Annotated in this window: 51 protein-coding genes, 1 tRNA gene and 1 pseudogene (1 of these 53 running past the window's edge); 39 read left to right on the plus strand and 14 right to left on the minus strand. The window is 40.9% G+C overall.

All coding sequences use genetic code 11. From position 1 onward, the window contains the following. Positions 1-329: pseudogene (locus F824_RS0119780) on the plus strand (IS110 family transposase); the annotation flags it as partial. A gap of 242 nt (positions 330-571) precedes the next feature. Here the strand turns inward: F824_RS0119780 and F824_RS0119785 are convergent. Continuing rightward, entirely contained in the window at positions 572-1,063 is a 492-nt protein-coding gene (locus F824_RS0119785) for a hypothetical protein (RefSeq protein WP_019599676.1), read from the minus strand. Positions 1,064-1,116: 53 nt separating this feature from the next. Beyond that, positions 1,117-2,223 (minus strand): ferredoxin--NADP reductase, encoded by a 1,107-nt coding sequence (locus tag F824_RS0119790; RefSeq protein WP_019599677.1) that lies wholly within the window; start codon positions 2,221-2,223, stop codon positions 1,117-1,119. 239 nt (positions 2,224-2,462) lie between these two features. Between F824_RS0119790 and purB the strand changes: the two genes are divergently transcribed. Beyond that, positions 2,463-3,806 (plus strand): adenylosuccinate lyase, encoded by a 1,344-nt coding sequence (gene purB, locus F824_RS0119795; RefSeq protein WP_019599678.1) that lies wholly within the window; start codon positions 2,463-2,465, stop codon positions 3,804-3,806. A 194-nt stretch (positions 3,807-4,000) separates the two neighbouring features. Further along, entirely contained in the window at positions 4,001-5,563 is a 1,563-nt protein-coding gene (locus F824_RS0119800) for a SulP family inorganic anion transporter (protein ID WP_019599679.1), read from the plus strand. Here F824_RS0119800 and ctlX read toward each other — a convergent pair. From ctlX to F824_RS0119835, 6 genes are all read right to left on the minus strand, one after another. Continuing rightward, positions 5,555-6,490, minus strand: a complete 936-nt coding sequence (gene ctlX, locus F824_RS0119805; RefSeq protein ID WP_019599680.1) for a citrulline utilization hydrolase CtlX — start codon at positions 6,488-6,490, stop codon at positions 5,555-5,557. The two genes, F824_RS0119800 and ctlX, sit on opposite strands and share 9 nt — an antisense overlap. Before the next feature lie 206 nt (positions 6,491-6,696). Further along, a complete protein-coding gene (locus F824_RS0119810) occupies positions 6,697-7,602 on the minus strand; it encodes a hypothetical protein (RefSeq protein WP_139189896.1) in 906 nt (301 codons plus the stop codon). A 608-nt stretch (positions 7,603-8,210) separates the two neighbouring features. After that, positions 8,211-10,739: an ATP-dependent Clp protease ATP-binding subunit gene (locus F824_RS0119820; protein ID WP_019599683.1), complete on the minus strand. Its 2,529-nt coding sequence runs from the start codon at positions 10,737-10,739 to the stop codon at positions 8,211-8,213. An 80-nt stretch (positions 10,740-10,819) separates the two neighbouring features. Then, a complete protein-coding gene (locus F824_RS0119825) occupies positions 10,820-11,440 on the minus strand; it encodes a WbqC family protein (RefSeq protein ID WP_019599684.1) in 621 nt (206 codons plus the stop codon). 188 nt (positions 11,441-11,628) lie between these two features. After that, positions 11,629-12,258 (minus strand): L-threonylcarbamoyladenylate synthase, encoded by a 630-nt coding sequence (locus F824_RS0119830; RefSeq protein ID WP_019599685.1) that lies wholly within the window; start codon positions 12,256-12,258, stop codon positions 11,629-11,631. Positions 12,259-12,293: 35 nt separating this feature from the next. Next, positions 12,294-12,716, minus strand: a complete 423-nt coding sequence (locus F824_RS0119835; RefSeq protein ID WP_139189897.1) for a (deoxy)nucleoside triphosphate pyrophosphohydrolase — start codon at positions 12,714-12,716, stop codon at positions 12,294-12,296. 76 nt (positions 12,717-12,792) lie between these two features. On the opposite strand from F824_RS0119835, the gene mltG reads away from it, so the two are divergent. The 4 genes from mltG (at position 12,793) to F824_RS0119860 (ending at position 15,472) form a co-directional block, all read left to right on the plus strand. Then, the gene (mltG, locus tag F824_RS0119840; protein WP_019599687.1) at positions 12,793-13,836 is read left to right on the plus strand and encodes an endolytic transglycosylase MltG; all 1,044 of its coding nucleotides are present in this window, start codon (positions 12,793-12,795) and stop codon (positions 13,834-13,836) included. A gap of 1 nt (position 13,837) precedes the next feature. Then, positions 13,838-14,245: an acyl-CoA thioesterase gene (locus tag F824_RS0119845; protein ID WP_019599688.1), complete on the plus strand. Its 408-nt coding sequence runs from the start codon at positions 13,838-13,840 to the stop codon at positions 14,243-14,245. Between the two features lie 10 nt (positions 14,246-14,255). Continuing rightward, complete coding sequence (locus tag F824_RS0119850; protein WP_033405490.1) at positions 14,256-15,206, plus strand: YihY/virulence factor BrkB family protein; 951 nt, start codon at positions 14,256-14,258, stop codon at positions 15,204-15,206. A gap of 181 nt (positions 15,207-15,387) precedes the next feature. Beyond that, positions 15,388-15,472, plus strand: a tRNA-Ser gene (locus F824_RS0119860). A gap of 337 nt (positions 15,473-15,809) precedes the next feature. On the opposite strand, the gene F824_RS0119865 is transcribed toward F824_RS0119860, so the two are convergent. Then, a complete protein-coding gene (locus F824_RS0119865) occupies positions 15,810-19,793 on the minus strand; it encodes a hybrid sensor histidine kinase/response regulator transcription factor (protein WP_169368235.1) in 3,984 nt (1,327 codons plus the stop codon). A 346-nt stretch (positions 19,794-20,139) separates the two neighbouring features. Here F824_RS0119865 and F824_RS0119870 point away from each other — a divergent pair, with 346 nt between their 5' ends. From F824_RS0119870 to F824_RS0119905, 7 genes are all read left to right on the plus strand, one after another. Further along, a complete protein-coding gene (locus F824_RS0119870) occupies positions 20,140-23,196 on the plus strand; it encodes a SusC/RagA family TonB-linked outer membrane protein (protein ID WP_139189898.1) in 3,057 nt (1,018 codons plus the stop codon). Between the two features lie 21 nt (positions 23,197-23,217). Continuing rightward, positions 23,218-24,747 carry a RagB/SusD family nutrient uptake outer membrane protein gene (locus tag F824_RS0119875; RefSeq protein WP_019599693.1) on the plus strand — a complete coding sequence of 510 codons (1,530 nt, stop codon included), beginning with the start codon at positions 23,218-23,220 and terminating at the stop codon, positions 24,745-24,747. 71 nt (positions 24,748-24,818) lie between these two features. Next, positions 24,819-25,886, plus strand: coding sequence for a family 43 glycosylhydrolase (locus F824_RS0119880; RefSeq protein ID WP_019599694.1), 1,068 nt, complete (start codon positions 24,819-24,821; stop codon positions 25,884-25,886). A 9-nt stretch (positions 25,887-25,895) separates the two neighbouring features. Then, a complete protein-coding gene (locus F824_RS0119885) occupies positions 25,896-27,920 on the plus strand; it encodes a glycoside hydrolase family protein (protein WP_019599695.1) in 2,025 nt (674 codons plus the stop codon). A gap of 227 nt (positions 27,921-28,147) precedes the next feature. Beyond that, entirely contained in the window at positions 28,148-30,016 is a 1,869-nt protein-coding gene (locus F824_RS0119895; RefSeq protein ID WP_019599696.1) for a glycoside hydrolase family 2 protein, read from the plus strand. Positions 30,017-30,070: 54 nt separating this feature from the next. Then, on the plus strand, positions 30,071-31,192 hold the full coding sequence (locus F824_RS0119900; RefSeq protein WP_019599697.1) for an aldose epimerase family protein: 1,122 nt from the start codon (positions 30,071-30,073) through the stop codon (positions 31,190-31,192). Between the two features lie 388 nt (positions 31,193-31,580). Continuing rightward, on the plus strand, positions 31,581-31,778 hold the full coding sequence (locus F824_RS0119905) for a hypothetical protein (protein WP_019599698.1): 198 nt from the start codon (positions 31,581-31,583) through the stop codon (positions 31,776-31,778). 32 nt (positions 31,779-31,810) lie between these two features. Here F824_RS0119905 and F824_RS0119910 read toward each other — a convergent pair whose 3' ends face one another. Then, positions 31,811-32,002, minus strand: coding sequence for a hypothetical protein (locus F824_RS0119910; protein WP_019599699.1), 192 nt, complete (start codon positions 32,000-32,002; stop codon positions 31,811-31,813). 251 nt (positions 32,003-32,253) lie between these two features. Here F824_RS0119910 and F824_RS0119920 point away from each other — a divergent pair, with 251 nt between their 5' ends. From F824_RS0119920 to F824_RS0119930, 3 genes are all read left to right on the plus strand, one after another. Next, entirely contained in the window at positions 32,254-32,535 is a 282-nt protein-coding gene (locus F824_RS0119920) for a helix-turn-helix domain-containing protein (protein WP_019599701.1), read from the plus strand. A gap of 114 nt (positions 32,536-32,649) precedes the next feature. Then, positions 32,650-33,855, plus strand: coding sequence for a VapE domain-containing protein (locus tag F824_RS0119925; protein WP_019599702.1), 1,206 nt, complete (start codon positions 32,650-32,652; stop codon positions 33,853-33,855). A 211-nt stretch (positions 33,856-34,066) separates the two neighbouring features. Beyond that, positions 34,067-34,951, plus strand: a complete 885-nt coding sequence (locus tag F824_RS0119930; protein ID WP_019599703.1) for a toprim domain-containing protein — start codon at positions 34,067-34,069, stop codon at positions 34,949-34,951. Between the two features lie 466 nt (positions 34,952-35,417). On the opposite strand, the gene F824_RS0119935 is transcribed toward F824_RS0119930, so the two are convergent. The 4 genes from F824_RS0119935 to F824_RS26980 form a co-directional block, all read right to left on the minus strand. Beyond that, a complete protein-coding gene (locus F824_RS0119935) occupies positions 35,418-37,232 on the minus strand; it encodes a protein kinase domain-containing protein (protein ID WP_019599704.1) in 1,815 nt (604 codons plus the stop codon). Between the two features lie 16 nt (positions 37,233-37,248). After that, complete coding sequence (locus F824_RS26975) at positions 37,249-38,445, minus strand: PP2C family serine/threonine-protein phosphatase (protein WP_161629732.1); 1,197 nt, start codon at positions 38,443-38,445, stop codon at positions 37,249-37,251. Positions 38,446-38,643: 198 nt separating this feature from the next. Next, positions 38,644-39,312 carry a vWA domain-containing protein gene (locus tag F824_RS0119945; protein ID WP_019599706.1) on the minus strand — a complete coding sequence of 223 codons (669 nt, stop codon included), beginning with the start codon at positions 39,310-39,312 and terminating at the stop codon, positions 38,644-38,646. Between the two features lie 752 nt (positions 39,313-40,064). Beyond that, positions 40,065-40,499 carry a helix-turn-helix domain-containing protein gene (locus F824_RS26980; protein ID WP_019599708.1) on the minus strand — a complete coding sequence of 145 codons (435 nt, stop codon included), beginning with the start codon at positions 40,497-40,499 and terminating at the stop codon, positions 40,065-40,067. 703 nt (positions 40,500-41,202) lie between these two features. Here F824_RS26980 and F824_RS0119965 point away from each other — a divergent pair. The 22 genes from F824_RS0119965 to F824_RS0120070 form a co-directional block, all read left to right on the plus strand. Next, positions 41,203-41,766, plus strand: coding sequence for a GNAT family N-acetyltransferase (locus F824_RS0119965; protein ID WP_019599710.1), 564 nt, complete (start codon positions 41,203-41,205; stop codon positions 41,764-41,766). 5 nt (positions 41,767-41,771) lie between these two features. Continuing rightward, complete coding sequence (locus F824_RS26985) at positions 41,772-42,677, plus strand: helix-turn-helix transcriptional regulator (RefSeq protein ID WP_019599711.1); 906 nt, start codon at positions 41,772-41,774, stop codon at positions 42,675-42,677. Positions 42,678-42,857: 180 nt separating this feature from the next. After that, on the plus strand, positions 42,858-43,238 hold the full coding sequence (locus F824_RS0119975) for a plasmid mobilization protein (RefSeq protein WP_026333825.1): 381 nt from the start codon (positions 42,858-42,860) through the stop codon (positions 43,236-43,238). A 1-nt stretch (position 43,239) separates the two neighbouring features. Then, positions 43,240-44,739 (plus strand): relaxase/mobilization nuclease domain-containing protein, encoded by a 1,500-nt coding sequence (locus tag F824_RS26990; protein WP_019599713.1) that lies wholly within the window; start codon positions 43,240-43,242, stop codon positions 44,737-44,739. 16 nt (positions 44,740-44,755) lie between these two features. Further along, complete coding sequence (locus tag F824_RS0119985) at positions 44,756-45,400, plus strand: ParA family protein (protein WP_022582213.1); 645 nt, start codon at positions 44,756-44,758, stop codon at positions 45,398-45,400. An 8-nt stretch (positions 45,401-45,408) separates the two neighbouring features. Continuing rightward, positions 45,409-45,735, plus strand: a complete 327-nt coding sequence (locus tag F824_RS27860; RefSeq protein WP_175526563.1) for a hypothetical protein — start codon at positions 45,409-45,411, stop codon at positions 45,733-45,735. Between the two features lies 1 nt (position 45,736). Next, on the plus strand, positions 45,737-46,117 hold the full coding sequence (locus tag F824_RS0119995; RefSeq protein ID WP_031327102.1) for a hypothetical protein: 381 nt from the start codon (positions 45,737-45,739) through the stop codon (positions 46,115-46,117). A 2-nt stretch (positions 46,118-46,119) separates the two neighbouring features. Further along, positions 46,120-46,440 carry a DUF4134 domain-containing protein gene (locus tag F824_RS0120000; RefSeq protein ID WP_019599717.1) on the plus strand — a complete coding sequence of 107 codons (321 nt, stop codon included), beginning with the start codon at positions 46,120-46,122 and terminating at the stop codon, positions 46,438-46,440. Between the two features lie 66 nt (positions 46,441-46,506). Beyond that, positions 46,507-46,812 carry a DUF4134 domain-containing protein gene (locus F824_RS0120005; protein ID WP_019599718.1) on the plus strand — a complete coding sequence of 102 codons (306 nt, stop codon included), beginning with the start codon at positions 46,507-46,509 and terminating at the stop codon, positions 46,810-46,812. Then, a complete protein-coding gene (locus F824_RS26300; RefSeq protein ID WP_019599719.1) occupies positions 46,812-47,117 on the plus strand; it encodes a hypothetical protein in 306 nt (101 codons plus the stop codon). The genes F824_RS0120005 and F824_RS26300 overlap by 1 nt, the downstream gene beginning before the upstream one ends. Beyond that, the gene (locus F824_RS0120015) at positions 47,095-49,590 is read left to right on the plus strand and encodes a TraG family conjugative transposon ATPase (RefSeq protein WP_019599720.1); all 2,496 of its coding nucleotides are present in this window, start codon (positions 47,095-47,097) and stop codon (positions 49,588-49,590) included. Before F824_RS26300 ends, F824_RS0120015 begins: the two co-directional genes overlap by 23 nt. A 12-nt stretch (positions 49,591-49,602) precedes the next feature. Continuing rightward, the gene (locus F824_RS0120020; RefSeq protein WP_026333826.1) at positions 49,603-50,262 is read left to right on the plus strand and encodes a hypothetical protein; all 660 of its coding nucleotides are present in this window, start codon (positions 49,603-49,605) and stop codon (positions 50,260-50,262) included. 3 nt (positions 50,263-50,265) lie between these two features. Continuing rightward, positions 50,266-50,913: a hypothetical protein gene (locus F824_RS0120025; protein WP_019599722.1), complete on the plus strand. Its 648-nt coding sequence runs from the start codon at positions 50,266-50,268 to the stop codon at positions 50,911-50,913. Then, positions 50,910-51,572 carry a hypothetical protein gene (locus F824_RS0120030; RefSeq protein ID WP_019599723.1) on the plus strand — a complete coding sequence of 221 codons (663 nt, stop codon included), beginning with the start codon at positions 50,910-50,912 and terminating at the stop codon, positions 51,570-51,572. Before F824_RS0120025 ends, F824_RS0120030 begins: the two co-directional genes overlap by 4 nt. After that, positions 51,569-52,357: a hypothetical protein gene (locus F824_RS0120035; RefSeq protein WP_019599724.1), complete on the plus strand. Its 789-nt coding sequence runs from the start codon at positions 51,569-51,571 to the stop codon at positions 52,355-52,357. The genes F824_RS0120030 and F824_RS0120035 overlap by 4 nt, the downstream gene beginning before the upstream one ends. Continuing rightward, a complete protein-coding gene (locus F824_RS0120040) occupies positions 52,354-53,523 on the plus strand; it encodes a plasmid transfer protein (protein ID WP_019599725.1) in 1,170 nt (389 codons plus the stop codon). The genes F824_RS0120035 and F824_RS0120040 overlap by 4 nt, the downstream gene beginning before the upstream one ends. 15 nt (positions 53,524-53,538) lie before the next feature. Further along, positions 53,539-54,150, plus strand: a complete 612-nt coding sequence (gene traK / locus F824_RS0120045) for a conjugative transposon protein TraK (RefSeq protein WP_019599726.1) — start codon at positions 53,539-53,541, stop codon at positions 54,148-54,150. After that, positions 54,128-54,574, plus strand: a complete 447-nt coding sequence (locus tag F824_RS0120050) for a hypothetical protein (RefSeq protein ID WP_019599727.1) — start codon at positions 54,128-54,130, stop codon at positions 54,572-54,574. The genes traK and F824_RS0120050 overlap by 23 nt, the downstream gene beginning before the upstream one ends. Further along, complete coding sequence (locus F824_RS0120055; protein WP_019599728.1) at positions 54,564-55,781, plus strand: conjugative transposon protein TraM; 1,218 nt, start codon at positions 54,564-54,566, stop codon at positions 55,779-55,781. Before F824_RS0120050 ends, F824_RS0120055 begins: the two co-directional genes overlap by 11 nt. 1 nt (position 55,782) lies before the next feature. Beyond that, the gene (gene traN / locus F824_RS0120060; RefSeq protein WP_026333827.1) at positions 55,783-56,625 is read left to right on the plus strand and encodes a conjugative transposon protein TraN; all 843 of its coding nucleotides are present in this window, start codon (positions 55,783-55,785) and stop codon (positions 56,623-56,625) included. Beyond that, entirely contained in the window at positions 56,622-57,089 is a 468-nt protein-coding gene (locus F824_RS0120065; RefSeq protein ID WP_019599730.1) for a hypothetical protein, read from the plus strand. Before traN ends, F824_RS0120065 begins: the two co-directional genes overlap by 4 nt. 6 nt (positions 57,090-57,095) lie before the next feature. Next, positions 57,096-57,671, plus strand: partial view of a type IV secretion system DNA-binding domain-containing protein gene (locus tag F824_RS0120070; protein ID WP_019599731.1) — the 5' portion only. Its footprint extends 1,407 nt past the window's final position; 576 of the gene's 1,983 nt are visible here — the first part of the coding sequence; the start codon lies at positions 57,096-57,098; its stop codon lies beyond the right edge, outside the window.

Consider the following 57,671-nt stretch of genomic DNA (forward strand, 5'->3'; position numbering starts at 1 on the left):
TGGTTTCAAGCCGGACTCCAAAAGGGAGTAACAAGTTGGCGCTGGCTTTAAGAAATGCTGCAAACACCATTGATAAAACCAAAGATGGGGTGTTGACAAGGTTTTTCAAACGAGTGGCTTATCGCAAAGGAAGGGGAGCTGCCATTACCGCAACTGCCAGAAAGCTGGCAGTAATTATCTGGAACATGATTATAAAAGGAGAAAGATACCAGCCCGGTAATTTAGACCAATACCAAAAAGAAATGAAGGATCGAATGATAGCATCAATTAAAAAAAAGATGCTATCACTGAATATGTCAGCCGATGAGTTAAATGCTGCCCTATCATAAGTTAGATGGAAATATGCATTAGATTTCCTAATGGGATTGAAAATTCAAGAATATCAGACTATTGGGAGAATAACGCATTTTACTGATATGGTGAGGTCGGAATTTCGAAACAACTGAAGATGATGAAGCAATTTCAGAATGGAAAAGAATTGGTATACATAACCAAGGTTAAATAAAACCCACCAATTGGATCCCTATTCAAACAAAGGTCATTCGATTCAATTGGTGGATTATTTGTTTCTTTAAATCCTACGTTTCAAATCCATCACCAAATCCTTTTCTTCACCTTTCAGTTTGAGAGCACTGGCAACGCGATCCGGTGAAGGTTTTCCCAAGGAAATAAATACCAAAGTCACGGCAAAAGCAATGGTAAAATTTGGGTTATTTAAAAAATACAATCCGGCAGCACTGATGAATCCGGTCAAAAAAAGAATCCAAAATCTGAACGAGACAGCCTCTGCATAAAGGGAGAATTTTTTGTCCAATTCATGGCCTCCTTTGATTATTTTTTTGGTTGCCGAAGTGAAATGTACCAACTGAAATATCAGAAGCGCTATCACCAATCCAAAAGTGAGGGAATTCCAATAAGACGCCAAATTAAAGCCTCCATAATCAATCGTTCCGTTTTTTGTATATAAATATGAAATCGCAAAAAAAGGAAGCGGAATGGCTATCTGAATCAACACATTCCGCTCCAATTTTCTGTAAATCTCCCTGATTACGGTATTTTCCAATGCTTGATGGTCTGAATCAAATACTTTTATTTAAACTGGGAATTTTTCCCAGTTTACTCAATAACGATTTTCACATCGCTTGAGATTGGTTTGGAGGAGCAGCAGAGGATATATCCTTCTGCAATCTCATTTTCACTTAATCCGGCATCTTCATTCATTTTAACCTGACCAGTGATCAGTTTTCCTCTGCACGCTGTGCACAATCCGCTTTGACAGCTGTAAGGCATATCTACGCCAACGTCCAAACCCGCATCCAAAATGGTCTTCTCCGGCGAGACCTCAAAAATTCGACTTTTTCCTTCCAAAATGACCTCCACTTCGCGGGTCAGTTTGGAAACCGAACCTTCTACGATCAAATTTTCCTTTGTTTTGGAGGCCGGCTCTATAAAGAAACTTTCCTTATGGATATCGGCATTATTCACTTCCATGGCCTCAAGTGTTGCCAAAGAAAGATCCATTAAACCTTGCGGGCCGCAGACATAATAGTTTGTTTTTTCGGCCTCGGGAAAGAAACCTGACTTAAGTTCCGAGATGATTTTTTCGGCATCCAACCTCCCCTTCAGTCCTGTCCATGATGCACCGGGTTGACTAAGGTTATGCACCACTTTCATTCTACCTGGGTATTTGTTTTGAAGTGTGTCCAATTCCTTTTTGAAAATGATCTGTTCTTCAGAACGACTGCAATAAATCAGGGAGATTTTTGATAAGGGTTCATTGACCAATACCGATTTTGCAATCCCCATTATGGGTGTGATCCCACTGCCTCCAGTGATCATCACAAAGTGATTTTGGTTTTTGGAGTGGTATTCCGATGTGAAATTCCCAAGGGGTTTCATGACCTCTATGGTTTTTCCGGGCCTGATTTGGTCGTTGAGATAATTTGAAACCAATCCACCTTTTACCCGCTTCACTGTGATTCCGGGATACGGATCGACAAACGGAGAAGTACAAAGACTGTAGGAACGGCGAACTTCCTTTCCATTTATTTCCAAAACAACTGTTAAAAATTGTCCGGGCTTATATTCCAGGTAAGGATCAGGTTGGTCAAATAAAAGTGTAACCGTATCCGGAGTTTCCTTAATTACTTCCCTGACTTTTAGGGATAAATAATGGTCTCCTCTCGTGCTTTCCGCTTTTTTCTTCTTGAATAAATTAAACATTCTCTCTTATTCTATTTATTTATGCCGTTACCAAACGCAAAATTAATGCAGGAATATTGATTTGTAAGCTTTCCTTGGGATTAATATGCTTTTTGATAACCATTTATATCTTAGTCTGGTTTGGTTCACTTGAAGATTAATTGCGTTTATTGAGAGAAATGCAGATTTAATTGGAATTGGTGGACTTAAAGTCGCTCCTAAAAATTAACTTTGGGATATCAATCACAAACCAAGACATCATGAATTTGAATCCCCTTACCGCAATCTCTCCTGTAGATGGAAGATATGGAAGCAAAACAGCACCGTTAAGCGCTTATTTTTCAGAATTTGCCTTAATCAAATACCGGGTACATGTTGAGGTGGAATATTTCATTGCATTGTGTGAGCTTCCACTCCCACAGCTGAAGTCCCTGGATCAGTCTTTTTTTCCTATTTTAAGAGATTTGGTGAAAAATTTCAATTTGGAGGATGCACAAAACATCAAGGATACAGAAAGAATCACCAACCATGATGTAAAAGCCGTTGAATATTTCTTGAAATCCAATTTCGACAAATTACGTTTAGGGGAATTCAAGGAATTTATCCATTTTGGATTGACGTCACAGGACATCAACAATACTGCAACGCCCTTGATGTTGAAAGAAGGCTTGAATTCCGTGATTTACCCTGCGCTAGAGACAGTCATCTCCCAACTGAAAGCAAGGGTTGAGGAATGGAGAGAAATTCCAATGTTGGCCAAAACCCATGGTCAGCCGGCCTCCCCGACACGCTTGGGAAAAGAATTTCAAGTCTTCGTGGTTCGTTTGGAAAGACAATTGGATTTATTGGCCCAAGTGCCGTATTCGGCCAAATTTGGAGGGGCGACAGGCAATATGAATGCGCACCACGTTGCATTTCCTGAAATTGGCTGGAATGATTTTGCAAACTGTTTTGTGAATGAATGTTTGGGATTGGACAGAAGCTACCCAACCACCCAAATCGAACATTATGATAACTTAGCGGCCACATTTGATGGTTTGAAAAGAATCAACACAATCCTATTGGACCTTTCCAAAGACGTGTGGCAGTATGTATCCATGAATTATTTCAAGCAAAAAATCAAAGCTGGCGAAATAGGATCATCTGCAATGCCTCACAAAGTGAACCCCATCGACTTTGAAAATGCAGAAGGGAATTTGGGTATCGCCAACGCACTATTGGAGCACCTCTCCGCAAAACTCCCGATCAGCCGGCTGCAAAGGGATCTTACCGACAGCACCGTTTTACGGGTGATTGGAGTTCCACTTGGTCATATGCTGATTGCTTTGGAATCGTTGACAAAGGGTTTTGGCAAACTTGAACTCAACGAGAAAGCCATAATGGATGATTTGGAGGACAATTGGGCTGTGGTGGCTGAAGCCATACAGACAATTTTGAGAAGAGAAGGTTTTCCTAAACCTTATGAAGCCTTAAAAGACCTGACCAGAACGAATGAAAAAATCACTGAAATTTCAATAAAAGACTTTATAGATCAATTGGATGTTTCTGATAAAGTCAAATTAGAACTCAAAAAAATCAGCCCATATAATTTTACGGGCATTTAACTTTTTTAATTAACTGATTATCAATTGTTCGTGAATTTTCTTTTAAATATATTGGTCAATGGAAGAGTTTAAAAAATTCCATTGACCAATTAAATAATAATTTTAATTCAGGATTTTATTATTTTGGAAATCAATCCTTCATAGAAGGGATAATTTGTTTGAAAATTTAATTAAAATCCTAGCTGAAACATTGTATGAATAAAACCAAAAACATCTTTTCGCATCTTGGTTCTGACCTTCCTGCCGGATTGGTTGTTTTTCTGGTGGCATTACCTCTTTGCCTGGGAATAGCGCTCTCATCTGGCGCGCCACTTTTTTCCGGGATTATCGCAGGTATTGTCGGGGGAATTGTCGTCGGATCCCTTTCTGGCTCCCACACATCCGTTTCGGGTCCTGCAGCGGGGCTGACGGTGATCGTTTTGAATGCAATTACAGAGCTTCAGGTTTTCAATCTGTTTTTGACTGCATTGGTTTTGGCAGGTGTTTTTCAAATTATCCTGGGCGTGCTTAAAGCCGGGATAATAGGATATTACTTCCCGACTTCTGTGATCAAAGGGATGTTGGCAGGTATAGGCATAATCCTGATTATCAAACAAATACCTTATGCATTTGGAGTAAATGAATCCGATGATCTCAGCAATTATATTCCTTTTGTGAATGATTGGAATGCTGTTTTGGATTTAAAAAACCTATTCAATGTATTGGACCTAGGGGCGATAATAATCACAACCCTATCGTTGCTTATTTTAATTTTATGGGAAAAACCATTTGTAAAAAGAAGCCCAATATTAAAAATAATTCCAGGGCCTCTTTTGGTGGTTTTTTTAGGCATTGGACTCAATAAATTCTTTAAATTTTTTATTCCCGATCTTTATTTGGATTTTGAAGACAAAGTGGTGCTGCCACAAGTGCAGTCATTTGAAGGCTTTTTTGGACTTTTCACCTTTCCTGACTTTTCTGGATTGATGAATGGAGATGTTTGGTTGATTGCCTTTACCATGGCCATAATTGCAAGTTTGGAAACGCTCTTGAGTTTGGAAGCTGCGGACAAAATCGATCCATTAAAAAGAGTGTCCCCACCCAACCGCGAACTATTGGCCCAAGGTACCGGAAACATCATCAATGGACTGATTGGAGGGTTACCTGTTACCGCCGTCATCGTCAGAAGTTCTGCCAATGTCACCTCAGGAGCAAGAACCAGAATGTCTGCAATATTCCATGGGTTTCTTTTACTCGCCAGTGTGTTGTTGATTCCTAGTTTGCTAAACTTGATTCCACTGGCTTGTTTGGCGGCAATCCTGCTTATGGTGGGTTACAAATTGGCGAAAGTATCTTTATTTACCACGCAGGCAAAATTGGGATGGGATCAGTTTCTTCCCTTTATCATCACCATCGTCGGTATCGTGGTTTTCGACCTTCTGATCGGCATTGGCCTTGGAATGGGCGTGGCAATCGTTTATATTCTGTTGAGAAACTTTCAAAATTCCCATTTTCTGGAAGAGAAGGTTTCAGGGAATTCAAATACCATCCATATTGTATTGTCTGAAGAAGTCAGTTTTTTAAACAAAGGTGCACTTATTCAGACTCTTGAAGATATTCCAGAAGGAAAGCATGTAATTATCGATGGTTCCAATTCAAAAATCATCGATTACGATGTTTTGGAAGTCATTGAGAATTTCAAGATTGCCGCCAAAAATAAAAATATCGAAGTGGATACCATCGGCATTCGTTCGGTGAAAATCGGAGGTTTACACTAATGGCAAGAAAATTTCTGCCAGCATACACCTGACACTTCCCCCACCAATCTTCTCGATGGTGGGGATTTTAATGGGTACAATGGTCGTAAATTTTTCTATTGTCTGTATTTGCGCAGCATTTAAGGATTGAAAAGCAGCATGGGACATCACTGTGAATTTTTCGCCTTGGCCATTCTGCAGTTCCAACATATTCCCAGCAAAGTTAAATTTCTGCTTGACTGAAATGGGGATGATCTTTTTACCGCTTTTTTCCAGACTTTTTTGAAGGGCTAGTCTCTCCGAAGTTTTAGGAATACTTTCCAGACATACCACAGCCAAATCAGTCCCCACATGCATCATTACATTGGTGTGATAGATTGGTGATACAACACCCTCAATGGTTTGGGAAGCATCAAAATCCAAAATGGTAAACCCAAGAAGTCTTCCAAAATAATCCAGAGGCACTTCATGTGTCCTAACCGACCTACAGGCATATGCAATACAATTGGCTCTATCCAAAACGAGACTGCCCGTTCCCTCCAAAAACTGCCCGTCTTGTTCAAAAAAACTCAAGTCAACGATTTCCTTGATTTTAAAACCCTTCATCATCAGGATTTCCATCAAGTCATTTCTCCGCTCCAATCTCCTATTGGGTGAGAACATGGGGTAGAAAACCACCTTTCCATCAGAATGGGTACTGAACCAATTGTTGGGGAAAATAGCGTCAGTTTTTCTGGGTTCAGGAGTATCGTCAACTACGATGACATTCATTCCTTTAGCCGTTAAGCTGGAAACAAATGCATCAAACTCTTCCAAAGCCAATTGATTGATTTCATCTGCAGTACGATCATCCCATTTTTGGTAAAAATTGTTTTCTGCAGTTTCTGGATTGAATCCAAAATTTGCAGGACGGATCATCAAGACAGTTGAGGAGGTTTGAGCAATCATAAAACGGAATCAAATTGTGGCCGATGCTCAAATTTAACCCGTTTTATGCATTACCAATTCAATTCTAGCCTAAAAATTCTTCTTCATCAGTCTTTGTTTACTATTTCTGACATTACCGTATTGGTACTCCCTCTTTTTCTCCAAATAGTCTGATTTTCATGCAGGTTCAACCTCATTAGGAAACGCAGTGCATATTTCGGGTTTGACTATTTTTTATCATATCGATAAAGTACCGGCGCTATTCCAAAACTTTTTTCGCTCAAGGTGAAATAGCTGTTTCCTGATGGATGAAACCCTATCGCCTCTCCCTGGGGCTCGGTCTTGTATGGCAATATCAATGGCTTTCGGCCCAATGCCTCAGGGATACTTTCCCCATTCTTTCTTTCCCAATAAAAAACGGTAAAGTAATTTTTAATCAAAATCTGACTTCCATCGGCTGAAATATCGCCTGCCACGGCCATGGTGAAGGGCAATTCCATGACTTTTTCCAAAACATATTGTTCTTTTTCAAATGCTTTTTTTGGAGCTCGGTAAAGTGTATTTGTACTGTCTCTTTTAGAAACAATGAAAAAATCACCGCTTCTGGGATCTACCATCAGGGTTTCTGCGTCTTTTGGCCCGTCAGGGTACGTCAGGGTTAGGGTTTCCGGCTTTATTTCCATTCTCAATTGCACGTTTTTCGGTTCAGGAAACCTGAAAATCTTGATGTTTTTGTGTACGCCGTTATTGTCTCCGATCTCTCCGACATAGACATAAGAAAGTTTTTTATCAGGTCCAGGGCCAACAGCAATGTCTTCCCAGTCTCTATTTTTGACACCTTTCAATTTGATAATCCCTCTGTCCTTGCCCAGTGTATCGGTCAAATAAACATAAGGTTCATGTCCACTATCGTTATGGGTATAGACAATTCCCTTATGGGATCTTGAAAAAGCCAATCCACTTGCCTCGTTAATCTTTTTATTGGCCAATTGACCAATAGCTTTTGGTCCTGAAAAAACTTCATCCTGATAATGCGGGATAATGGGTAAATTTTTGGATTGCGGGATTTTTTCCGAAACCAAATAAGGAACTGTCGCCAGAACAAAAATCACCTTTATCAAATAGTATTTCATAAAATTCATATTTCACTATCCATACAATATGCTTTCCAATTTTGGGGCTTTAACGTTAAGAAAGTTTAAAATATTCATTTGGCCAATCTTCCGAGAAAAGGATGCAGACCATCAGGATGCGATGATTCAAATCCATTCAACCCTCTTCTTTCAAGTAATATTCGCTGTTGAAACCGTTATTTGCATTATCAATTCTACCCTAGCCTGAAATCACCTAATTATCAGTTGGATGTTCCCTGTTTTTGATCTGACCCTATTGAACCATACATTACTTCCCAAATAGACTGATTTTCTTGCCTTTACAACCCCATCAACAAGCCTCAAAATGCAAGTGGGTCCGGGGAACTGGAAAAGCTGGATGTATACTTCAACCCGTTTTATGCATTACGAACTCAATTCAATAGTATATTTAACTGATGTTCAATTAGTTGTTTATTCTTTTTGACTTCATCCTATTGGTGTCAGGAATTAGTCTGATAACAGTCTGATTTTCTTGCAGTTTCGATCTCATGTGAAAACCTAATGCATATTTCGGGTTCAATCAAGATCCCAAAAGGATAAAAAAAAAGCGGTCCAAATTGGACCGCTCCTTCAATAAAATTCTAAATCTATTCTGCTTTTTCTTTCTTATTGACAGTCAGAACCAGTTCTTCACCTTCTCCAGGGTAGTCCGCGACGATTACATCCCCTTCGGACAATTCTCCTTTCAGGATTTCTTCGGCCAAGGCATCTTCCAAATATTTCTGGATTGCCCTGTTTAGAGGTCTAGCACCATATTGTTGATCATACCCTTTCTCTGCAATAAAATCCTTGGCTTTATCCGTCAATTCGATGGAATATCCCAAATCAGTTACCCTATTGAAAAGCTTTTTCAAACTGATGTCGATAATTTGATGAATGTGCTCTTTACTTAGAGAATTGAACACCACCACATCATCCAACCTGTTTAGAAACTCTGGGCTGAAGGCCTTCCTAAGTGCGCTTTGGATAGTGGATTTCATCACTTCGTCCACATTATCCTGTTTTGCTTTGGAAGAGAAACCAATTCCTGCACCAAAATCCTTCAAATCTCTTACCCCAATATTGGAGGTCATGATGATAATGGTGTTTCTAAAATCGACTCTTCTCCCCAATCCATCCGTCAGGATCCCATCGTCCAATACCTGTAAAAGAATATTGAATACATCAGGGTGCGCTTTTTCTATCTCATCCAGCAAAATCACTGAATAGGGCTTTCTCCGGACTTTTTCGGTCAACTGTCCGCCTTCTTCGTAACCTACATAGCCTGGAGGTGCTCCAACCAATCTGGATACACTAAACTTCTCCATGTATTCGGACATATCGATTCTAATCAAGGCGTCTTCTTTGTCGAAAAGATACATCGCCAGCATTTTGGCCAACTCTGTCTTACCGACTCCAGTGGGACCCAAGAAGATAAAAGAACCGATTGGTTTTTTAGGGTCTTTCAACCCAACTCTTGTTCTCTGAATAGCTTTTGTCAGCTTCTTGATTGCATTTTCCTGTCCTACTACCCTTCCTTTGAGCTCTTCCGCCATATTCAGCAGTTTAGCACCTTCTTTCTGGGCAATTCTTTTGGCAGGAATACCGGTCACCATTGCGATTACTTCGGCAACATTGTCTTCCTCTACGACATAGCGTTTGGATTTACTCTCCTCTTCCCAACGGGTTTTGGCATTTTCCAATTGCTCAAGAAGTTTTTTCTCTTTGTCTCGAAGCTGGGCGGCTTCTTCGTATTTCTGACTTTTCACCACCCTATTTTTTTCAACTTTAATTTGCTCCACCTCTTCTTCCAACCTCAATATTTCGTCTGGAACATGGATATTGTTGATGTGCACCCTTGCTCCGGCTTCATCCAATATATCGATGGCTTTATCCGGGAGGAATCTGTCGGAAATATACCTATCCGATAAAATGACGCATGCTGCGATCGCTTCAGGGGTGTAGATTACATTGTGATGATCCTCATACTTATCCTTGATATTGTGGAGAATCTGAATGGTTTCTTCTGGAGTGGTCGCGTCGACCAAGACCATCTGAAACCTTCTGGCCAAAGCACCGTCCTTCTCAATATATTGTCTGTATTCGTCAAGTGTGGTGGCACCGATACATTGGATTTCTCCTCTGGCCAAAGCCGGTTTGAACATATTGGAAGCATCCAAGGAGCCACTGGCCCCTCCGGCCCCAACGATGGTATGCAATTCGTCAATGAAAAGAATCACGTTCGGAGATTTCTCAAGTTCATTCATGACCGCTTTCATCCTTTCCTCAAATTGCCCACGGTATTTTGTACCTGCGACAAGAGAGGCGAGATCCAAAGTGACCACACGTTTGTTGAACAAGACTCTTGAAACTTTTTTCTGGATGATTCTCAAGGCCAAACCTTCCGCGATTGCGGTTTTACCCACACCGGGTTCACCGATCAAAATCGGATTGTTTTTCTTTCTTCTGGAAAGGATTTGTGCAACCCGCTCGATTTCTTTTTCCCGACCAATGATGGGGTCCAATTTATCGTCCTCGGCCATTTTGGTCAAATCCCTACCGAAATTATCCAAAACCGGAGTCCTGGATTTTTCAGCTCCTGATTTTGAGGATCCCGAAGAACCACTGGAAGAGGAACCAAATAATTTTGATCCGTCCTCGTCCGGATCGTCCGCTTCTGCTTTTGATCTTGGTCCCGTATCTGTTTGAAATTCTAACATTTCTTTGACCGAATCGTAGGTCGTGTCGAATTTGTGTAAAATTTGGGTGGCAATGTTGTCTTCATCCCTCAATATGGAGAGCAAGAGATGCTCAGTTCCTATCAATTGACTTTTGAATATTTTTGCCTCCAAATAGGTGATTTTCAATACTTTCTCTGACTGTCTTGTCAAAGGTATATTGGCAAGGTTTTTTACATTGTGATTGGCTGTGCCTTTAACGGCACGTTCTACCGAATTTCGCAGTTCATCCAATGGGACTCCCAACTTTTTCAATATGGAAACCGCCACACCTTCTCCCTCACGAATCATTCCCAGCAAAAGATGCTCTGTTCCAATGTAATCGTGACCCAATCGTAAAGCTTCTTCACGACTGAGAGAGATCACCTCTTTGACTCTGTTTGAAAATTTTGCTTCCATTTATATCCTCTCTAGATGATTTGAAATCTATATTAATGTTACCGAATTTGTTTTAAAAACACAATCCTTTCGCTCTTTGTTCAATCATTTTTTTGAGACTTGGTTAGAATCTCCTTGGATTCCGGTCCCGCGCAAAACAATAGATCGATTATGCTAAGGTTTGGAACAAATTCTGATCCAAATAATTGGGAATACTGCGTGGGCATAAGAATATTTCTTGCCTCAAAACCCTCCTTGGGATGGATTATTCCACGCATATCGGTGACATTCGGCTGCTCACCGATTATTTCCATGTATTTTACCGAAACTTCCAATTTCAATAATTTTAGACAAACTGTCAGCAACTCAAGATTTAACTCAGACAATTTTGTCAGGTTTTTTGCGAACACATCTTCAATATACGGAAAATAAAACTCATAAAACGGCGCTTTTCCATAAGCGCTTTGAATTCCGCGAAGATGTATGTTCTTCCATTTCTGATTGTAGTCGATCTCTACCTCTGCGAAATTAACTTTTTTATTCCCTCCTATCACTGGCAAACTTATATTTTCAACCTTATTGGCCAACCTGATCTGGGTCCGATTTCTAAAAGTCTGCTTTTGGTATCTTTCCTTAGAATCCAACCAAATCTCTTGGTGGCCTTGGATCGCTACAAAATATTCAATTGGCGGTAGGTACAATAAATCGGTGATGATAGGCATGGGACGTGGTTACAAGAACTAAGGAACTATATTTCAAACTTGGTTTAAAAAAAACAATATCAATTGGAATAATTTGAGTTGGCTATTTGTCTTCATCAAGTTTAATGTCGCAGATTTTAGTAACCATTTAAACCGAGGATTAACAAGTTGGTTTTGAAAGAATTCCCTTAATCTCAACAGAATGGAGATTAAAGGATATCCTCCACATTCCCCAAACCCTGTCTGACGATTTGCATTTCATCTCCTGTACAGTCCAAGATGGTAGAGGCAACATTGTTTCCATACCCTCCATCTATCACGATATCGACCAAGTCGCGGTATTTTTCATAGATCAATTCCGGATCGGTACTGTATTCAATGACATCATCCTCATCCCGGATGGAGGTAGTCAAAATGGGATGTCCCAACTCCTTCACGAGAAGTCTTGGGATGGAATGATCCGGGATTCTAATACCTATGGTTTTCTTTTTACTATCAAGGATTTTGGGAACCTGGTTATTCCCTTCCAGAATAAAGGTGAAGGGACCTGGCAAGGCCTTTTTCATCATTTTAAACACCGCCGTATTCAAGGCTCTGGTATATTCCGAGATATTGCTAAGGTCATAGCAAATAAAGGAAAAATTGTGTTTTTTGGGATTGATGCCCTTTATTTGGCAAATACGCTCCACTGCTTTTTGGTTATGGATATCACAGCCCATGCCATAAACCGTGTCTGTGGGATAGATGATGACACCACCATTCCTCAGAACCTCCACAATTTTTTGGATTCTTTTGGGATCTGGGTTTTCAGGATAAATTTTAAGGAATTCTGCAGCCATGATTCAAAAATTTAAAGGTGAAGAAGCTTGGCGCTTCATGGAATGAAATGAATGTTTTGGAGGGAAAACCATTCGATAAAGTTTTTTACAATAGGAATATCTGCGGCGGACCAATCCAACTCCGAAAGCCTTTCTACATCAAGCCAAAGGACTTGATGATGTTCTTTTAAGATCAATTCCCCTCCGGAATAATTGCATAGAAAAGGAATCAATTCAATTTCCTTCTCTTTGGAAAAGCGATGTATATTGACTGGAAAAGCATGAATGACTTGAATTGTAATGTTAAGTTCTTCCAAGATTTCACGCATCAGACAACCTTCGGCAGATTCTCCGCTTTCGATTTTACCCCCTGGGAATTCCCATTTCAAGGGCAATGCCATTTTTTCGCTTCTTTGTGCAACGAGCACCTTTCCCTCTTTCAATATGATGGCACAAGATACAGGTATAATTCGACTCATCACTTTCATCATTTAGTAAGCCTATCAACAAAAATCCCTATTTTTGTGTTGATTCAAATGGATTTCGTCAAAAATTATGCTTGAGGATAAAAAAACAAAAATTTACATCGTCCTTATTATCACCGCTTCGGTATTAATGACCTCCCTTTCCTTCTATTTCTACCAAGCATTTTTCAGTCCCAACACGCTATTAGAGAAAGAGGAACCATATCTGCTGCATATCGCCAGCAATTCAACATTTAAGATGGTCTCGGATAGTCTTTATGAAAAAGAAATCATTCATGATGTCATTACCTTTAGCTTTGCCGCCAAAGTGATGGGCTACCAAGATGATGTCAAGCCTGGTCAATACACCATCACTCCAAGAATGAGCAATATGAATCTGGTCAAGTTGCTGGGTTCAGGCAAACAAACCCCAGTTCGACTTACTTTTAACAATGTCCGAACCAAGGAAGACTTGGCCGAAAAAATCACCAAAAACCTTGAAATGACCCAAGCTGACTTTTTGGCCCTCCTCAAGGATTCCCTCAATATCCGAAAATTCGGTTTTGAAGAAGAAACCATCATGGCCATGTTCATCCCCAATACCTATGAAGTTTGGTGGAACACAAGTCCCGAAAACCTGTTTGACAGAATGTATAAGGAATATGGGGTGTTTTGGACAGAAGAGAGAAAACAACAGGCTTCAGCCATCGGTCTTTCACCCAATCAAGTCTCAACATTGGCTTCCATTGTACAGGCAGAAACCCAGAAATCAGATGAAAGGCCAAAAGTGGCTGGCGTCTACCTGAATCGGCTCCGGATCAACATGGCCTTGCAGGCAGATCCTACACTTGTGTTTGCCACCGGGGATTTCGAAATCAAACGGGTACTCAATGTCCACAAAGAAATAGACAGCCCTTACAATACCTACAAATACACGGGATTGCCTCCTGGCCCCATCAATCTCCCTGAGATTTCGGCATTGGATGCGGTGCTCAAACCCGAATCGCATGAATATCTTTATTTCTGTGCAAAAGAAGATTTTTCGGGGTATCATTCCTTCGCCTCCAATCTGAACGACCACCTCAACAATGCCAGGAGATATCAAAGCGCACTGAACCAAGCAAAAATTTATTGATATGTTCCAAGCCGAAACCACCCTACGGGTAAGATATGCCGAAACGGACCAAATGGGCTATGTGTATTACGGCAATTATGCCATGTATTTTGAAGTAGGCCGGGTCGAGGCACTGAGACAGGCCGGATTTTCATATAAGCAAATGGAAGAGAATGGTGTCATCATGCCGGTTCTGGAAAACCAAACCAAATACCTAAGACCTGGAAAATATGATGAACTGCTCACGATCAAAACCACCATTCCGGAAATGCCCGGAATTCGAATCAAATTCACCTATGAAGTTTATAATGAAGCGGCGGAATTGATTACCGAAGGCAGTACAATCCTTACTTTTTTGAAAAAAGATACCCACAAACCCAGTAGACCTCCACAATTTTTATTAGATTTAATAAGACCTTATTTTGAATAAACCTTTTTCAGTGAAAAAACGGCTCCGGTTATTCTCTATCAAATTCACCCGAAAAGCCAAAACTTTAAGGCATATTCATTTTGGGAACCCGGATCAAAACCTTTACGATGTGGGCTTGATTTTTATGACCCAATTGCGAAAGGATGAAATCTTGGAGCGAGCAGAATCGGTGGCCTTCAGTTTTACCGTGGCCATGTTTCCTCTCCTTCTTTTTTTGCTGAACATCATTCCTTATATCGGGTTGTTTTTCCCCAGTGTCACGACCCAAAATATCCTTTTGTTTATCGCAGAGATTCTGCCACAAAGCATCTATCAAGAGGCGGAATCCACCATCATGGATATTGTTTCGCGACCGAGGCAGACCTTGTTGTCATTGGGATTTTTTTTGGCGCTGTTTCTCTCCACCAATGGCGTAATGTCCATGATGAACGCATTCAACTCCGTTTACCGAACCAAAGAAAACCGTACTTTCTGGCAAACCAGGATTATCGCCGTGAGTATTATCCTGGTATTGGTGTTGACCATTTGCGGGGCAGTTTTGATCATGATTTTGGGAGGAAGTTTTCTTTATCGGGTTTCCAATTGGGAATTTGTCTCCAACAACATCTATTTTTACCTTTTGGCATTCTTTCGGTTTTTTGTATTGCTGTCTGTATTTATGGTGGCGACCGCCTATATCTTCCGGTTTGCCCCTGCCGTGCATGAGAAATGGCACTTTTTTTCTCCAGGCTCAGTAACTGCCGGACTTCTGATCACCTTCAGTTTTTATCTCTTTTCCTATTACCTGAACAATTTCGCCACCTACAACAAACTTTATGGTTCCATCGGGGCGATGATCGCCGTGATGTTTTGGCTCTACATCACTTCACTGATCATCCTGATCTGTTTTGAAATCAACGTGAGTCTGGACAAAGCTGCCGCTAAGAAACTGGTAAGTGCTGGCAAAGTGGTATTGAACTAAAGCCCAGCTCAAAAATTTTGAATGACAGTAAGCATATTGTCAAAAAAAAGAGCACAGAAAATCAAGGGATTAGGGACATCGTACAAAAAATAGAAAATCGGAGTTTGCAATTTCAAACTTTCAACCTACATTTGCAATCCGATAAGCAAGCAATTGCGATCGGGAAATAGAAAAGACCAATAGAGGAGTGGCAGAGTGGTCGATCGCGGCGGTCTTGAAAACCGTTGTACCGTGAGGTACCGGGGGTTCGAATCCCTCCTCCTCTGCTGACTATAGCCCTAACTACCTGATAAACAGTAAGTTAGGGCTTTTTCTTTTTAAAGGGGGGCCATTTGGGGGGCTATTTCTCGAAGTTTTTTTCCAAAACATCAAGTTTTTTGATTTACTCCTCATTCAGTATTAGCGCGAGGTTTACAGCAATAAAAAATAATCTTTGATAGTCAAAATCATAATCCTCAAGTAAACCTTGTTGGGATCTATTCAATCCTGCCAATCGATTTGATCAAATGATGTAAGGGAAAAATTAAATACCGCATCAAAAAGACACAAATTGCATTATTCTAAAAATTTCAACAGAAAGAAAAATCAATGGGTAAATCAAAGCTAACTTTTTTGGTAATCCTTCGGCAACTCGCCAAATTGTTTTTGAAAGCATTTGGAGAAATAGCTTGGGGAGTTGAAACCCACCATGGAACACACCTCAGAGACACTGTATTTTCCTGAGCCTAGAATCTCAGCTGCTTTCTTAAGCCGAACGAGCCTGATATATTCATTAGGTGTCAGCTTGAAAATCCCTTTGATCTTTCTCAATAAACTGGATTGACTCATGTTGAGCTTATCTGCCAATTCATTCACTCCAAATTGTTCATTTGAAATCTCTTGGTTAATAATGACATGGATATGTTCCAAAAATTCTTCATCAGCTTTGGTATGGGCAATACTCACTGCCAGCACTCCGGGTGAATTGGCAAAACTCTTTCTTACTTGGTCCCTGTATTTTAGCAAGTTCTTGGACTGTAAAATCAAATATTCCAAAGAAAACGGCTTTTCAATATATACATCCGCCCCAACTTCCAAGCCTTCTATCTTAGATTGGATGTTATTCTTGGCAGTCAATAAAATAATCGGAATATGAGAATAGGCGATTTTTGATTTTACTTGACGACACAACTCTATGCCATCCATCATCGGCATCATGATGTCTGAAATAATCAGGTCTACATGTTGAGTGTCCAAAATTTGAAGCGCCTCAATTCCATTGTTGGCCCTGGAAATCTGATATTCATTTTTCAAATTGTTATCGATGAAGGTTTGTAACTCTTTATTGTCCTCAACCAATAAGATACTTAGCTTTCCCATCTCCACCTTCTGACCAGAATAATCCTCGCCTTCCACATCATTATTTTCAATATGAAAATCTTCCAGCTGGTAGGTATTCCTCTGCCTTTTGGGAAGTTTGAGCGTAAAGCAATTTAAGCCTTGCCTGTAGTTGGTATCAAAGAATAATTCCCCACCGTGCATTTCAGCCAGTGATTTAGCAAGTGGAAGTCCCAATCCTGTTCCTTGCCTCGGTTTTTCTGTTTCCTCAGGATCTATTTGAAAAAATGGTTCAAAGATGTTTTCTCTATGTATTTCATCAATTAGCTTTCCGTCATTGGTCACAAAGACTTGAAAATGATCTATGGAACTTGATTCCAAAGCAATATTTACCTGATGGTCAGCATATTTTAGCGCATTGGAAATGAGGTTACTCAAAATTTTGATTACCTCCTCCTGATCTACATCTCCAAAAAACAAGGATTCTGTACCCTTTAGATGAAAATTAAGTTTGTTTTTCTCAGCCAAAGGCTTAAATCGGTAATGTAGGTCTTGCAACAATCCGGTAATATTGGTTGTCACAAAATTCAGTTGAAAACTTTGCTTTTCCGCCTTCCTGAAATCCAAAAGCTGATTGCTGAGGTGGATCAACCTGTCTGTGTTTTTTTCCATGATTTTCAGATTTTCATGCGTGGTTGGCTCAAATTTCTCTGAACTGCCCAGCAAAATTTCCAGTGGTCCTTTAATCAATGTCAATGGTGTCCTGATCTCATGGGTGATGTTGGTGAAAAACTCAATTTTTGCATGAAAAATCTCTTTTTCCTTTTCTATTTCTAAAGATCTAATGTTTTGCTGATGCCGCTTGGATACTCTTTTTCTGTAAGCGGCTATCAAACCAAAGGCAATTCCTAAAAAACCCATGAAATACAATAAAAATGCCCACTTGGAAAAGTAGAATGGAGGTGATATTTTGATATCCAAGGTTGCCTCTTCCTCACTCAATTCTCCTTGGTCATTGATCGTTCTTACCCGAAATGTGTAGCTCCCGGGAGGAATGTTAAGATAGGAAACCTCACTGTTTTTTTCCATGAAGTTCCATTCCTTTTCCAGCCCTTCCAATCGATAAACATATTTCCATGAATCAGCAAAGGTATAACCCAAGGCTGCAAACGAAATTGTCAGCGAAGACTGGTTGCTTTTAAGATTGATCAAGGAAGATTCCGTAATGGATACTTGGAGAATATCCTCTTCAGAATTCACATTCATTTCCTTATTTGATAATTTCAAGCCTGTTAGTACAATTTTTGGTTCTGAATTTGGTTTTGTGAAAGTTTTGGGGTCAAATGCTATAAATCCATTCAACGAACCGAAATATAAAGTACCGTTTTTTGATTTTATTCCTGATTTATAATTGAATTGATCTGAAAGTAAACCGTCGGATTTGGTATAAATATCTATTTTTTGGTTTTCAAGGGAAAACCTAACGAGTCCCATCCCTGTACTCAACCATAGCATGCCTAAGTCGTCTTCAAGAATCTTGTAAATCGTATTGCTGGGAAACCCATCAGATGTACTAAAATTGGTGAAGCTGTCGCTTTCTTCGGAGTACATGCTCAGTCCATACCCCTCTGTTCCTATCCAGACATGTTGCCTCCTGTCTTCAAATAAGGTAATAATAGAAATCCCTGGAAGGGAACTTTCTGAATCCTTATTAGGCAAATAATGACTTATCTCCCCAGAGGGTTGGTGGTATTTAAATAAGCCATTGTTTACTGTTGCAAACCAAAGATTCCCTTTGCTATCTTCAATCATATCATAATAGAAGCTGATGCTTAGCGGATCAAAAAACTCCATCGTGCTTTTCCCTTCGGGAATCCAATAGACACCTGAAATCGTTCCGAACCATTTATTGCCCCGTGAGTCTAACAAGATGGAAAATATATCAGAGTCAAAAAGGGGGTTTTGAAGCTTCGATTGATCTACTCGGCTTATTTGATTGGATTTGAGGTCAAGAACGTCAAGTTTTAGTCCCTGACTGTGATTGGAAATCCATAGTTCGGATGCTGAAAGCATCAACCCGTGTATATTGTGATAACTCAGTGAATTTTTGTCTTTTTGAGGCAAATAATTAATGAATTTTTTTTCTTTTGGATCGAACTTGCTGAGGCCGGCGTCTTCTGTTCCTATCCAGATACTCCCTTCCCAATCTTCCACAAACTCGCGGACCCTTTTCCCTTCTATTGAATTTTGATTGATGATGGGATAAAATTTTTCAAAGGCAGTGGGCGTATTCGGTAGATAATTGATTCCTCCAAAATAGGTTCCAAGCCAGATCCCACCTTCTCGATCCTTGAAAATCGAATAAACAGCATTATCCGACAAGGCATAGGGATCGTTCGGGTTTTGAACGAGGTGGTTGTATCTCCTCTCGTTGAAGTCATAGATGTAAATGCCCAGCTCTGTGCAAATCCAGATTTCATGCCCTTCGTATTTTGCAATGTTTCTTACAAATAGGGTGTTGTTCTGCAGGTCTTCTTTCAGCACATCCTTCACCTCTCCTGATTCCTTTTGGAGTAATTTCAGACCGCCGTTTTTGGTTCCTATCAAGAGTTCATTTCCATGATCAAATATATCCAGGATCAAATCTTTCTGGAGTGAAATATCAGGACTGTCAAATTTAAAAAATGAATCATTGACAGGCACAAACCTTTCCACACCCCCTCCCAGGATTCCTACCCATACCCCACCCTTTTCATCAATTGCCAAGGAAGAGACGGAGCCAGATCCCAAGGAACCGACTTTGTTTGGGTCATGGAAAAAACGACTGAGCTTTTTGGACTGGAGCTCATACCGATAAAGTCCAGCGGAGCTGGAAGCCATCCAAATATTTCCTGATTTATCCTCTTTGATTTTGAGAATTTGACCCATTACGGCTTCCCCATTTTGATCATTGATTGAAAATAGTTCAAAATCTTCAGTCATGGGATCATATATGGAAATCCCCTCGTTTGTCCCAATCCATAATTCCCCATCCTTTGATTCGTGGATTGAAAGCACATTGTTGTTTCTGATACTTTTTGGATTTTCAGAGACGTTTTTGAAGATTTTAAACTGATGGCCATCATACCTATTCAACCCATCCTTTGTACCAAACCACATAAATCCTGTCTTATCCTGAAAAATAGTAAATACGGTATTGTGGCTTAGTCCATTCTCTACTCCTATATGTCTGAAATAAGGTTTTTGACCAAAGGATGACCATATATTCAAAAAAAATGCAATGACCATTAGCCAAAAGTAGGTGGCTGGTAGTATGCTTGAAGATTCGGAATTTTTTGGCTTTGATTTCAAAGTTGTTTGCTTTAACAGCGATGCGATACCAAGCTTACCTTTTTTATAGTAATTAATCAATCAGAATATAAAACAAAGCCATCAAATAGCTGCCTTAGGAGGATTCTTTTCAATAATTGAAGGATTTGTACTATTCCTTCGAAGGCTTAAGCCTTAGATTGAAGCCACAATCGCAGGGATTTAGATTTTCTAACTTTCCTTCGGCATTCCAGTGATCGGAATTGCAGACTAAATATAATACTCTAACATTAACCCAAAATTCTCCATGAAAAAAAAGCTACAAATATCAGCTGTATGGCTAATGTTTTTGCTCAGCTGTAATTATCTGCCTGTTTTTGCACAAAGCAACCACCTTGTGCGGGGTACGGTAATGGACAAATCAACGGGAGAAGCTTTTCCCGGAGCGACAGTTCTAGAAAAAGGCACTTCCAACGGCACTGTTACTGATATCGATGGCAATTTCCAATTGCAGGTAAATAGTGACCAAAGCACCTTAGTGATTTCCTTTATCGGATTTTTGAAACAGGAAATTCCCTTGGTGGGCAGATCTTCGGTTCAAGTAGGATTAGAAGACGTAAGTCAACTTGATGAAGTTGTCGTCATAGGTTACCAAACAGTGAGAAAAAAGGATCTGACAGGCGCAACAACTGTTGTAGGAACTGACAAATCCAATAAAGTTACTGCGGCATCTCTTGGAGAATCCTTGCAGGGCTTGGCCCCCGGTGTTTCTATTCGAAATGGTGGTGCTCCTGGGCAGAATGCTCAGGTTGAAATCAGAGGAGTCGCCAGTTTTATCAATTCAAACCCTCTTTATGTAATTGATGGAATGATAGCGGATGCCAACCCATCCCTCAACACCAATGACATCGAATCCATTCAGATTTTGAAAGATGCTTCTGCCGCCGCAATTTATGGTTCCAGAGCTGCAAATGGGGTGATTATCATCACTACTAAACAGGGTGCAGAAGGAGCTGCTCGGGTAAGTGTATCGGCCAAATACGGAATCCAGCAATTGCCTCCAGGATACAACATGATGAACAGTGGTCAGTTTGCTGAAATGCAAAGAACACAGTTTGTCAGTTCGGGACTCACTCCTCCCACAAGTGTTTCTACAGCCTTTGACCCCAACGTCAATACCAACTGGTATGATGAAGGCACCCGACTTGGAAATGCACAAGATTATAACGTAACCCTTTCCGGAGGTTCAAAAAACAGTAGCTATTTGATTTCGGGTTCTTATTTTCAAAACAAAGGGGTTTTGATCGGTAACGATTTCAAAAGAGCGGCATTGAGAATCAACACCAAAAACTCCAAGGGTAGAGTCACTTTTGGAGAAAACCTGGTTTTCACCAATTCCATAACTAACGCACCAGGTTTAGGCAATCCATTTTATGATATGCCCTTAAACCTGCCAGTTATCCCTGTTAGGGATGACCGCTTTATCTCCGCAGCAAATCCGGATGGTTGGGGAAAGGGAACCACAGATGCGGTAACCTACGCATTCAATCCAGTTGCAGTAAATGCAATCAACACCTTTAGGAGTAATTTTGCCAAAGTAGTAGGCAATGCCTATCTGGATGTAGATATTCTGGATGGTTTGGTCTATAGATTCAATGCAGGTGCTGAATTGAGTTTTGACCACAATAAGCGCATGAGGAGGGCTGGAGAATGGCAATTCAATCAACCGGCAGCCCCTACCAGTATCATCGAGGATAGATCTTTGTTCTCAAGTTTCCTCTTGGAACATACCCTTAATTATAATAAGGCAATTGGCGACCATAGCTTTTCCGGGGTGGTCGGACATTCACAACAAATTACAAAAAGAGATATACTTTCGGGAGGAAGAACTAACCTTCAGTCTTTTGATGGAAGATACCTCAACACTGTAAGTTCAGCTACCGGTGAGGCATTTGCTGATGGTTTTGTTCCAATTGAATACACGATCTCGGGATATTTAGGCAGGTTGAATTATATCTATGCGGATAAATATTTACTCACCTTAACGGGTAGATATGATTCTGATTCCAGGTTTGGTGCAGACAATCGTTCTCGGTTCTTTCCATCCATAGCAGGTGGCTGGAGAATTTCTGAAGAATCATTTTTCAACTCTTCCATAATTTCAGATTTGAAATTACGGGCATCCTATGGTGAGTTGGGAATTGTGACTGTAGGGTCTTGGGATTATATTGGTTTTCTCAATTCAAACCCAAGAGCGATTTTTGGACCAGATGAACAGGCATACGTAGGAGCGACCCAGGCAAGATTGGCAAATCCAAATCTAGGATGGGAAAGGAGATTAAGCCAAAATTTCGGCTTTGACGCGGCTTTTTTTGATGATCAGTTGACAATATCCGCAGAATATTACAATTCTCTTTCTAAGGATGTTTTGGTGAATCTCCCCATCGCATGGTATTTAGGCAACCTTGGAGGAGAGCCCGCTGTCAATGCGGCATCAATCAGGAACAGGGGAATTGAGGTAGCTGCTACTTACAGCAATATCAAAAGAGCATTCAAATGGGATGTATCAGCCAATATGACCACTATCAGAAACAGGGTGATGGACGTAGGAAACCTTGGTGAAGGTATAAATTACATCCAAACAGGGATTACCAGATCACAGATCGGTAGACCTATGGGTGAGTGGTTTGTTTTAAAAACCGATGGTCTTTTCCAGAGCCAGGAAGAAATCAACAATTATACGAATTCAGATGGAACCGTCATCCAGCCATTTGCAAAGCCTGGAGACGTCAAATTTTTAGACATCAATGGTGATGGCCAAATCAATCAGGAAGACCGGACTTTTGTCGGCTCCCCTTGGCCGACAATGCAGACTGGCGCACAATTTAATGCTTCCTACAAAAATTTCACTTTCAATATGCAGTGGATTGGGGTGTTTGGCCATACCGTCATGAATGGTGTGCGCAGAGAGATCGATAGCTATCAGAATACCAACTTCAGGGCGGATATCAGTCCTTGGTCTCCAAATAACACATCTACTGCTGACCCTAGAATTGGTGTTGCAGTAGGTGATCCCGGCCTGATCGACAACGCCAGATTGGAAAGTGACAGATGGCTGGAAAATGGTGCTTACGTTAGATTGAGAAACTTGGAGTTGGGATATAACCTTAATATGGCGAGCCTTCAAAAATGGAATGTCAGCAATGCTAGAGTTTTTGTGAGCGGTCAGAATCTTTTGACTTTCACAAAATATTCCGGACTGGATCCGGATGTAACCGGAAACGGAATATTGGAAAGAGGTTTTGACAATGGGAATTGGCCTGCTAGCAGGATCTATTCTGTCGGTTTACAGTTTGAATTTTAATACTTCTAAAGCATTTAGTTTATGAAAAATATAACAAAATATATATTATTGGCTACTTCATGCGGAGTGTTGAGTTGTGATCCAAATCTGGAAATCACCAATCCCAATCAGCCTACCATGGAGGTGTTTTGGCAGAATTCCACCGATGCAGAACAAGGGGTTAATTCCATTTATTCAACCTTCGCAAGACCGGGAATGTCAAGATGGATGCCTATGCTTTACATCACCAGATCTGACGAAGGATACTCAGGAAGTCCTTGGTCTGACCTCGCCAATGCCATGGGAGGTTTTATCCAGCCTGACTACAACTTTGGACCTGTGATCGATGTCTGGGTGGATTGTTATGTGGGCATTTTTAGAGCCAATCAGGTAATTGATAATGTTCCTGAAATTGAAATGGAAAATGCATTGAAAAACAGGTTGCTTGGTGAAGCGTATTACCTAAGGGCATATTTCTACTACAATCTGGCCTTGCTTTGGGGCAATGTCCCCATGTTATTGGAGGCCTCCACCCCTACCGATTTACCACCAACCAGCCCTCAGGCTGCAGTTTGGGCTCAAATTGAATTGGATCTTTCGAGGGCTATAGATGGCTTGCCTTCAGTTTATCCAAACAGCCGGGATTTGGGAAGGGTAACCAAAGGTGCAGCACATGCACTTTTAGCAAAGGTATTGATGCAACAGGGTAAATTCAATGAAGCGGAAACACCTTTAAATTGGTTGGTGACTGGTGAAGGTGCCTCGATTTATAATCTTGTGTCAGATTACAGGGATAATTTTAAGATCACGTCTGAAAACAATCAAGAATCTGTTTTTGAGTGGCAGTACACGATCAATCCAACCGAAGTAACAGACAATGATGTCGATACACCAAACCACAACTACGGCACCTCAATTTCTCAATTTCTGGCGCCTCCGGGTATAGGTTGGGCCGATGCAGAGGCGAGAACCTGGCCAATTGCTGAGTTTTTAAAAGAACAAACTACCGAAGGAGGAAGAGATCCTAGACTTTCAGCTTCATACATCTATGCGGATACGGATGAAAGGGGTCCTGAATTCACCATGGTATATGGCCAAACCTTTGCCAAGCGGTACGGAATGGAAAATAACCGTGCATTCTTAAGAAAATTCCTCAACGACCACTGGAGAAATGAAGAAGGCTATAGGGGTCCGAATAATTACAGGGTAATCCGATATGCGGATGTATTGCTCATGTATGCTGAAGTCTTGAATGCTACCGGCAGGACAAATCAAGCCTATTCACATGTAGACAGGGTGAGGGCTAGAGTTGGGTTACCAGCTTTGTCTTCTACCAAACCAGGTTTGGGACCTAAGGAATTTTTGCTGCAATTAAAGCATGAAAGACTTCTGGAACTTTCTGGGGAAGGGCATAGATGGGCGGATTTGGCCCGTTGGGGAGATCTAGGGAAAGGACTGGCTCCGAGAGATCCAGGGTTCAATAACTTTATCGTTGGACGTCATGAATTCTTACCGATTCCACAGAGAGACTTGGATATTAACAAGAACCTGAATCAGAATCCAGGTTGGTAAATTGAACACCTATTCATTCCAAAGGAGCAGAGGATAAAACCCCTGCTCCTTTTCACTAAAATAACTATAAAATGTTTTATTTTCTTAGATTTTTGGTTTTGCCAGCAATGGTTGCGCTTTCGATGCAGGGCTGTGGGGAACCTAGCTCCAATCTGCCCGATCCAATTGAGCAAAACCCAGGACAGAAACAAAAAACCTTTATTAATCCCGTATTTGAACCTGTTTTGGCTGACCCATCCGTTTTGCAAGAAGGGGATAATTTTTATGCATATGGTACTGAAGACAACTGGGGAAATGAAGGGGGGCATAAACTGGTACCGATTGTCAAGTCTTCAGACTTGATAAATTGGGAATTGGTAGGTACCGCTTTTCCTTCTAAACCCATTTGGAAGAATGAAGGTGGTATCTGGGCGCCAGATGTGGCAAAAGTTGGTGATGAATATTTCATGTATTATTCTTATTCGACATGGGGCGACCCCAATCCTGGGATTGGCCTGGCAGTTGCAAACAAACCGGAAGGGCCGTTTATAGACCAGGGAAAACTTTTCTTGTCCCAAGAAATTGGTGTAACCAACTCAATAGATGCTTTTTACATAGAAGAAGAAGGGAAGAAATATCTTTTTTGGGGAAGTTTTCATGGTATCTACGCCATCGAACTGACAGAAGACGGCAAGGCAATAAAAGGTGAAAAAGTACACATCGGACACAACCACTTGGAAGCATCCTACGTGATCAAAAAAGATGGGAAATATTACTATTTTGGATCAGAGGGATCATGCTGTGAGGGGTCAAATAGCACCTACAAAGTGCGTGTTGCTGTTTCAGATAATATTTTGGGCCCTTATGTAGACAAGGTAGGAAATAGCATCAAATCAGGAAATTATGGTGAAATTATTTTGAGCGGAAATGCCGAGGCTTATGGCTTTTCGGGCCCTGGTCACAATGCCCAAATCATGACAGATGATGCCGGACAGGATTGGCTTCTTTACCACGCCATCCCCAAAAACAACCCCTTACTTCAAAATGGGGCTAGTAGAAGACCATTGATGCTTGATAAGCTTATCTGGAAAGAAGGCTGGCCGACCATTGAAAGAGGTACTCCAAGTTTTAGCAGTCAGGTAGCTCCACAATTTAACTAAAGCAAAGCTATGAAAAATTTTATATTGACCTCATGTCTATTCCTTTTTGTAATTCAGGTACAGGCATTTACCCCGGATAATAAGTTTTCAGAAAAAACTGAATACAACCTTACCCTGAAAAAACCTGGAAACCCTTCACAGACATTTCGGATTCAGTTGGATGGTTCAGGGAAGTTTCAATCGAATGCCAATATTCCATTAGAAATAGAAGTCCAATTGGAAGAAGGATCCCAATTTACAGATGTTGTTGTAAAAATATCTGCCAAAAAGCAGGTATTTTTTAATTTCTCCTCTAAAATACATCTTTCAGATATCAGCTACGAACCTTCCCAGATTTTGATGCCGGGTTACTGGTATAGGAAAAACCTTCGATCCCCTGAAAATGCGCCTTCCGTCCGTGAATCGACCGATTGGTTAGTCAGAGAGGATAGATTAAGCTCACCTCTAGTCAGTGTATTTGACCCGAAGAAAAAATTTGGATATAGCTTATTGAGACTTGATGAAATCAATAACTCTGCATTGACTACCCACGAAAATGGAGAGGTAATCCTTTCAGGGACCAATGATTTGGGCGCATTGGGTTTTGGCAAAGAAGGAAACGAAACATACTTAGAATATGCATTTCCGTATGCGGAAAGACCTTACACCTATATCCGAAAATTGACTTTGGCGGAACCTGTGATAGCATTTGCCAAACTGGAAGCAGGTGAATCCAGGATTTTGAGATATAGATTTCAAAAACACACACAGAATGATTTTTCAGATTTTGTGGCGGATATCTGGCACCACTCCTATCAAATGCTGAAGCCCACTGAAGTTGAGGATCAAAAGTTTACTGATCACGAAATCAAAACAGTTTTGACCTCCTATTTCAAATCATCTTTTGTTGACTTTGGCGAGCTCAAGGGTTTTTCCGGAGTACATCTGGAAACTGCATTGTGTGAATCCACAGGCATCCTTGAAGTTGGCTTTATTGGCAGGGTTTTATTGAATGCTTTCAATGCACTGGAATTTGCCGAAGCCAATAATGATTTGGAATTGATGGGGATGGCCAGGTCTGTATTCCAAAGCTATAAATCCAATGGATTCAATGAAAACGGCTTGATCAGAGAAGTAATTGATTTCAACAAAAAAACTGAAACTGACGTCTATTCCATCAGAAGGCAATCAGAAGGATTGTATGCACTGCTGCTTTTCATAAAATATGAAAAGGAAAAAGGCAGAAAACACCCAGACCTTGAAGTCAAAATCAAAAACCTTTTCAATCGGCTCATAACCCTTCAATACCCAGATGGAAGTTTTCCACGGAAATTTGATAAAAATCTAAAGGTAATCGATGAAACTGGAGGGAGTTCACCCTCTTTCGTTTTGCCTTTGGCAATGGCCCAGCATTATTTCAAGGATAAAAAATATCTTGAAATAGCTAGAAAAGTGGCAAGATACCAAGAAGAAGCCATTATTGGGCCTTCTGATTACTTCTCTTCCACTTTGGATGCTGACTGCGAAGACAAGGAAGCTTCACTCTATGCCGCTACTGCCATGTATTACTTGGCTCAGATCACCAAAGGCAAGGAAAGAGAGCATTATAAAAATTTAGCAAAAAAAGCAGCCTATTTCACCCTCTCTTGGTATTATACCTGGGATGTTCCCTTTGCCCAAGGACAAATGTTGGGTGACATTGGCTTAAAAAGTAGAGGTTGGGGAAATGTATCTGTAGAGAACAACCATATCGATGTCTTCATTTTTGAGTTTGATGAGGTCTTGGATTGGCTGGCAGTGGAAACTAATGAGCCTGAGTTCGCTGCATTTGCAGGAGTGATCAGGTCTTCCATGCGAGAGCAACTTCTGCCCCATGAAGGAAACTTGATGGGGGTGGCAAAAGTCGGCTATTATCCGGAAGTCGTTCAGCATACCGCTTGGGACTATGGCAAAAACGGTAAAGGATTTTACAATGACCTATTTGCTCCGGGTTGGACAGTGGCATCCATTTGGGAATTGTTGACCATTGGCAGAACATCTGGGTACTTTAAATAGAGGAACCCTGTTAAGAAACATATCTTTTCCGGGATTTCTTATAGAACTTCTAACCATTAAAATTCTTCTTACCCCCAAAAATCTGATTTCTCACCATTACATTACTGTTACCAGGCTGAACTACTCAATCCATTTCCAGTATAAAATGACCTGAAAGTAAACTGAGAATTAAAACCTTCACATGAATATATCTGTAAAATGAAAACAGCCAATTGAACCCAAAACCCATGCAAATGATGATTGAAAAAAAGAGTTTGTATCTCCTTACCTTTTTATTTTTTGGGTTTTTGATAATCCCAGAAATCAAAGCGCAAGATCTGCTCACACCAGTAATTCAAAGCCCTTGGGCGGAACAAACTGCTAATCTGAACCATGATTATTATCCCCGACCACAGATGGAAAGATCTGACTGGGTCAATCTCAATGGGCAATGGGACTATGCAATATTACCGAAAGGCAACCAGGCTCCCAGTCAATATGGAGGCAAGATCAGGGTACCCTTTGCAGTTGAATCCAGCTTGTCAGGAGTAGGTAAAAATATCGGCAAGGAACAGGAATTATGGTACAAAAGACAAGTGAAAATTGAGAGGAAGAACAAAAAGGACAGAATCCTTTTGCATTTTGGTGCTGTAGATTGGGAGGCCGAAGTGTTTGTCAATGGTAAAAAGGCTGGCCTTCACCAGGGAGGTTATGATCCTTTTTCTTTTGATATCAGCGATTATTTGAAGGCTGGCGCTGACCAGGAAATAGTGGTTCGTGTTTGGGACCCCTCTGATGAGGGCCCTCAACCCAGAGGAAAACAAATCAAAGAACCCCATGCCATTTGGTACACTCCGGTGACGGGTATCTGGCAGACCGTATGGATCGAATCTGTGCCTCAAACTTACATTGAGCACGTATTGATACAGCCCAATTATGATAAAGGTATATTTGAAGTGTCAGCACAAACAACAGGTATAACCGCATCCCAATCTTTGGAAGTAATTATCTCAGCTGATGGTCAAGAAGTTGGAAGAAAGGAATTCCAGCCTGGAGAAAAAGCACAAGTTCAGGTAGGTTCCATAAAAGCTTGGACTCCGGAAGATCCATTTCTCTATGATGCTGTCATTCGGATCATATCAGGAAAAAGAATATTGGATGAGGTGAAAAGCTATTCAGCCATGCGAAAAATCAGCATGGCTCCAGACAGTCAAGGAATCCAAAGAATGCTGCTCAACAATAAATTCCTTTTCCAATACGGTCCTTTGGACCAAGGATGGTGGCCCGATGGGCTGTACACTGCCCCTTCGGATGAAGCCATGCTTTTTGATATAGAAAAAACAAAGGAAATGGGTTTCAACATGATTCGAAAACATGTGAAAGTTGAGCCTGCTAGATGGTATTACCACACAGACCGATTGGGCCTTTTGGTATGGCAGGATATGCCAAATGGAGATCATGGCAACAATTGGGAGTCTAGACCAGGAATCTTAGGCCATGGTACAGATAAAGTCAGGACATCGGAATCAGAGGCCATTTTCAAAAAAGAATGGAAAGCCATTATGGATGCCTTCAGACATTTTCCTTCCATTGTGATTTGGGTTCCCTTTAACGAAGCTTGGGGTCAATTCAAAACCAAGGAAATCACGGAGTGGACAAAATCGTATGACATCAGCAGATTGGTGAACAGTGCAAGTGGCGGAAATTTTATCATGGAAGGCGCCAAAATCACAGGCGATATTATTGATCTTCACAATTACCCCAATGCCGTAATGCCAGACCCTGAAATTTATGGAAAGGATCAAGTGATCGTCCTGGGAGAATTTGGTGGGCTAGGATTACCGGTTGAAGGACATACTTGGCAGGAGAAAGACAATTGGGGATATCAAAGCTTCAAAACCAAGGCAGAGTTGCAAAACAAATATACCGAATTGATGGAATCCATGATTCCCTTGATCAAAAAAGGCCTGTCTGCGGCAGTCTATACCCAAACCACCGATGTCGAAGTGGAAGTAAACGGCTTGATGACCTATGATAGAAAAGTGATTAAATTTGACATACCGATTTTAAAGGCACTTCATAACAATCTTTATCAGGTCAAGATTGAAATTGAGTAGTAGAAAAACTATTCAGAAATCCCTATTAAGGTAATTCAACAGTAAACCCCATTTATGAGAAATTTTCAAAATTTGATTTTAATTGTTTTCTTTTTCGCCATTGCTTGCAGTCCAAAAACTCAATCTTCTGAGTCCACAACAAAGGAAGAATTTGAGGTATTTACCTTGAAAAATTCCAAGGGACTCACGATGAAAGTCACAAACTTTGGCGCAAAAGTAATGGAATTGTGGGTACCGGACCAAGAAGGGAAGTTAGTGGATATAGTGTTGGGACATGATAGCATTTCCGACTACCGAAATAGTCCAGAGCCCTATTTCGGTGCTGCCATTGGAAGATATGGAAATAGGATTGCAGCCGGACTTTTTGAATTGGACGGAAAAAGCTACCAACTTGCAAAGAACAATGGCGCCAATGCCCTACACGGAGGTCCCGGTGGTTTTCATAATGTCAAATGGAAAGTTGAAGAGGTGGGTCCATCCAAAATAGTCTTCTCCTACCTTTCCAAAGATGGGGAGGAAGGTTACCCTGGAAATCTTAAAGTCAAAATGACATATCAGTTACTGGACACGGATGAATTTAAAATAGACTATGAAGCAGAGACCGATCAAAAAACGGTAATCAACCTGACCCACCACTCCTTTTTCAATTTGAATGGTACAGGAAATGAATCTGTAGAAAACCATCTTCTTCAACTCTTTGCTTCCAAATATACGCCTGTTGATAGCAGTTTGATTCCAACTGGAGAATTGAGAACTGTGGTCAATACTCCTTTTGATTTCACAGTTCCCAAGGCAATTGGAAAGGACATTGCCCTATCAGATGAGCAATTGAAATTTGGAGGAGGCTACGATCATAACTGGGTATTGGATAAAGATTCGGAAGGTAAACTGGAAATCGCTGCCAAAGTGAAGTCACCACTTACGGGAATTTCCATGGAAGTCTGGACGACTGAACCTGGATTACAATTTTATTCAGGCAATTTCCTCGATGGAAGTGCCAAAGGGAAAAGTGGTAAACCTTATGATTTTAGAGGTGCTTTTTGTCTGGAAACCCAGCATTTCCCCAACTCCCCAAACCAACCTGATTTTCCAAGCACTGAATTAAAACCTGATCAAATCTACCAACAAACCTGTATCTATAAGTTTTTTCCAATTAATGAGATTTCCCAAGATTGAATTCATGGGTCTTCGTTGCTTTAATTCTTTGAAAAGGTTGAGTTGGTTATTGTTCCACATAAAAGTCTTGAGTACTTCTTGTGTGGACCATTTTATTATATTTAGAAAATCCTCTCTGCAAAACTGGTCACGAGAGCATTTGGAAATAGTAGCGTCAGAATCCTTAACCTTTTGATTTGGATTCTTTGTCAATAAAATGGCTTTTTAGCAATGGATCGCTGGGTTGAAAATTTCCTCTAAACAGAAATGGCCCTTAGATTTTGATCGGATAATTTCCTCAAGAATAATTCAAAAACTGCTTTCCTTTTTTATTTATTTTTTCGTAAATTACTTAACATCAATTATTTAAACTGTAATGTGGTTTATTGTTAAATTATTCCTTGCTTCGATGTTATCAACCTTTGCCATGTTTGGGGCATTGGGTTCGGAAAATGAATGGCCAGGTTTGATCATGTCCTCGGTTGTATGGATTTGGTTTATCTGGTCAATTTCCGAAAACAATGGTCGGAGACGCAGAAAGGACAGAGAGCGGGAAGAACTGATTGAAGAACTGCTCAGGAGAATGGACCGCAGATCCCGGTATTGATTTTTTTTCTCTGCAAAAAAAATAGAAAGGCATTATCCAAATATAAATTTCTCGAACAGAAACCGAAGGGAAGCAAATGCTCCCAGCAGGTAAAAGGAGAATGATGCCAGACTCACCACAGTAAATCCTTTACGGCTTAAAAAAGGTTTTACCAAGTGCCTTTCTTGGATTATCGAAAGCAGGAATCCAACCAGAAGAAAACAGGCAACAATCAAAATTTCCATTAGGTCATTTTTTGGGGTTATAATTATCTGTACTTGACTCTAATTTAACAAAAATTAGCAGATTAAAAACAAGACCATCCTTCAAAATGGAGGATAGCCGTATTTCTCCATAATTTTTGGGGATTTTTTTGTTAATGATTGCCCTTTTGCAACCAGTAAATTCCATTTCTTTCATTTTGGGGTACTACCCCAGCTAACTACCCCTGACAAGTTGTAGCCATATTCGATCATAAAACAAAACCCCGACGAATATGAACGACTTGATCTTTTCACAAATCGACAAAAGGGAGCTCATCGATGAAATTGCCGAGGCGGTAGTCTCCCGGCTTGCCCCGAACCTAAACCCTCCCCCTTCCTCTGATGAACTTATTCAGATTCCAGACGCCATGAAGCTCTTGGGTAGGTCCAGGACTACGATCAACAACTGGCGGAAGGAAGGATTCCTGAAGGAGCAGGTAATCAACACCCGGGTGTATTTTAAAAAATCGGATATCCTAAATGCCGGGTACCAAAAAAATGGCAGACAAAAATAAAAGCGAATCTGGCAGGATTCGCTTCGGTATTTTTTTTCAAGGAAATGGTATTCCTCTCGCAGTGAGACAAATATACCATTTCTGCTTTTATCATCAAACAAAAATTGCAGAAAAATGGGACCACAACATGCTGTCAAACAGATAGATGAACAATCTAAGAGCGCAACCATCAAAATGATAAAATTTCTATTGTCCAGATACGACTTTATCAACAATGTGATACTGAACGAAGTCTTTACAAGCCAAAAGGGGGAGGCCGCCTTCCAGCCGGTCAATCCGAGTACCCTCTATATCGAATGCAGGCAGAGTGGCTATAGAACCTCCGTTGCAGAAATCAACACCTTTTTGTCCTCAGACTTTATTCCAAAAAGTAATCCCTTTCAGGAATACTTCAACAAAGTAGAGCACAGGTGGAATGAAACAATTCAGGGGGATTATGTGAAAAAATTCTGCGGGTTTATCAACGTAACTGACCAGGAACGCTTTACCGTCCAATTGAAAAAATGGCTGGTCAGGTGTGTGGCCTGCTGTCTCCAGGATGACTACTTCAACAAACAGGCGTTGATATTTGTCCAGGAAAGGCAGAACAGCGGCAAGACTACCCTCACGCGGTTTTTGGTTCCCAAGGGACTTGCACCATACCATGCAGAAAATATCTCGGTGGACAAGGACAGCCAAATCGCCCTCTGCCAAAACTTTGGCATCATCCAGGATGAGCTTTCTACCCTATCCAGGACCGAGATCAACTCCCAAAAAACACTGATGAGCAAATCCTATGTCAAGGTCCGCCATCCCTATGACAAGAAGCCCAAGATGGAACCCAGGCGGGCCTCCATTTGGGGATCCACGAACAAGGCGGAATTTCTGACCGATGCCACAGGAAGTGTGCGGTGGCTCTGTTTTACTGTGCTGGAAATCGACTGGACGTACAAATCCCGGATCGACATCGACACAGTGTGGTCACAAGCATACCAACTCTTTAAAACAGATTTCAAATATGAAATGACGGCACAGGAAATCCTGGAAAATGAGATCGCCAACAACCAGTACAAAACCATCACGACCGAGGTCGAGCTGATCCAGAAATTCTACTCACCCGGAACCAAGGAAAACCATGACCAATTCTTTACCGCCACCGATATATGCCAACACCTCATGGCCAACGGAAATGCCAATCTCAGGATAAATGCTGTGGAGATCGGCAAGGCCCTAAAACTCCTTGGACATGCCCAAAGCCAGAAGAGAAGAAGCGAAATCCAGAACTTTCCGGAAAAAGGATATTATATCAAGTTCAATGATCTTACTACTTACTACAAATAGTCCTAATGCTATGAAAAACAATGATTTAACCCGTAGTAAGCAAAAAATAATCTTACTACCTCCTACTACAGATCAATGCCGATGTAGTAAGATACAAACATCGAATTACTCCATTAAATAACTGTTTATCAATGCTTTAATATTAAAATATAGTAAGTAGTAAGTGTAGTAAGCCAAAATTCAAATTAACCTAAACGAAACCAAAAACGCCATGAACGCCAAAGAATCAAATAGTATCAGCATCAGTTCCTATTTAATGAATTTGGGAATCAAACCGACAAAAATTTCAAATGGATATTGTTTATTCCATTCCCCATACCGGATCGAAAAAACTCCCTCCTTTAAAGTCTGTAATATCAAAAATCTCTGGGTGGATTATGGCGACAACAATGCTGGTGGTTCTTTGATAGATCTGGTCCTGAAAATGAATCCGGGATTTGGTGTCTTTGATGCAATTGAGGATATAGCGAGAGTTGTTGGAAATAGCGCCACTTCTCATTCCAATAGTATTCCCAAGCATACAAAACAGGATATTGAATCGGCCACAGAAAGCCGCGTAAAAATCCTTGGCATTAAAGAACTGGGACATAATCTGTCCCTGGCTTCCTATTTGAATTACAGAGGCATTGGCTTGGAGACAGCCAAACCCTTCTGCAAGGAAGTTTATTACAGCATTGACGATAAACGTTATTTCGGAATAGGCAACCAAAACAAGGACGGATGGAACATCCGGAACAAATACTGGAAAGGCTGCTCGGCGCAAGGGTACTCCTACTTCAACAACCGATCCGATCAGCTCTGTGTATTTGAGGGGATCTTCGATTTGTTGAGTTATCGCGAAATCCAAAACAATAACCGCATCAAGGAAGATTATTTGGTCCTGAATTCTCTGGTGAACATAAACAAGGCGATTCCGATACTAAAAAAATATGAACATGTGGATCTCTTTTTGGATCAGGATAAGGCCGGAAAAAACGCTAGCAAAAACCTGACTGAAACTTTTCCTCAGTGTTTGGACCAGGGAAATTCGATTTATCCCTTCAAGGATCTAAATGAATATTTGATTTTAGGTTTGAGGAAGAGGGTCGGAAGGTAGGTGGAAATGGTAGATTTAGGAAAGGAGATTCATTTATTGGCAAGTGGAATGGAATAGGTCAAAAGCTCAAGTGCGATCAGAAAACTCGAAAGGGATGCGTAGAAACAACTAGGCTTCCTAAATTCAAATCATACTTATACACGGTTTGCCTTACAGGGTGAAATGATTAACCTTGGCTCATAATATCGAAACTTCCTTAGAATGGGGAGGAAAAAGTGTTTCAATACAAAATTTATTGGCGTGAAAATCAGCAAAACTATTAAGTCTTTAAAGATTCTAATTCTAAAAAAATGGGACCAATCAAATTTGTTTAGCTAAGTTCAAATCCAATAAATTTTTGAGTATTATTATTTTCTAGCATTTTCACATGATAATTAATCGTTTTCCGAGATTTTGAGAAAATTTTATAATATTGAGCAATGTGTAATGGCATTCAGATAAACTAACAATGTTAATCATGGAATTTTCACCTAATTTTAAAAGTGGTTGACCCCTTTAATTCCCCATTCACCCAAACTTCAATAATATGCTTGCCCACCTTGAAGCTGCCGCCTGAACTATACCCCCATCCATTCAATGATATAAAATCAGAATTTTCAAATATATCCTGCATTGATGAAAATGAATATCCTGCAGGAGAATTTTCTCCTACCATTAAGGTTTTGTCAGGTCCATAAAATTTTATAAAAAACTCTACATTTTGTGGAAGGCTTGACTGGAAAATTAATGGGAAGGAAATCACTATTCTTGGGTAAAGATATATAACTTCACTGGCCAAGAAATCTTGCCAAATATCAATTTGACCAAATTCCATTCCTACGCCAACAGATGAAACTGTGAGAGCCTTTACAAAGTTTTTATTTAGCTCAATATTATTAACCAATCGAAGCCTCTCATTTAAATTTTTCACTTCTCCCTCAAGGCGTTCATTTACAAGTTCAAGATTTTTATTTTTTATTTCTAATGATGAGATATTATCATTATATGATAATATCTCATTGTTCATTTGATGAATTTCCAAACTCTTTTTTTCCATTATATTGATTTCATTCTGATATAAATGCAATGCCAAAAACAGAATAATAACCAAAATAATTGTTAAAATCTTCCATGTTCTTGAGTCATTTTTGACTATGACTTCCTTATCCTTATAAACAGTTTTATTTACTGTAACAACCTTTTCTCTTGAATAACCGAAGAGTTTTCCTTTCCTGAAATCAACAGTAGCATCGCAGCCATTACAATTCGTTTTCATGTTATTGTGCTTTGATACTGTGATTAACTTACCACAGAAAGGGCAATTCAAATTTACTTTTTCAGTTTCTTTCGCGACCTCCTCAACCAGTATTTTCCCCCAGTCTTGAGCTGAAGGTCTTAGTAACGGTGAACCATTTGCTCTGTCAAAGGCATCAAAAAAACTTTTTTTAATATTTTCAGGCACATGTTTAAAATTATCGTGTTGTGGGGGAGGTTTCAGATACTGTGTTCTTGAACCAAACACAAATAATCCATTTTTTATGGCATCTTGGATTGTTGTAAGATGTTCATAAGGTTTCAAACTTGTCGCAACATAGGGATGTAGGCCAAATATAATCTCATAAAAAATAACAGCCATTGAAAAATAGTCCCAAGTTGCCGGAATAAAATTAATAGAAGGATTAAGAGTAGTTCCTTCAATCGGGGTATACTCTGGAGTGGCTACATGACCATGGTGAATAATATTTGAGTTTTTTGCAACTTGCAAACTATCAAGATCAACAATTGAGACTTTTCCAGTAGAATCAATTAATATATTTTGCGGCTTAAGATCAACGAAAACATAAATTCCTGTTTCATGGATACAATGAATTGCTATTGCGATGTTTACGCAAAGCTTCAGCCTGTTCTCTAGGGATTTTGGGTTCTTCCTATCGAATTTGTCATGAAAAATCTTTTGAATTCTTGAATTAATTTTGGTTGTACATATTTCATAAAGCTGAATGCTATCAGAAAAAGCAAAAGGCATAATGAATCCCACGAATTTTCCATTTAAGAAAATTAAATCATCAGCCCAACATATTTTGAAGTCAGAAGAAAACTGAATTTGTGATGGTCGGTTCCTAATCATATAATTCAATTTCCCCTCTCTTCCCTTATCTTGATAATGGGAATAATAGATCTTTACGCACTTATCCTTAAATTTCAGTGGTGAAACAATGCGATATAATTCACCTTCACCACCGCTATGAAAGGCTTTGGTTTCCAGTTGAATTTTTTCTGAAGAAGATGTAGTTACTAACATTTTAAAAACACTTCAGTTATTTTTTCAAAACAGCCAAAACCAAAGTCTTGTCATCAGGTTCATTTGAAATTCCTTTTGTTCCCGATCTTAAAAAATCAATCCATTTAGATTCAATTTCAGCAGGTGATAGTCCTGAATCCCTCATAATTTTTAGTCCATCCATCATAGGATCAAAAAACCTTGAAAAAGGCATATTTGGATCAGTCCATGTTTGAGAATCTTCATCAAAAATACTGCATAAATAGGAGTGAGATTCACATCCATCCGACATCAGAGTAAATCCTGAATATTCTTCAATGAAAACTTTAGCTTCCAAGTAGGTATCAATGTCCTTTTCGCTCCAGATCTTTGATGTAATAAAAACAGTTTCATTAGCCTCTTCCCCTTTGAAGGGAATCATCAATGGCAACCATCCCTTTTCCTTGGATAAATACCCTGCCCTTCCATCTCCAATATGCGTAATCAATATTCCGTGAGGGTGATAAATAACAACAATAACCGTACAGGCTAAACTCTCAAACTTCAAATCCTCCTTTAAGGAATATTCTTCCAAATCCTTACGCGCTTGGAATAAACCTCTTTTTGCAAAATTAGACCACTGTTCCTCACTAAGACTTTTAATTGATTCAAGACCAATCTCACTTTCCACCATTTGTGAAAATATTAAGGCAACCCGCTCTGAAACAAACTTTGATCCTAATTGGGAATTCTTGGCTGACCCTGCGCCATCGCAAACAACTGCAATACCCAGATTTTCACTTATCGCTGATAAAAAGAAATTGTCCTGACAAGGCATTTTACTTTCCACATGTGATTTTCCAATCGAACTCCCTCCCACAATGAGCCAATCGCCAGTAATAACCACTTTACTATTTGATTTAAGGAAATCATTGGTTATGATTAAGGGAGGAGTTAATGCGGCCTCCTTAAGCTCTTTATCGATATTCTTAGGTTCTTCGGTAAGATCAGACTTTGATTGAGACTCGGGAGGAGTTGATTGTGGATCGATGGGCTTTGATTTAGGAGTATCGGGTTCTATTTTAATATAATAATTCTTGCTTTCTTTTGTCTTTTCGGGTTTTGAATCAATTATTTTCCTTTCAAAATGATTAAAAGATGTTGTGAAAATAGCCCTGATTTTAATTATCAAATTTAAGATTGGCTCTTTTTTAATCATTTTTGTTTTCTGTTTTCCCCTCTCCTTTCTTTCCATTTTTAAGTCCCACACCAGATATAAAAAAATGACTAAACCAACCAAAAAAACTAAAATAATAATACAGTTTAAAGTTTCGAGATTATTATAAACCGATTCGTTAAATGCGAACATAAAATTAACAATAAATTCCTCTCGGAAGACTAACTAATTGGCTTGGAGATTATTGAATTGGAGAATTAAATTTCTTCTGAATCTTTAAATTTTAAATCCTTTCATCCAGCTAGCTGGGCTTGGCATGTTAACCATATCTCCATCTTTTGAACTAGTAACAGTGGTCATACTGGCGCTTAGCCATTTAAAGAAATCACTAAATTTCAAACCTTCTAACAATGCAGGCTCCATATCAGGACTGGATATCCTTTTTAAAACTTCCATATTTGCACCTTGAACCCCAACAGAAAAAAAGAAAAACGATTTGTTAGCAACACCTTGTTTTATCTCTGATGCAAGTCCATTTACATCTTGATCACTATCCGGAGCTCCATCAGTCATGAGAATTATCCAAGGACGATAGTATTTCTGACTGGTGTTTTTATACCATGTCTTTCTTTCTGAAACTTTTTGAATAGCCTCCTTCACTCCATCAACTAGTTTGGTTGACCCTTTGGTGATTAAATTGGGCATCGTGAAATTTTCAACAAGAGATGGCTCAACCAATACATTTACATCTGATGCAAATTCGATGACACAGACTTCAAGTCTATTTCTTGAAGTTGAGTCGTCCAAAATTTCCTTATGGAAAGTTTTTATCCCCTTATTCAATTGGTTGATTGGTTCTCCTGACATTGAGCCAGATACATCTAATACCAAAACACAAAGACATTTTTGTTCAAAATTTTCGGGGGTTTCTACATTAAAACTCATAATGGAATAAAATTGGTTAATATTTATTAAAAATTCATTTGAAACAAATATATAAGATTAAAACTACCGAAAAAGACCTTCTATAAAGTTTACTCCATGTTTAACCTAACGACTTGAAAATCAAATTATAATTTTAGGTATTTTTACAACCTGCTATACAGTATCATTAATTATCAACTCACTTTTGAACCCACAACTGCCATGTGCGGGGAAGATTTCGGCTAGCCACAAAAAACCCCTTTCAAAACAGGTCCGTATGAACAAAAGAAATAATCGAATATTTTGATTTGTGCTGTGGTCATTGAATATTGGCTCGGAATACTTTCTCGGATACAGCTCAATTATCAAGGAAGGTCCTTTCGATTCGTTGCTGTTCGTGAAAATCAGAAAGAAGATGGGGTAAGATCTGATCAAGAAGACGAACCTAAAAACACATTAGTTTTTTGAAAAAAATGTTGAGAAAGAAAAAAACTTTAGGAACAACCACTTGCCTCCACATTTTGTATCAAAATCAAGATCCTCAAATCTCCATTATTTATTGTCTTTTTCATTCTAAGAAGTTTAAGGACATTCTTAATATTTTGTCGGTATTAGTTTTTATCAAAAGTAAAATCCCGAATTTAAGTCCTCTAAAATAAACCCCGTCCAGTTTTCAGAAAATCCTATTAAAAAGAATTTCACAAGAACAGTTAAAAGCATAAATTCTTTAATGGAGAAAATTAACTGAACTTAAAAAATCCACTTTCCACTACCTACCTCTCCCGCATCAATTTCACCAACTCCTCCAATCCGCTGATGACTTTGTCTTTGGAAGCGCAGAGATCCCTGTAAAGGTTGATTTCGCACTGGGCCCTGAAAATTTCGGCTTTGAGGTGTTCCAATTCTAGGTTCAGTTTTTCTATTTCTTCAGGGCTCAGCTCGCCCGGCTTTCGGAATCCAACGAAGTTTTTTGCCAAATCCTCGATGGTGACGGAGAACATCTCCCCCTCCCCTGTCTCTAGCCAATGGATATTGATGTTGTGGATCTGATTCAAAAAAATTTTGATCCTTCCCGATACGCTGTTTTTTCCACGCTCGATGTCGGAATATCCGCCCTGGGTAAGGCCAATGGAGTCGCCAAACTCCTTTTGGTTGAGCTTAAGCGATTTCCTTATAATTCTTAACCTTTGATTTTCAGTGATTTGCATATTATTTTTATATTTTTGCTATATTTATTTTTAATAAATATAGCAAAACAGTATATTTGAATATGTCATTTATCTGGGTTTAAATTATGGTATTCAAAGTTAAACCTAAATAAATGAAAATTTACGGATTTGAATAAAGTCCTAAAGATATACTCGAATATACCTTTAGGACTTAACAAAGGTTCTTTGACATGCTGTTATTCACTACACAACTAATATGAAAAGTATCGAGCGGTGATTATTTAGGTCGGCGCTCGGTATTTTCTTCAGTTCAAAGTGACCAAATATAAAAAAAAATATCTTTTTTTTCCAAATGTCAAAGAATAGACCGCAGCACATTCAAATCAAAAATTCTGAAGGTTGAACTGAATAAAAAGTTATTTATATATGTATATGCATGACAATACAATACACAAAAAGCCATTCTATAATTATTGAAATATTTTTTATTGAAATATGAATTTTTTTTATCGTTAGCATTCTTTAAATTAATGGTTTAGGAGCTGAATTATCCAATAATTCATTACTGGAGTTTTATCGCGCGGAGCCTCTGCAAGTTGTGTTTTTGTCTGACAAAATTCCGATTGGAATTTCCCATTCAAAAACATCCTTGCCAAATCCCCATCACATCCCGCGGTTGTTTTGATGGGGATTTGGTTGCAAAAATCCCTCGCAACTCGGGTTTTTTTAAAAGGAAGATAAAATGAAAAGAGCAACAAAATCAGATCAGGAAAAAGTGGTTTCGATCCTGGTGGATGCCTTTAAAGACAACAAAAGCATCCTGTATATCGCAGGAAAGGAGGAAAATAAAATCAGGTTCCTCATGTCTTATTCTTTTGTCAGTTGCCTGAGAAATGGCGATGTGTTTGTATCGAAAGATGGGGAAAGCTGTGCTTTGCTCCAGTTTTTTGATAAAAAGAAATTTTCGATAAGGGAAATATATTGGGACTTAAGACTGATTTTAAAGACAATCGGTCTTGCCAATGTCGCCAAGGTACTTTCCCGGGAGGCTTTTATCAAAAAGCACTATCCAAAAGAGAATTTTACCTATTTATGGTTTATCGGGGTCAACCCGAAAAAACAAGGGTTGGGAGCAGGAACTGAGTTGTTGAAAAATGTCTTAGAATACTCTCAAAATCTTCGGCGCCCCGTGTATCTGGAAACATCCACGAAGAAAAACATTCCCTGGTATATCCAAAACGGATTCCAGGTATATGAAACTTCTGACAGGTTTGGATTTCCATTTTATTTTTTAAAAAATGGATAAAAGCTATGACAGTATTGAATTCAGAAATGCATGTTGTGACGTTTGTATTTGTCATATTGGAAACGATCATGTTTTCCCATCAGCTGGTTTTTTTTCTTCAAAAACCAGCTGAAAAACAAAGGAAATACTACCTTATTCTGCTGGCTTTATTGATCGTCTACAATATTTTCGGAGGGCTGTTTCCGGATGAAAACCTTCCAATACCCACGGAATGGCAATATATCCTGGCCTATGGATCGGGATTCATAATGGGTGCCTACTTTCCCTATTATTTCTATATCGCATTTGAAATAAAAAATTTGGCCTTTCAGGCAAAATATGGGGTGTTGATATTTCTGATTTTACCCTTTTTCCTGTTCTTCTGTATCTTATACCCATTGGGAATGGACCTTCAGTTGGTGATTTATCTGGGCTTGATTGTCCCTTTTGGATATTGCATTTATATGCTGTATAAAATATTGCTGGCAATCCTGCAAAAGTATAAATACAACAAGGACAGTGTTGAGATTTTTTTATCTTTTGGCGCAGTTTTCCCATGGGGGTTTATGCCTCCCCTTGCCTATTTGGGAGCGGAACAATTGACAGAGGTTCTCCTCACCAACGGGGGATTCATCGTTTTGACAATTTTATACCAACGGAATATCATCGAGCAGAATAAGAATGATCTTGAGAAACTCAATCTGCTCCAGACCAAAAAGGAAAAAGAAATTTTCGCTTTCAATTGCACGAAATTGGGCTTCACCAACAGGGAGATTGAAATCTGTGAAATGGTTAAGGCTGGCTATACCTACAAAAAAATAGCGGATCAATTGAATATTTCAGAACGAACAGTCAACAAGCACATACAAAATATTTTTAAGAAGGCGGGCAGCAATAACAAAATCGAGCTGTTGAATTCGATTACCAAATAGCGGCGGAATCTTCCAAATCCCGCGATTTCAACATCAATTATTTTTCTACGCATCGCACATATGCCTATACGCATTTATCTGTATATCCTTAAAATATAGTTTTTTACGTATTTACAAGCCCCTTCTTTTCCTTGATATTAGACGCTAAATGAGGCGGGGTATAAATTCAATAGCATGATCATGAAGAAGGAAAAAGAAAACCGAGCGCAAAGAATTACGGTAAGACTGACCTGTGATGAAATAAGATTCCTGGATGAATTCAGTGAAAGTTCCGGATTATCCAGAAGCGAAATCCTGAGAAACCTCATCAGAAAAATCCAAGGAGATGTGACGATTGTCAAAACTGACAAATTACTCAAAGTATTGGTCTCACTCGCAGCGGAACAGGGGCGGGTAAACAACAACATCAATCAACTGGCAAAACATGCCAACCAGGATGCCATAATCTCACAAATCAACCCTAACCTTATTGCCAAATTCAATCTCCTATTGGCCAAATATCTGGAATACCAGGAATCGATGAACAAGACCCTAAAAGGAATCTATAAAACCATCAGTTGATATGAGAGCGAAAATCTTGTCCTCGACAAGCACCTTTAACGGGGTCTCCTACAATACTGCCAAAACACAGAATTCCAAAGGTGAACTGATGAAATTCAGGAATTTTGGGTATCTGCAAAATGCCACCAATGTAAGTCCCGACGAGATGAAAACATTTCTAAAGGCACATTCCAACAGGAACCATAGGGTAAAAGACAAGCAGTTCCATGCCATGATTTCCTGTAAAGGACGGGAATATATAAAAGAGGACTTGACGAAAATCGCCGAAGAGTGGCTCCATAAAATGGGTTATGGGCAAAATCCCTACCTCATTGTCTTTCATTCTGACACGAAAAACAACCATGTCCACATCGTTTCCTCCAGAATCGGAGACGATGGAAAAAAGGTCAAGGACAACATGGAGAGGATCAAAGCGCAGACCTTCATCAATGAGATCATGAAAAGGGATCCAAAAATGGAATGCAGTCAGCTACTTGAAAAGCTGAGAAATTTCTCCCTATCGACCCAAAAACAGGCAAAATTATTCCTGGAGCTTCATGGATTCGGGATCAGGGAAAAAGGACCAAAATGGGAGTTGTTCAAATATGGAACGCAGCAGGGAGAATTATCCATGGAAGAAATGGAAAAGCAAGTCAAATGCTATGCGCCAAACCAGGAAAGGATTAGGCAACTCAAGGCCCTATTTGTCAAGTACCGGAAAATCTACGACAGCGAACCCGTAGCCCTACATGAACCCCTGAAAGGAAACAGAACAGGGAAGCTGATTGGATACAGATCGGAGCTATCGGATTATTTGAGGGATAAATTTGGGATTGAAATCCTGTTTCACGGCAAGGAAAACAAGGCTCCTTACGGGTATACCATCATCGACCACAGCCACAAACTGATTTTAAAAGGCAGTGAAGTACTTTCCCTTAAGAGAATTTCGAAAAGGGAAACCGATCAAAAAGTCCATGCGGTGCTTGTTTCCAGTTTTTCGGACAAGCTGGTCTACGAGAAAATCAACAGGACAAAAAATCCTGTCTTCCTCTTCCATGAGTTTTGTGCGGAAAAAGCCTACCGATTGAGGTTGATTTCTGCATTGGAAGAATACTCCACGGTCCACCAGGGCTTGGCAGCGCATCAGCTGAAATTGATTGGATTTGGAGACACCCTTTATTTGCAGGATTTAAAAACCAATCTTTTCATCAACCTGCAATCCATTTTGAACAACAGGGAATATTCCCGCTTTGCGCCACATTATGCCGTTTCAAAATTGGATGCGCAGACAACTCCCAAATCAATCGCAGAGGACAATCCTTTACCCGAATCAAACTCCAAACCGGAACAGCAGTACTTGGGAACAGCAGGGTCTTTTGAAACAGGGATGAAAAACCCAGAAGATTGGACCAGGGAAACCCATCACACTTTGTCATTGACAATCAGTGATGACGCAGATGATGAGGCTGTCCACGGGAGGCGAAGAAGGAAAAAAGGGAATTCGGTCAAAAAACACAGGTAACCAAATGTATACTCATATGATAATCCTATTCGCAAACCAAAAGGGTGGCGTTGGCAAAAGTACGCTTTCGGTACTTTTTTCAAACTACCTATCCCTTGCCAAGAACAGAATGGTGACCCTCTATGACATGGACTTCCAAAGATCAGTGTTCAGCAAGGCAAATGCTGCCCGGATCACGGATAACCTTCCCCTTTATACTGTTGAGGCCGCCGAACTGAGACAGTTTCCCGCCATTCTGAAAGAGGATAAAAAAGACCATTCATACCTTCGCATCATTGATCTGGCCGGAAAAATGGACGATGACCATCTGGTACCGGTTTTCAAAAAGTCGGATCTGATCCTTTGCCCCTTCTGCTATGATGAATTTTCGGTTTCGTCTACCCTGGAATTCTCCTTTGTGATCACGCAGATCAATCCGAAAGTGAAAATTGTGTATCTGCCCAACAGGGTAAAAACAAACGTGAAGTATGAAACCAAACAGTCCGTCCAAAATGCCCTCGGCACTTTTGGATTGATTACCGACAGCATCAGCGAAAGGATCGATTTTCAGCGGATTACCACCGTGGATATCCCTCCTTCCCTATTGGGAGTGATAGCACCGATTTTTGAATCCATTTATAACGAATATATAGAACCGGTATGGCACAAGATGAATACATAAAAACGCTTATGAGCAATTTCCGGCCAAAAGCGGCGGTGGAAAAAAGGATCCCAAACCAGCAGTTGGAAAGTGGTTTGGGCGAATCCGAAGCGCATAAAATGTCTTTCCTGCAGAATGAAATCCTGAGGGTCTTTGAAGATATCCGGGAATTGAAGATTGAGGGTGATAAGAAAAGACTGATCAAAATCGATGGAAGGAATGAAGAAATCCTAAAGGTTCTGTATCCGGTTTTTTCAGTCGATGTAACCCGTTTCATCAATTTTCTATTGACGAAATTTTTTGAGGAACACCCTGAAATTGTTAAAGAAATCAAAAAATCCTTTAAAAGCCTTTGATATGGAATGGACTGCATTCATTAATTATTTATCGATGGGGTATTTGCTCTATTATGGTTTGATCGTGATCATAGACCTGCTCAAGCCTAGTCAAGGTTTGGCCCTAAACGGAGAGGATGATGTCCTGGAATTTTCGGAAGCAATGCAAACTACAATTGTTGAGCATCATCCGGAAAACCAGCTAAATTCATCTTCCCAGGCAATCCCTTTTCAACCTTTGCCCGAAAAACCAGGGCAGTGGGCTGATGAGGAAGAAACGGAGGACTTGGAGCTGTTCCAAGAAAACATCAATGCATCCACGGGTGGGGTTTCCAGCATGCAGGAATTGTTCAAGCTTGCCCAGGACCAATCCATTGAAATAAAAAAGCAACTGATTTTCTGAAAATGAAAACGGCTGCAATGATCCTGATTGCAGTGACAGCAATCACTGCAGTTTGTTTTGAAGGTTTTGCCCAGGCACCACCGGGAATTCCGGAAATCAATCAGGGAAAAAACATGATGGCCCAAAATTTCAGGGCTTTGTCAAGTGCCGTTCTGGTATTGGGCGCCATTTTCGGGTTATTCGGTGGTTTGAGAATATACAACAACTGGCAACTGGGAAGACGAAACATCGACCAGGAGGTTGCCGGTTGGTTCGGTGCCTGTATTTTTTTATCCATTCTGGGGATTTTTTTAAGCGTGCTTTTCAATGTCCCTGCGCATTAAATGAGCTTTATAATTCCTCATTATACAGTTAGTTTTCTTATTTAATCCATCTAAATTCTTATTGCTATGTTGAAAAAAGCCAACAAATCAATTGGTAGTGCACTTCTTTTTGCCCTATCAGCAACATCCTCCTTTGCGCAAGGAGTGCAGGGTATCACCGCTGCTGAATCTTCACTTTTAGGCTATGTGGACCCGGTAGCCTCCCTCTGTCTGGTGATCGGGGCGGTGGTCGGCATCATCGGTGGTGTAAGGGTGTACATCAAATGGAACAGCGGCGATCAGGACATCAACAAAGAGTTGATGGGCTGGGGCGGCTCCTGTCTGTTTCTGGTACTGGTCAGTGTGATCATCAAAGCCTTTTTCGGTGTCTGATGGCAAAGCTGTTTCCCATCTATAAGGGGCTTCAAAAACCCCTTATATACAAGGGTTTTCAGGGAAAATTTATCGGCTGGGGAATAGGGTCGCTTGTTTCAGGAGTGGTATTGGGAGGAACGATCGGGAGTTTGACCAGCATGGTATTCGGAGGGTTTATCACGGTCTCCGTCATTGTTGGAGGCCTTTTTTTCACAAGTCAACAACAAAAGAAAGGGCTGCACAATAAAACCCGACATGAGGGGATATTCCAGTTTGCTGTGGATTTAAAAAAAGCACGACATGTTACGAAAAAGAAAAACTGAATTTAAAATCCCCTATCTGGGGATTGATGAATTTAAGGGATATCCTATCCTGTATAATGAGAAGGGGGATTTCGGGGTGATTTTGTCCCTCAGAAATCCCGTACTGCAATATTCGGCCGATCCCTGGGAATATGACAATTTTCACCAATTGTATGTGAATGTCCTGAAAATCCTGGGAGAGGGTTATTTCATCCAAAAGCAGGACATCATCAGCAAAACAGGTTTTCAATCGGACACCCATGATGAATTTCTTCAGCAAAAATACGATGAACATTTTCAGGGAAGGGTGCATACTACCCACAAAACCTTTTTGGTTATTACCAAAAAAACGAAACCGGGATATTACACACACAGCGAGAAAGACCTGAATGATTTTCACCAATCCATCGGGAAATTAATCGATCATTTCACCAGAAACGGCTTGGCTGTCAAAGTACTGGATGAAGCCGGCATCAACCACCACATCATGAGAATCCTTTCGATGAATTTTCATGGAAAAAACCTGGCCCTGAACAATATTCTTGCCGGAGACCTCCAAATTGAAATGGGCGAAACAGCGGTAAAATCCATCAGCCTTGTCAATACCGATGTCATCGATCTGCCGCAAAACCTCACCACGCACAGCGAAAGAAACGACAAAGATACCTTGAAGGGATTCCCGATTGACAACATGGGTTTTTTGTTTTCTGTACCGAATTTCAAAACTATGCTCTACAATCAGGTGATTGAAATCGTTCCGCAGACGAATACCCAGAGGAAGTTGGAGCTCAAAAGAAAAAGGCATTCAGGAATACCCGATCCCGCCAACAACATGTGTGTCGAGGACATCGATCAGCTGCTTGAGGACATTAACAGAAACAATCAGCTGCTTGTCAACTCACACTTCAATCTGGTGGTGGCATGTGACCGGGAATTTATCCAGGGAACCTCAAATTATATTGAATCCTCGCTCTTCCAACAGGGAATTATCCCCTCAAATAATGCGTACAACCAACTCGAATTGTTCAGGTCTGTATTACCCTGCAACAGTTCAGAATTGAAACATTATGATTATTTTCTGACGACTTCGGACGCCGCGCTTTGTTTTTTTTTCAAGGAACGCATGCCCGAGGACGAGGTCAGCAATTTCCAGATCAGGTTGACTGACCGTCATGGAATCCCGGTCAAGATCGACCCAGCGGATTTGCCCATGCAGAACAACCGGATCAACAACCGGAACAAGTTTGTCCTGGGCCCCTCCGGTTCAGGAAAATCGTTCTTCATGAATACCCTGCTCGAACAATACTCCATGTACAACAAGAGCAAGAAACCAAAATGGTTAATGGATATCGTCATCGTCGACACAGGCCACTCCTACCAGGGATTGTGCAACTATCTGGGTGGAGTCTATGTGACCTGGAAAGAAAATGATCCCATTACCACCAATCCATTTGCGATTGCCCAGGAAGAATACAACATCGAAAAAAAAGAATTCCTGTTGACTTTGGTCAGTGTGCTCTGGAAAAGTGCGGAAGGAACTTTTTCACAGGTGGAAGCCGATGTCATTTCCAGCACGATCTCCTCGTATTACGCCTCCTACTTTACCGGTGAAGGCAGGATAAGCCGGCTTTGCTTCAACTCTTTCTATCAGTATGCACTTTACAAAATCCCGCTGATAAAGGAGGAGGAAAAAATCCCTTTCAACCTGGATGAATTCAGGTTTGTGCTGAAAAAATTCACGGAAGGCGAGTTTGAACCTGTGCTCAACAAGGAAATCGACAGCTCATTATTTGAAGAATCCTTTGTGGTTTTTGAAATCGATTCCATCAAAGAACACAAAGTGCTGTTTCCGATTGTAACGCTCATCATCATGGATGTTTTCATCCAAAAGATGCGGTTCAGGACCAAACAAAGGAAAGCCTTGGTGATTGAAGAGGCCTGGAAGGCAATCTCATCTCCTTTGATGGCCAATTACATCCTTTATCTGTTCAAGACGGTAAGGAAGTTTTGGGGAGAAATCATTGTGGTGACTCAGGAACTCGGGGACATCCTGGGGAATAAAGTGGTCAAGGACAGTATCCTCAACAATTCGGACACAATTATTCTCCTGGATCAGACCAAGTTCAAGGACCATTATGATGAAATCGCTTCCCTCCTGTCCATCAATGAAAATGAGAGGAAAAAAATATTCACCATCAACCAGTTTGACAATTCAGAAGGACGGGGAAGGTTTAAGGAGGTGTACATTCGGCGAGGGGCTACCGGAGAGGTCTACGGAGTGGAAGTTTCCCTGCACCAATACCTCACCTATACCACAGAAAAACCGGAAAAGGCTGCAGTTGAAACCTACATTGATTTCTATGGAAATTACCAAATTGGCCTGGATTTTTTTGTGGAAGATTTCAAGAGCTCCGGATATGGGCTGCATCAATTTTTTTCCCTGATCAACAGCCTTGATGCACCTTATCGAGAAAAGAAAAATCAGTTGGCCTAAACAAGAAAAACCATGAAACTTCTTCAATTTATCATCTGCATGCTCCTGAACGGAGCTGTTTTGGGACAGATATATACTGATCCGGCAGTGGCCGCGGCACAGGCCGCCCACGCAGCAGTCCTCAACAACCAATTGGGCACCACCAATGAGAAACTGACCTTGATCGAAAGGGGCCAACTGGCTATTACAGGAAACCTTACAGTGGTCACCACCTTGCAGGACAAACTCTTCAATGGGCTTTCGCAGGTCAGCTCCATTTTGACAAGCCTGGCAAACATCAAGGAAATAGCCAGGATTGCGACCGGGATTCAAAGCGATGTTCAGGATATTATGGATTTGGCCCGTGATAATCCTGCCTTTCTGGTATTTGCGGAACAAAACGCAACACTCTTCCAACAAAGGGCAATTTCCCTTGCCTTGGAGGTTAACAATTTTGCTTTACAGGGAGGTTTGGAAAACCTGATGGATGCAGGGGAAAGATCCAAAATCATCCATTCCATCATGACCGACATGATGATTCTCAGGTCCTACACCTATGGCATGTACAGGGCCATGTATTTTGCCAAGATGAAAGGCCTATTTAAAGCACTGAATCCCTTTCAGGGATACATTGAAATGGATCTGGCCATCATGGAGGATATCATCAGAAAGAGAAATGTTTTAAGCAGATGAGCCATGAAAAAGTACCTGCTCATTTTTACGCTGTCCCTCTCTTTGAATGCATTCGGTCAGATCAATATTCAACTGCTTCACCAATTGGTTGAAAATTCCAAATCGGAACATGAGCAGCAATTGGAGGCAAAGGGAAATCAGGCCAAAAATGCATTTCATGAAGAAGTCAACCGAAATATTCTCGGTGAGGTCAAACAGGGATACAAAACCCTTCAGGAAAGATTTGCCAAACTGACACTCGTATTTGATGCCGTGGGGATTGCCAATTCGGCGAATCCGCTTATCCGATCCATCATTGACAACCAGCAACAAATCCTCTTCTACTGCCAAAGAGACCCCGCCCTACTGCCTTTTGCAGTGGAAACCGAGAAATTATTTGTCAGCCAATCCTACTCCTTATTGAATTATCTGATTGGATTGGCGGCATCCATTGGGGACATCAACCAGATGAAAATGTCTGACAGGCGAATTCTTTTCGGCCATATTCTGCATGAACTCAAAGCTGTCCATCAGCTTTCACTCGGAACTTCCCGAACGCTGCAATTCCATTTAAAAAGGAAAACCGGAGGAAACCCCTACCAAGATTATGTTCAAACGGAAATGGGCTTGGTAGATGAAATCATGTCCAACATTAAACTCCTTAAAAATTGAAAACCTGGCTTTCATTGATCGCAATTGTTTTGAGTTTTGGTCTGGAGGCGCAGACCATCATCTTTGATGAGCACCACTTCATGGCCGTCACCGAAAACGCTGCCATGAGGAATTTGTCAGAAATGGGCTACCATCAAAGTCTGGAAGGAATCCGTCAGAATACAGATGACATTGGCATTCAGTTATCCAGTTTGACTTTGGTTCAAGTAATGATTCACCGCTCTCTGACTGAGGTGAATGAAGCCCTAAAAGATGCCATTCAGGTTAAACAACTCGGAAGAACCATCCAACAGATTTTCAGCATCAGTGAGCAGGCCATTGACATTGCATCCACCGATCCAATGTTATTGCTTTTTGCCGAAGAATACATCAGGCAGGCCAAAGAAAGAAGCATTGCCTTGATCACTGATATTTCGGGATTTGTACTGGCTGAAGGAAGCGATGTATTCATCAACCACAATGTAAGGGATGAGTTGATCTCCAACATCAGAACCGAATTGCAGTTGATCCACGCCTCAATGTTGGCGGTAAAAAACTCCATGTACTGGGCCAAAATGAACGGTGTGCTCAGAAAACTCAACCCCTATCAGGCATATCTCAACCGGGACATATACCTAATCAATCAGATTCTTCAACAGAAAAAAACCCTAGCAAGATGAAAAAGACAATTCTACTGCTTACAATCGGCTTTTTATGCCTCCAAGATTTGCTGGCACAAATGCGTATCCATGACCGGGCCGTAGTCGCCCAACAGGAAAGGATGGTGTTCAAACAATGGGACATGGACGAGTTTTATCCCAACCCAAACAGAATCCTGGGCATCCCCACGAATCCAAACTGGTTTCTTACCTGGGCCTTGCACCCAAATTATCCACAGCTGGATAGACGGCCATTATCCCCCTCAGGGGAACAAACGCAAAGGATCGGTTTGGCTGCCGCAATGCAGGTTTCCTCCGATTATTACAAACAACAAGCGGATACGGTTGGAAATCTGGCCCGCAGGGAGTTGCTGCGGGTCTCAGGTGCATTTTCCAGCGCCGACCCACTTTACCTGCTGTACTATCAGAGAGAACTTTCCCCCCTGGATAACATTGCAGCCGATGCCTTTAAAAACACACCGGAAAATGTTAAGGGATATGTTACTCAAACAGGTGTTTTGGATTGGTATCTGGAAAACATGCAAAGCCTGGCCGAGCGGTATGGCTTTGCCAAAACCCTCGATATGGAAAGGGGGCAACGTATCCTGATGTACCACAGAATCATGCTGGACATGAGAAAGCTATTGACCAATTGGGAATACAAAATGTCCCTATCGGGAAAAATGCTTGCCCTAAGGCAAGACTCAGGTCCCAATAGACCCGGTCAATTGAAACTGGACATGGCTTTTGGCAGAGAGGATGAAATATTGGCCGAGATCATTCAGCGTAGGATTCTGATGAAATGAAGACGGTCTTGACAACGGTGCTGTTGTTGTTCATCTCAACAATCGGGGCACAGGCACAGGGAGCCATATCCCAGGATGAATACAAGGAAGCAGTTTCCTTTTTGCAGGGAAACGGAGTGTATGACCGTGGCTTCATGCGGTTTTTCGAAGGAATGCGGGATTATGCCCACAGTCATTTCGGACCTTTCATCAGGGATGCACAGGCTCTTGCCTGCATCTTTATGCTGATCTTCTTTTCCATGAAATCCTATGAGATGATGATCGGGGACAAAAAACTGGAAGTCATGCCGCTGCTCAGACCCTTTGGATTGATCATGCTGACGATGTGGTGGGGAATCTTCTGCAGGATTTTGGCATTTCCGACCGATTTGATCGCCGCCAAAACCGAAGCCTTGTTTGCTTCCCAAAACGATAAAATCAGTGTGCTGAGGCTGGACCGTGCGGTATACATCATTGACCTTTCTGATAAAATGGTGGAGTTTCAGGCCACAACTGAAATGGCCTCCAACCAGGCCCAAGAAACGGATAAAGGATTGGGAACCGTCATGGTGGACGGGATCAAGGGCTTTTTTTCAGACAATATCTTTGCTCCCATCGCCCAGATGAAAATCAGGATGCAGACCAGCATCCAACTGTTGCTCACCCAGTTTTTGGAACTGTTGGCCATCTGGATCCTGCGGATCTGTGTCTATTTCGTCTTTTTCATACAGATCGTCTACTCCACAGTGCTGGTAATACTGGGTCCATTCTCCTTGGCGATAAGCGTCCTTCCTGCATTCAGGGATGCTTTTACGACTTGGATTGCCAGATTTATCAGCGTAAACCTTTATGTCGGGGTCGCTTATCTGGTGCTGTACATCGCCGGTCTGCTCCAGGAATATGCCCTCAAACAGGAAATAGAGAAATACAGGGCATTGTTGGACACCTCCGGAGGTGAGGATATCCTCACCAAATTATATTGGCTGGCGCAAAACGGAGTACTTTCCTTTGGGATAGTCATCGCCAGTTTTTTGGTAGGGGCTATCGCCATCACTACCGTGCCTTCCATTACCACATGGATTATCAGCACATCGGGCGTCAGTTCCGCTGCCGCCACTGCCGGAAGGACCGGAACCAGTCTGACCAGAATGGGGGGAGGAATAACAACCAAAGTAATGGGTAAATAATTAAACGCAACTGACATGATCGTAAAAAACATAGAATCGAAAATCAGACTGGCCACTGTCTTATCGATAGGCAGCTTTGTCAGCGCACTTGTGATTTGTGTAGCTGTTTTGGCTTACGCTCACAAACAGGTATCCATTGCCCGGCAGTCCATCTACATTTTGGACAATGGAATTCCAATACTGGCGAAGCAAACCAATATGCAGATGAATCGGCCCGCTGAATACAAGGCAGCGGTAGAGCTGTTCCACAACCTGTTTTTTTCACTGACCCCTGATGACAAACAAATTGAATATCAGATGAAAAAAGCAATGTATCTGGCGGATGAATCCGGGGTTTTCCAGTACAATAACCTGAAGGAGAAAGGCTATTTCAATTCCATCCTGAGCTCCAGCTCTGTATTGACCCTGCATACAGACTCTGTTTTGGTAGATCTGAACAACAAGTTCACCTACTATGGCAAATTAAAAATCGACAGGAGAAGCGCAACCATTACCAGATCCCTGATCACAGAGGGGAATCTGATGGATATCCCAAGATCTGACAACAACAGTCATGGGGTATTGATCACCAACTGGAAAACCCTGGAAAACAAAGACCTCAGCAATGTTTCGAAAAATACGTTCTAGCGAAAAAAACACTTCTGTCTTCAGAGAAATCAGGCAGGAATTCTTGGGAACATTTTCAAAGGAAGAACAGCGGGCCAATCATTTTTTGAACAGCTATCCCAAGCAGATATTCATCGTCATGGTCGTCCTGATCATCATTTCCTCAATACTCACTTTTGTATTTCCCCCAACGGAAAAAAAACCAACCTATCCTGAGGAGCTGTTCTTTGATTCAGCAAAGGATATCAGGGATGGGGTTTCGGGGGAAATATCCACAATTCTGGATTTGGGGGATCGGGTCAAAAGAATACGCATTTTAAAAACAGAGGTTGAGCGGATCATACAACTGGAGGAAATAAACCAGGCTGACAGCATGTTTCTGGAAAATGCCATACGCGAATTGGAATATTTCAACAACCAAAACAAAAAGAACAATGAAGATTGACTTTAAAAAACCAAAATATATCCTCCCGATAATCCTTCTTCCTTTCGTGTTTTTGCTGAATTACAGCATTCAGCCCTTTTACCAGGAAGAGGATACCCTGCCCATTGAGGGCGAGGAGAAAATTCAGGAAAGTATTGGAGACGTGTCCGACCAGATCCGAAAAAGGGGAATTGACGGCAAATTGGATGCTTTCAGGTCCAGGTATAAAAGTACGGATGGCTACACCGCCATCAAGAATCTGAAAATTGATGTTGAGGATCAGGAAGGCATTCCTTCCCAATATAACGAAGCGGAAAAAAGGATGTTGGACTCCATCGACAATGCCCTCCGGAAACAGATCAACCCAACGCAGACTTTTCAGAGAAACCTTGGCACCGGAAAGAGCGGAATGGACCGCTCGCCAAACAACAACTTGTCAAAAGAAGATGAGGAATTGTTACAAGCCATAGAACAATTGCAGGGAGGAAAAAAGCAGGGCCAATCCAGATATGAGGATCCCATGGAGCTGTTTCGGGCGCAAATGGCCGTCATTGATTCCATCTCGAAAGCAAATGATCCCGGAATCCAAATTGCAAAACCACAGGAAGGACCCAAAGAAGAAGCCAGAGAACTTCCCAAATCCAAAGTCCTGAAGGCAGACTATGGGAGCGAAAACTTCAATACGGTGGGGATAACAGAAACAAAATCCTTCATAAAAGCCATCCTCGATGAGGATTTTGAGAAGGGCTCCTTGGGCGGGAGAATGAGAATAAGGCTTCTGGAAGATATACAGGTTGGAAATTCTTTCCTGAAGAAAGGAACTTACCTCTATGCCTTGATCAGCGGCTACGATGCCCAAAGGGTAAAACTTTCCATCAACAGTGTTTTGGTGGAAGACAAAATCCATCCTGTTCAGCTTTCTATTTATGATGTGGACGGAATGGAAGGCGTGTATGTACCCGTAAATTCCTTCCGGCAGTTTTCAAAGGAATTGGGTGGAAATGCTACCGGGGGGATGAATGTTCAGATGCAACAGGACCCCGGCTCCATGAACCAGTTTTACATGTCCACTCTTCAGAAACTGTTTTCATCCACCTCCCAGGCCATGTCCAAAAGCATCCGGCAAAATAGGGTCAACCTTAAATACGGAACCTTTATTTATTTGATTGATCCGGATGATTTGCTTGAAACCGAATCCTTCCATACAGCAATCCTTAACCAGCAATAATATGAAACGCATCATACTTCTGTTATTTTTCCTCAGCGCTTCCCAGATGAATCTTTTTGGTCAAAAGATGGAGGGAGCACTTTTGCGCAACGACCTGCAAAGGGTATACATCCATGAGGACATCTCCCTTCACTTTATTTCCCCCGAACCCATCCGGTATGTGGACATTTCCACCAAAAAACTGGTTGGCAATATCCCAATTGAAAATGTATTCCGGATCAAGGCCCTAAAAGACAGTGTTGAGGTTTTCAATGGATACAACAGGTCGCTGGGCATCATCACCATCATTGGAGAAAAGTTCATTGCCCAATATGACTTGTGGTATGCTTCGGGATCCAATCCACTGGAAACCCAGATTGAAATCCTGCCCAAAAACACCAATCCACTCGACATCGGCGCAACACCCTTGTCCAAAAATGACCTCCGGCAGTTCTCCATTGAAGCCTACAAAAAGAAAAAAAGCAAACACAACATTTACAGTTCCAAGTATGGCATCTCAGGTAGGGTCAACAACATTTACACCTTTGAAGATTATGTCTTTTTGGACATCACCTACACCAACAGGACCAATTTAAAATTTGAAATTGACCAGGTCAGATTCAAAATAGCGGACAAAAGAATCACGAAAGCCACCAATGTGCAGGCCATTGAAATAGAACCCGTATACCAGCTTTTTGACCAAAAGGAATTCAAGGGGAAGCACAGGAATATTTATGCGCTCAGGAAATTCTCCTTTCCCAACAACAAGATTCTTTCCATTGAACTGACTGAATCCCAGATTTCGGGAAGAACCCTCCTGCTCCAGATTGACTATTCGGACCTGTTAACCGCGGACACCCTATGAAGCCTATTTTCTCAATCCTGCTGATGTTTTGGGGTTTTATGGCCTGCCATGCCCAAAACGGAACAAAATACCTCAGCACAAAAGGGGGTGTTGGCTTAAAGGAAATCCATACGGGAGGTGTTTCCCTGGATTTCAACGGAAGGTACCATAACCAACATGAAATATTCGGTGAATGGGTAAGCTCTTCCAAAACCGACTATCAGACAATTATGGTTGGTTTTGCAGCAAAGCCTGCATTGCTCAGGAGCAACAACTCCACTTTAAGATTAAGGGCCGGAGCTGGAATCGGTTCCGATACAAGGAAGGCGGTTGCTGCGCCGCAGTTGGGTTTGGAGTTCTCCCAAACGCTGGGGAACAGGATGGACATCCTTGTCGGGAACGTCAATCAGGCAGTTCTTTGGGCGCCCAAACAGGAAAGGTGGCGCTTGCTCCTTGCTCTTGGAATCAGAATTCCATTAAACTGATCTGAGATGGAAGAGAAAAGAGATTTGCAAAAACTGCATGGCCTGTTTCAGTTCCTGATCTATATGATGGTGTTCATGGAAATCTTCATGTACCTCTATTCCCATAAAGCCATCGCATGGCAGGAAGCGGAAAGGTTGCTCAACCCGGTGGTGGAGAAACTGATGAACATCCCCATTTACCAAAATCTGTTGTTCAGCAAGTTTGCCATATTGCTTGCCATTTGCTTGGCTGCCGTAGGTACACTGTCCAAAAAGGAGTTGAATCTCAATCCCAAAAGGCAGATTGTGTTTCCTTTGACCATTGGCTTGCTGCTCTTTTTTGGCTCCTTGTATTTTTTCACCCTGGAAGAAAATCCCGAAATCCTAACCCATACCTCATGGGCAGATCTCGGATATATGGTGTGCACCTTCATCGGGGCTGTCCTGACACATACTTCCTTGGACAATGTTTCCAAGCTCATCAAAAGTGGATTAGGAAAAGACGAATGGAACATTGAAGGTGAGTCCTTTATGCAACAAAAAGAAATCATCAATACCCCCTATTCTGTCAACATCCCCATGCAGTTTTACTTCAAAAAGAGG

Source organism: Rhodonellum psychrophilum GCM71 = DSM 17998, from assembly GCF_000381545.1.
Lineage (GTDB): Bacteria > Bacteroidota > Bacteroidia > Cytophagales > Cyclobacteriaceae > Rhodonellum > Rhodonellum psychrophilum.

Coding starts and splice junctions, on each gene's coding strand:
- F824_RS0120000 (WP_019599717.1), top strand. CDS start 46,120: ATGAAAACGGCTGCAATGATCCTGATTGCAGTGACAGCAATCACTGCA.
- F824_RS0119900 (WP_019599697.1), top strand. CDS start 30,071: ATGAGAAATTTTCAAAATTTGATTTTAATTGTTTTCTTTTTCGCCATT.
- F824_RS0119985 (WP_022582213.1), top strand. CDS start 44,756: ATGATAATCCTATTCGCAAACCAAAAGGGTGGCGTTGGCAAAAGTACG.
- F824_RS0120035 (WP_019599724.1), top strand. CDS start 51,569: ATGAAAAAGACAATTCTACTGCTTACAATCGGCTTTTTATGCCTCCAA.
- F824_RS0120040 (WP_019599725.1), top strand. CDS start 52,354: ATGAAGACGGTCTTGACAACGGTGCTGTTGTTGTTCATCTCAACAATC.
- F824_RS0120015 (WP_019599720.1), top strand. CDS start 47,095: ATGTTACGAAAAAGAAAAACTGAATTTAAAATCCCCTATCTGGGGATT.
- F824_RS26975 (WP_161629732.1), bottom strand. CDS start 38,445: ATGGAAAGAAAGGAGAGGGGAAAACAGAAAACAAAAATGATTAAAAAA.
- F824_RS0120050 (WP_019599727.1), top strand. CDS start 54,128: ATGTTTCGAAAAATACGTTCTAGCGAAAAAAACACTTCTGTCTTCAGA.
- F824_RS0120065 (WP_019599730.1), top strand. CDS start 56,622: ATGAAGCCTATTTTCTCAATCCTGCTGATGTTTTGGGGTTTTATGGCC.
- F824_RS0120005 (WP_019599718.1), top strand. CDS start 46,507: ATGTTGAAAAAAGCCAACAAATCAATTGGTAGTGCACTTCTTTTTGCC.
- mltG (WP_019599687.1), top strand. CDS start 12,793: ATGCTTGAGGATAAAAAAACAAAAATTTACATCGTCCTTATTATCACC.
- traN (WP_026333827.1), top strand. CDS start 55,783: ATGAAACGCATCATACTTCTGTTATTTTTCCTCAGCGCTTCCCAGATG.
- F824_RS0119810 (WP_139189896.1), bottom strand. CDS start 7,602: ATGAAATACTATTTGATAAAGGTGATTTTTGTTCTGGCGACAGTTCCT.
- F824_RS0119925 (WP_019599702.1), top strand. CDS start 32,650: ATGGGACCACAACATGCTGTCAAACAGATAGATGAACAATCTAAGAGC.
- F824_RS0119830 (WP_019599685.1), bottom strand. CDS start 12,258: ATGGCTGCAGAATTCCTTAAAATTTATCCTGAAAACCCAGATCCCAAA.
- F824_RS0119845 (WP_019599688.1), top strand. CDS start 13,838: ATGTTCCAAGCCGAAACCACCCTACGGGTAAGATATGCCGAAACGGAC.
- F824_RS0119905 (WP_019599698.1), top strand. CDS start 31,581: ATGTTATCAACCTTTGCCATGTTTGGGGCATTGGGTTCGGAAAATGAA.
- F824_RS0119880 (WP_019599694.1), top strand. CDS start 24,819: ATGTTTTATTTTCTTAGATTTTTGGTTTTGCCAGCAATGGTTGCGCTT.
- F824_RS0119870 (WP_139189898.1), top strand. CDS start 20,140: ATGAAAAAAAAGCTACAAATATCAGCTGTATGGCTAATGTTTTTGCTC.
- F824_RS0119930 (WP_019599703.1), top strand. CDS start 34,067: ATGAACGCCAAAGAATCAAATAGTATCAGCATCAGTTCCTATTTAATG.
- F824_RS0119910 (WP_019599699.1), bottom strand. CDS start 32,002: ATGGAAATTTTGATTGTTGCCTGTTTTCTTCTGGTTGGATTCCTGCTT.
- purB (WP_019599678.1), top strand. CDS start 2,463: ATGAATTTGAATCCCCTTACCGCAATCTCTCCTGTAGATGGAAGATAT.
- F824_RS0119975 (WP_026333825.1), top strand. CDS start 42,858: ATGAAGAAGGAAAAAGAAAACCGAGCGCAAAGAATTACGGTAAGACTG.
- F824_RS0119875 (WP_019599693.1), top strand. CDS start 23,218: ATGAAAAATATAACAAAATATATATTATTGGCTACTTCATGCGGAGTG.
- F824_RS0119885 (WP_019599695.1), top strand. CDS start 25,896: ATGAAAAATTTTATATTGACCTCATGTCTATTCCTTTTTGTAATTCAG.
- traK (WP_019599726.1), top strand. CDS start 53,539: ATGATCGTAAAAAACATAGAATCGAAAATCAGACTGGCCACTGTCTTA.
- F824_RS0119820 (WP_019599683.1), bottom strand. CDS start 10,739: ATGGAAGCAAAATTTTCAAACAGAGTCAAAGAGGTGATCTCTCTCAGT.
- F824_RS0120020 (WP_026333826.1), top strand. CDS start 49,603: ATGAAACTTCTTCAATTTATCATCTGCATGCTCCTGAACGGAGCTGTT.
- F824_RS0119920 (WP_019599701.1), top strand. CDS start 32,254: ATGAACGACTTGATCTTTTCACAAATCGACAAAAGGGAGCTCATCGAT.
- F824_RS0120055 (WP_019599728.1), top strand. CDS start 54,564: ATGAAGATTGACTTTAAAAAACCAAAATATATCCTCCCGATAATCCTT.
- F824_RS26985 (WP_019599711.1), top strand. CDS start 41,772: ATGACAGTATTGAATTCAGAAATGCATGTTGTGACGTTTGTATTTGTC.
- F824_RS26990 (WP_019599713.1), top strand. CDS start 43,240: ATGAGAGCGAAAATCTTGTCCTCGACAAGCACCTTTAACGGGGTCTCC.
- F824_RS0119800 (WP_019599679.1), top strand. CDS start 4,001: ATGAATAAAACCAAAAACATCTTTTCGCATCTTGGTTCTGACCTTCCT.
- F824_RS26980 (WP_019599708.1), bottom strand. CDS start 40,499: ATGCAAATCACTGAAAATCAAAGGTTAAGAATTATAAGGAAATCGCTT.
- F824_RS0119945 (WP_019599706.1), bottom strand. CDS start 39,312: ATGAGTTTTAATGTAGAAACCCCCGAAAATTTTGAACAAAAATGTCTT.
- F824_RS0120025 (WP_019599722.1), top strand. CDS start 50,266: ATGAAAAAGTACCTGCTCATTTTTACGCTGTCCCTCTCTTTGAATGCA.
- F824_RS0119895 (WP_019599696.1), top strand. CDS start 28,148: ATGCAAATGATGATTGAAAAAAAGAGTTTGTATCTCCTTACCTTTTTA.
- F824_RS26300 (WP_019599719.1), top strand. CDS start 46,812: ATGGCAAAGCTGTTTCCCATCTATAAGGGGCTTCAAAAACCCCTTATA.
- ctlX (WP_019599680.1), bottom strand. CDS start 6,490: ATGATTGCTCAAACCTCCTCAACTGTCTTGATGATCCGTCCTGCAAAT.
- F824_RS0119965 (WP_019599710.1), top strand. CDS start 41,203: ATGAAAAGAGCAACAAAATCAGATCAGGAAAAAGTGGTTTCGATCCTG.
- F824_RS0119935 (WP_019599704.1), bottom strand. CDS start 37,232: ATGTTAGTAACTACATCTTCTTCAGAAAAAATTCAACTGGAAACCAAA.
- F824_RS0119825 (WP_019599684.1), bottom strand. CDS start 11,440: ATGCCTATCATCACCGATTTATTGTACCTACCGCCAATTGAATATTTT.
- F824_RS0119790 (WP_019599677.1), bottom strand. CDS start 2,223: ATGTTTAATTTATTCAAGAAGAAAAAAGCGGAAAGCACGAGAGGAGAC.
- F824_RS0119995 (WP_031327102.1), top strand. CDS start 45,737: ATGGAATGGACTGCATTCATTAATTATTTATCGATGGGGTATTTGCTC.
- F824_RS0119835 (WP_139189897.1), bottom strand. CDS start 12,716: ATGAGTCGAATTATACCTGTATCTTGTGCCATCATATTGAAAGAGGGA.
- F824_RS27860 (WP_175526563.1), top strand. CDS start 45,409: ATGAGCAATTTCCGGCCAAAAGCGGCGGTGGAAAAAAGGATCCCAAAC.